A 48,554-nucleotide genomic window follows, 5' to 3' on the forward strand; every position below is an offset into this window, starting at 1 on the left:
TCGGTGACGATGCCCCTGAGGTCCCGCAAGGCCTTGTCCTCGTAGAACTCCACGCGCACGTTGTTCACTGCGCCTCCCGGCCCAGGGTTTCCACGGCCTCCACCACCATCACCACGCCGCGCATGCCCAGGTCGTCCACGTGGCGCACGCCCATGGTGCGCTCGCCGACCTTGAGGCGGTGCCCCTGGGTGAGCCCCTGCCAGGCGGGGATGCGCACGCGCCAGACGGTCTCGGACCGTGTGGCCCCCTGCTCCTCGCTCTCGGAGCCGGAAAGCGCCCACACCTCGCCCTGCACCGTGGCCACGGTGGACCAGGCGGCGCGGGAGAAGCCGTCCGAACCCTGCACCGTGCCCCACGCCTGGATCTCCACGCCCACCTCCATGGCCGAGGCGATGAGACCCAGCACCCACATGCCGCCCTCGCGCAGCACCTGCTCCACCCGCCACGCCTGGCCTTCCTGCTCCACCCGGTCTCCCCAGGAGGGGGCCTGGGGCACCTCCGACGCCAGAAGGCGGCCCCAGGCCAGACGACAGAAGCCCTCGTCCCAGGCGCGGGAGAGGTTGGGGTCCAGGCCGCGCCAGGGCTCGCAGTCCTCCACGAAGGACCAGACGGCCGAAGGCTGCGCACCCTGGCGGGTGTAGAGGGCGGGGCCTCCGAACGCGGAGGCGAAGGCGCGGGGATCGTCGATCAGCACCGGGAGGCTCACCTGGTCAGGGACTGGACGGCCAGGGGCACGCCCACGCGAAGGGCGGTGTCGGCCAGACCGGTCAGAAGGAACCGGGCCGTGTCCCACGCCTCCTGCTTCTCGCGGGCGGCCGCGGCGTCGTAGGCGTCCACGGCGGAGCTGTAGTACTTGAGCGCCGGTCCGAGCCTTGCGTCGATTTCGGCCGCTCTGGAGGGGTTCGCGGCCTTCTCGGCCTCGACCTGGGCCACCACGGCGTCCTTGGACTCGCGCAGGAAGGTGATGCCGTACCGGTAGGCCTCGGCCTGCCGGGCAGCCTCCTCGGGCGCGGACGGGGAGGGGCCGGACGCGGCGCAGCCGGCCGACAGCGAGGCCGCGAGCAGGATGAGCGCGGCGAGGATGAAGAGGGGGGAGCGTTTCACTGGGGGCCTCCGGGCGTGGGATGGGGGTTGGCGGGGGGATCGACCGCCGTCTGGGCGGGAGGGGACAGGGTTTTGAGGGCCTCGGCCAGCATGGCCAGGGCGGCCGCGAGATCGCCCTGGCCGCGAACGGCAGGTTGCTCCCCGGCCGGGGGCTGCGCGACGGGCGGGCCGGGGTGCGCCGTGGGGGTGGAGGGCCTCTCCCACGGCGTGTCGGGAAGGATTTCCGTGCGCGACACGGAGGGATCGGGACGCTCCGGCGTCACAGAACCTCCGATGGGCTGGGCGGCCTTGATCCGGCCGATGAGCCCGGCCACGCCCCCGCCCACGGCGCACACCAGGCTCACCACCATGGCCTGCGTCTCTCCGTCGATCTCCACGCCCTTGCGGGACGCCAGGGCGGACGCCAGGGCAACCAGGGCGGCCACCACGGCCGACAGGCTGCCCATGGCGCCCGTGGACTTCCAGAGCGGTTTGGGGTTCATGCACATCCTCCTAGGCGGCCTGGGTGCGTTCCCAGGGTTTGTCTTCCATGCGCCACGGCCGCCCCGCGACGAACGCCTCCAGGGAGGCGACGCGGCGCATCCAGCCCTTGTGGTTGACGGTGTAGTCGGGGTCGCCCGTGGCGTTCAGGCGGTCGTAATGGGCCTTCCGGGCGGCGATCACCGCGCGGGCGAGGGCGTCCGGACCGCCCGGCAGACGGCAGGCGGCGCACAGGGCCGCGCGGGTCTTCTGCCCGAGCACGCCGTCCACCAGGAGAGGCGCGGGGGCCTCGCCCATGCCGTTGCAGGCGGCCTGCGCCCAGCGAACGGCGCTTCCGCGCCCGCAGTTGACGCCCGTGTCCAGCAGCACCGCGGCAAGGGGGGACGGCCAGGCCCCCACGTAGAGGGGCTGGCCGAAGTGCCGCCAGAAGAGGTCCAGGGCCTGCTCCCTGGTCATGGAGAAGACGTCCTTCCAGGTGACCGCCCCGTCGCCGTCCAGGTCGCCCTCCAGGACCGGCAGGCCCTTCAGGAAGCGCAGGGACACGCCGAACTTGGTGGCGCCGCCCTTGTCGTTCCTGCCGCCGGTGTAGGCGAGGCCCTCCCAATGCAGGACGAACTCCATGAGCCTGAGGAAGAAGTCGGGCAGGATCATTCGCCACCTCCCGCGGTCTTGTTCAGGATCTGCTCCTTCACGTCCGCCGGCATGTCCTTGTTGTGCACGATGAGCGCCCGGACCATCTGGAACAGGACGGCCGTCTTGCGGGACTGGTCCTCCCGGGACTTGTCGTGATCGTCCTGCAGGGCCTTGATGTCCGCGCAGACCCCGTTGCGGCGCTCCTGGCACTGCGCATGGCTCACGAACGCGTTTCGGGTGAGGATGTGCACGGCCACGCCCACCAGGATGGACGCGGCAATGGCCATCAGCGAGGATTCCAGCGGTGTGAACGTCACGGCACGGCTCCGTTGCGCTAGGCGGTGACGCCGGTCATCAGGTAGCCCGCGCCGGTGAACTGGATGCACTCGTCGGTGTGCTGGCGGGCGCGCACGATGTCGCTGCGGGTCTGCTCCTCGCGGTAGGTCTCGACCACGAGCATCTCCGGGGAGTCTTCCTCCCAGACGAAGGTGCGCCCGATGCTGGGCTCCTTGAGGTCCTGGCCGCCGTCGGAGACCACGCCCAGCATGGCCATGGCGGGGCTCCACACGGTCTGGACGTTCTTGGTCTTCTTCTTGGGGGCGTTGTTCTTCACGGCCCCGGCCGCGATGATCTTCTCCACGCCGAAGTAGGCCTTGAGCTGGGCCTCGGTGAGGTCGCCCCGGATGGCGTCGGGGTTGGAGTACTTCACGCGCTCGATGACCGAGTCGCACATGGACACGTGGCGCAGCACGGACTTGTCCAGGATGAGGGCGTTGGGCTCGATGCCGGTGGACATGCGCATGGCCTCGATGCCCGCGATCACGTCCGCCCGGGGATCGGCGTCGGCGTAGGAGTTCCAGGCGTGGGCCACGGCGTGCCCGGCGAAGGTGTTCGCGTTGAACACCTTGGCCGCGCAGCGGATTTCCATCTTGCGCAGGATGATGGAGATGGCCCGGTAGGTGGCCAGGAGTTCGGCGTCGAAGTAGTTGCGATAGAGCCTGGCCTCGGCGTCGTCGACCATCTCTTCGTAGCCGTTCTCGGAGCAGTTGTAGTCGTCGGACCCGAACTCCCAGTCGCCGCGGGCGTAGGCGCTGCGGGGGGCGCGCTCGGTATCCACAACATCGAGCAGGGCTTCGGCCGGGATCACCGGGTACTGGGCGGTCTTGAGCGGGGTGTAGAAGGGCGGCAGCACCAGCGGGGCGATGAAGCCCATGGAGGCGGCCTGCATGGAGTACTCGAAGGCCAGCGCCCCCAGGTCGGGGCGGAAGACGGCTTTGGTTCCGGGCATGGGTGTTCCTCCTCGTGCCGGTGCGGTTAGGTCAGGTTGTGGCCGTAGCCGTAGGGCAGCACTTCCACCACGCCGCCGTCGGCAACGGCGGTGAGGGCCAGGCCGACCAGGGTGCGGGCTCCGGCTCCGGAGTCCTTGGCCACCGTGCCGTTGGCCGCCGTCACCACCTGATCATTCACGGCCACAGCGCCGACGGCTTCGATCTCAACGGTGCCGGAGCCGTTGAGCAGGCGGACGGCGGCGGCCTCCCCGGCCGTGGCGACGGGGTATTCCAGCACGCCCAGGGGCTGCTCGCCCGGGTCGCAGTAGGCCAGTTCGCCACCGGCCAGGGTGACCATCCGCTTGGAGTCCAGGGCCGCGCCGGCCCTGAAGGCGCGGCGGGATTCGTTGACGTGCGCCATCACTTGCCTCCCTTCTGCTGCCTGGCGATCCAGGCTTTGTGGGCCTCGGGGTGTTCCTTGGCCGCCTTGGCCATGGCCTGGGCCTTGCTGGACCCCTTGTCCGTTTCCGCCTTCACCAGGGCCTCGAAGTCCTGCTCACCGGCCACGGGACCGGCCGCCGGATTGAGCGGGGCCTGGGTGACGCCCGCCAGGGCGCCCAGCATGGCCTGGGAGGCGGGCTTCCCGACCCCTGCGGCCGCCCCGGGGGCCATGAGCGCGCCCATGGCCTGCACCTGCCCGGCCGTGACGCCCGACTTGATGACCGAGGCCAGTTTGCCGCCCAGCTCGTCGCCCAACACGGCGTAGATGATGCCCAGGCAGCGCACCTGTTCGCGGGCGGCGGCGGCCTTGCGGGCCTTCTTCACGTCCTTTTCCTCGTCGCCGTCCTCGGCTTCGACGGGGTCCTTGTCAGTTTCGTCCTCGCCGTCCTTGTCCGGCTCCTGCTCCTCGACCGCCTGGTCCTTTTCCTCGTCGGTTTCGGCGGTCTTGCCCGCCCTGAGCTTGGTCAGGTCCATGTGCACCTCCTGCACGATTCGGTTGATGAACGCTTCGCGGCTCTCGATGCGGTCGATGAGCCCCAGCTCCAGGGCCTGGCGGCCCAGGAACAGCCTGCCGTCGGCCATGGCCAGGGCCGCCTCGCGGGAAACGCCGCGCCCGGCGGCGACGGCGTCCAGGAACAGCCCGTAGATTTCGTCCAGGCCTCCCTGGAGGTAGGCCCTGGACTCCTCGGAAAGCGGTTCGGACGCGTTGCCCATGGCCTTGAACCTCCCGGCCGTGAGGTAGGTGACGTCCACGCCCAGCTTCTCCTCGAACCCGGACCAGTCGTAATGGGTCATGATCACGCCGATGGAGCCCACATCCGAGGTGGCCAGGGCAGCGATCTCCCGGGCCTGGCAGCCCACCCAGTAGGCGGCGCTGCACATCATGCCGGAGACGTAGGCGTAGAGAGGCTTGAGGGACGCGACCTCGCGGACCGAGGACGCCAGCTCCTCGATGCCGTCCACGGTGCCGCCCGGCGAGTCCACGTCCAGCAGGATGGCCCGCACGAGGGGGTCGGCAGCGGCCTGCCGGAGCGCCCTGGCGATCTGGCGCATGGAGGCGAAGCCCCACCACCAGTCGCCGTCCTTGCAGAGCGGCCCGGCCATCTCCACGACGGCCAGGTCGCCCTGGCGCTCGTAGAGACGCTCCTCGGCCGCGTTGGAGCGCAGGGCGGCCAGCTGCGCCAGGGAGGCGGCGTCGGGCATGCCCTTGGCCTTCATGGCCCGGAACAGGCCGTCCAGGCGCTTGGGCTCCAAGGCCCACAAGGTCTGCGAGTGCACGGTCACTGGTCCTGCTCCTCCTGGTTCGCGTCTTCGCCGTCTCCGGGGACGGCCTCTTCCTCCGGCTCCTTGCCGAGGACCACCTTCACGCCGGAAACCGAGGGCTTGAGCCCGTGGCGCTCGTAGGTGCGGCGCTCGCGGGCGATGGTGCGGGCCATGGTCTCGGGATCCATCCCGCGCGAGTAGAGGATGCCGGTGAGCGACTCGGTGAGGTTGTCCAGGCCCATCTGCTCGGCCGCGCGCTCCTTCACGGGGTCGATCTGGCCGCGGGGCGGGCGGGTCCAGGAGGCCGCGCACCAGGCGGTGCGGGCTTCGTAGAAATCCGGCTTGCCCTCGGGCACGGCCAGGTAGCCGCGCAGCCAGGCCTCCTCCAGGACCATCTCCCAGACATGGCGCAGGTAGCCGCGCACGAACCAGTCCTGCAGGAGCGTGTAGAGCTTCCAGACCTCCAGCAGGGCGGCCCTGGCGCTGGAGTAGTTGGTCTTGCTGAAGTCCTTGGCCACGGTCTCGTAGGGCTGGCCGGTGGAGGCGGCCACGGCGCGCAGGATGCGGGTGTAGAAGGCGTCGAAGCTCTGGGGCGGCCTGGGGTTCGAGAGCAGGTGCGGCTTGTGCCCGGTCTGGCCCGTGACCATCAGCCCGGGCTTGATCTCCTGCGGATAAGGCTGGACCATGCCGGTCTTGGCCTTGCCGTCCAGCCCGATGCGGGAGCCCATGGCGTCGGTGGAGGCCTCCAGGAACACGGTGAACGAGGCCGCGATGACCGCGCCCACCAGCTCGGAGTCCACGTAGGCGGACAAGTCCGCCAGCTGCTTCATGGCCGGGGAGAGGATGGTCTCGCCCCGGGGCTGCTCGGGCATTTTGCCGTGGCGGCGGTGGAAGCAGCCCCAGCGGTGGCCGGTCTTGCGGGGCACGCGGCGGAAGTCGCAGCTGGCGAGCCCGGCCAGGGGCCGGTTGTCCCTGGGCTCGGCGATCCAGTAGGCCTCGGGGCGGCCGTTGGCCCCCAGCTCCACGCCGCGCCGGATCAGGGGATTCCCGGCCATGTCGGAGGGGGTGCGCAGACGGGCCGGGTGCAGTCCCTGCAGGGCTAGGCCGAAGGCGCGGCCGGGTTCGTCCAGCCACACAGGCAGGCGCAGGAATTCGCCCGTCACGAACAGGGTGCGGGCATCCTGGTACTGCATGTCGTCGAAGTGGTCGGTGTCCGCAGCGTCCGCCTCGGCGCACCATACGTCCCAGGCCCTCTCCGCGCTCTCGGCGAAGGCGTCCGCCTCGTCGTCGGAGAGCCCCAGGACCGTCATGTCTGGCGCGGACTGGGGCTTGAGGCCCGGCCCGGCCACGTTCAGGGCCAGGGAGTCCACGCAGGACGCGGCGTGGCCGTCGCTGGCGACCAGGGATTCGGCGCGGGCCATGATCAGGTCGGCGTCGCGCTGGACCGTGTAGGCGTTCAGCCGGGAAGGCTGGAAGTTGGAGAGGGTGCCCTCGCGGCTCGCGGCCGTGCGGCGCACCGCCTCCACCACGCCGTCGATCCCGGCCATGGCCGCGCGGGCCTGGGCGCGGCGCAGCCCGTGCACCGGGGAGACGTAGCCGATGAAGGAGTCCAGCCAGTTGCCCATCAGGAGTACCTCCCGGGGATCAAGGAGGTGAAGGACGGGCTTCCGGACCCGGCGGCTTGGTCTTCCTTGGTGGGCTGCTTGTCCAGCCAGTCGAGGTGGGCCTGAATGGCGGGAAGGTCGGCCCGGCGCAGACGGCGGGTGCCGATGACGTATTCCTGGCCCTCAGCCACGGCGAGGAGCGCCGCCGTCCAGGCGTCGATCAGTTCCTGCTTCTTGGCTGCGGTGAAGATGGCCATGGCCGGAGGGCTAGCACACCCCTACCGGCCTCCTGGTGGACGCTGGAGACAATGGAGACAATGGAGACAGTTTGTTGGGTGGTTGAGAAGTCGAGGGAGTGGGCCGGGGATCAAAAACCGGCGCGGCTTCCCAGGCTGTGGTGGAGGACGCAAAATTGAAGGGTAATTTGCACACTCAAAAAGTTTCTGGCCGTACTCTCCACCCCCCAGATCAAGGGGAACTGCACAAAGCCAAGCGCCTACCCACTCTGTTGTTTCATTACAAAATACACTCTACTGGTTGAGCCAAACAATAAATGCTGACATTACGGAACGCAATTCCTGCATTACTACAGTGGACAAACCATTCAACTTACCAGTTTCAATATATTTTTCATACACTATTGTTGCGGCAACAGAAGCAACAAATCCTAGAAAAGCACCATACAACAGGTACAATATTTGCTTTGATTCGGTTCGAAGCCAGCGTTTAACGATGTCTGCGGCCGAATAATTTCCATACAAAACAGAAGACTTATTAATCTCTATTAAACATTTTTTTGCATACTTTATTATATCTTTATCTTTTATGTCTTGAACGCTTTTGAAATGCTTAAGAACAACCTCATCACCAGAAGACTTTCTTTCGCCCTTTGTCGTACACCTTTGTAAAATAAAAAAAACTTGTGCATTTTCTAATTGAGCTATTGAAAAATATCCACCAGATTCCGTTGTAGCGACGACACTTGTAGTTCTTCCATCTACCCTATGAACGTTACACACACCTATTGGATGGTGTCCTGTTCTCAGCGATATCGAATTTAAGTTAATGAAATAATTGCCGTTTGATGTAAATTGAAACTCCAGCGTATCGTCTATCCATAAATTTTCGTAATATTTGCCAGTCTTTGCCTGAACTATAATATCCTCAAACAGCATTTTTGCTCTAGTTCTCAGATAATGCCATTCCATCCTGTTGCTATAGACACGTCTGCTGTTTGACGTTGCGCATCTTGTCAAGCATGAAAAGAATTTACTAGATATGTTTATTTTACGTCCTGCGGTAATAATGTAGAAAAAGCAAAGCATGACAAATTCAATCGCAGCAACCTTGAGCGGATTCATAGCACTACACCACTTCCATTTACTTATAGATACACAACGCTCAATGCCTATCACCGCAAAGTGGAATCTCCATATCCTTCAAAACCATGTTGGCGCGCCGTTTGAGGTAGCGATTCACACTCCGCTCGGGCACCCTGATACCCTTCTTGTCCCCCAGGCGGATCACCTTCAACTCTCTGCGGTTGATGAGCTTATAGACGAAGCTACGGGAACAATTCAACCGCTCCTTCACCTCAGGAACGGTGAGGGGCTTTCCTTCGGCGGCGCGATCATACGGCAGATTCGTATTGCTCATGGCACTCCTCACGCGTGATTGCGCCCGGCCAGAACGGCGCTCGCGCGACGCTGGGCATGGGCCATGGTGGAAAGTTCCGGTTCGTCCTGGCCCTGGGGCTGGACGGAGTCCGGTTCCGGGTCGGTGTCCTGCGCGGCCATGTACTGCAGGCTGGGGCTCCAAGAGCCGTCCGCGCAGGCGTGGGCCAGCACGGTGCAGTCGAGGTAGTGGTTCTCCCGGCTCAACTCCTCCCAGCGCAGACGACCGTCACGGCCGCGCACCAGCCGTTCCGCCGTGATCTGCCGGGCGTAGTCGCTGCCGGTCTGCGCGTGCAGCCGCATGGGCTGGCGGGCGTCCGGCCGCAGGCGCTTGAACACCAGGGTCTTCAGGTGGTGCACGTCCAGCAGGTACAGGGTGAGCCCGTTGGGGATGGCCCGGCCGGACTTGGGCAGCTTGTCCACGGTGGTCCAGCTCACCGGCACGTGGTGCTCGCGCGAGCGGCCTTTGCAGGGGAACACCCGCCCGCCGCCCATCTCCCGGCACCAGGCGTAGACCTCTTCCGTGCGGGTGAGCACGCCGTGTTCGGAGGCGTTGCCGCCCGAGTCGATGGCCACACGCCAGATCCCCATCTCCTCGCCGGGCCTGCCCTGCACGGGGTAGGCGGTCTCGTGGGCCAGAGCCTCCACGTCCTCCCATTCCCGCAACTGGCCGTAATCGATCAGCCAGCAGCGCATGTCCGCCGACCAGGCCAACACCACGAACCAGAAATGGTCCCGTTGGGTGTCGATTCCGCAGGTGAGGGCCACGGCCTCGGCCGGGACGGTTTGCGGCGGCAGGTGCATGGCCCGGCGGGAGAGGATCTGCTCCTCGCTGGCGGCCAGCTCGGTGGGCCGGTAGGGCCGGGCCAGGTCGCCGTTGCGGAAGTCCATCATCAGGTCCGGCGAGTCCGAGCGCTTGGCCCTGATCCACTTGGCCGCGATCTCGGAGAGGCTCACCGCATGGGAGAGGAGCGCCGGGAGGTGGAAGCCCACCGAGCGCGGCTTGTCTACCGGGCGCTTGGCCCGCCAGCGCCCGGCAGCCACGGCGCTGTCCCGGACGTGGTCTGACCACTCGTATCTGCAGGCGGCGCACCGGTAGCGGGCCAGCCTCTCCCGCTCGATCCGGCGCGGGTCCTTGACGCCGCCCATCACCACGATGTTGCGGTGCTTCATCTCCTGGTAGGTGTTGCAGGCCGGGCACTTGGCCTCGTAGACGCGCAATTCGTCCGACTCCGTCATGGCCCGCCAGATGGGCGAGGATTCGTCGCCCACCGGCTTGGCCACGCACACGATCTTGCGGGAGAACGAGTAGGAGCGGGTGCGACCCTTGAACTCCTCCATGGGCAGCCCCTTTCCGGCCTCGACCTTGTAGAGGTCCGGCTCATCCAGGAAGAGGTGCTTGACCGTGATGGAGGCGCGCTGCGAGGGGGACGCCGCGCTGGACAGGAACAGGGACGAGCCGTCGAGGAGCCGGAAGTGCCCGGCGGTGTGTTTGACCACGTGCTTGCGCAGGGCCGGTGACTTCATGAGCAGGGGCTTGAGCTTCTCGGCTTCCACACGCGCGAGCATCTCGTCCGAGGGCATGGCCAGCATCTTGGTCCCCGGCCAGTTGTCGATGGAGTAGCCCAGACAGATGTACTCGAAGAGGGTCTTGCCCAGCTGGTGGCCGCCGCAGACGTTGATCTCCTCGATGTGCGGACTGCCGAAGGCGTCCAGCATGCCCTCCAGGTAGCGGGAGACGTCCAGGCGCAGGCGGGACCCGGCATAGGGGCCATCCTGCACGATGATGTTCCGGGCGGCCCAGTCCGAGACGGAAAGCTGCTCGCGCTTTCGGAACACCTGGCGCTCGCCTTCGGTGAGGCGGAAAGTGGCCTTGCTCATCCCGCCACCTCCAAGAGCGTGCTTCTCCGGTCGAGCTTCGCCGCCGTCCAGGGCGACAACCACAGACACTCCACGCGCGGCACCGCTTTGTCCGCCATGACCCGACGCCTGAACACCGGCCAGTCGGGGTAGAGGCGGCGGTAGAGTTCCGAGTCGTAGCCGGAGAGCACCACCATGCCCTCCACGGCGTGCAGGCGCTCGGACAGGGCCTCGTGGTCGGTGTCGGTCATCTCATGGGCGTAGCCGCCGCCCTTGGCGACCTGCGTTCGTTGCGAGTGGACGTAGGGCGGGTCCACGTAGAACAGTGTCCGCCCGCCGTCGTAGCGCTCGATGACCTCCAGGGCCGGGAGCATCTCCACCGTGACCGTGCGCAGACGGTGGGAGAAGCACTCCAGCAGTTGGGGATAGGCGGCGAAGTCGTGAGCCGGGCTCCGGTCGCCCTCGCGCCTGGAGCGGAACCCCGTCCTGCGCTTCCGGTGGATGGCGTCGGAGCCCATGCCCATGGCCATGCGGATCACCGTCCGCCTGGCCTGCTCCACCGGATCGGCGCAGGGTTCCTGGGCGCGCTCGAACTCCACGCGGGAGAACGGGGTCAGGCGGAGCAGCCGCTCCAGCTCGCGAGCCCTGGTGCTGTCGCGCAGGACGCGGAACACGTTGACCACGCTCGCGTCCAGGTCGTTGTAGACGTCGCAATGGGTCGGACTCTTGCGCATGAGCACCGAGGCCGCGCCCCCGTAGGGTTCCACGTACACGCGATGCGCTGGGAAGTGCCCGATGATCCAGAGGGCCAGACGCGACTTGCCGCCGTGGTAGCGCAGGACTGGACGTGAGGGCGACGGGCTCGTGTTCATCTCCCTGTCTCCTTGCCCGACGATGTGGACTCCGCAGGCCCGCGATGCGCCGCCATGATGGCCAGCCCCAGCTCGTAGGCGACGTAGGGCACCACGGCGTCCCCGAAACCGGCTATCTGAGCCACCCGGCCGGGAACCCCATGAGCCAGCAAACGAATTCCGGATTCATAGGCGGGCACGCGCCGGGCTTTGCCGTCGTGCCCGACGATCCAAGCGGCGTCGGCCCAGGGCCGTAGAGGTGCGCCACCTCGTTCGGGAGCTGCTGCCCGCGACTGCTGCCCCCGTTGCGGCGCTCCTGGCTCTCCGCGCTGTTCGGGTAGCGGTGGTCCCTGTGCGTCACCGTCGCCCACATGGCCACCCGGGCCGCCTGGGCGGGCAGCGGCTGTCCCCCGCCCGAGAAGCACTGGTTCAGACAGCCCTTCTCCCCGTCCGAGGCCCTGGGGGTGCTCCAGAGCGCCTTGACCGTCACGCTCAGCCCGCCCTCCGCCGGGCGCGCGTTGCCCTTGCTGGTCCGGCCCCCGGTCGCATCCCCCACCAGGGGCGTGGGCCAGAAGGAAAAGCCTGTCTCGCCGTTGCGGGGCATCGACGGCACAAGCTGGAAGTACGACCGGCCAGCAGGCGTAACCGAGGCCTTCCAGGTCAGAAAGCACTCCGTCGAGGCCCAGCGTGACGAAACCAGTAGGATTCTCAAACAGTCCCCAAGCGGGCCTTTTGGCAGCCATGAGCCGCACAGTTTCAGGCCAGAGCCAGCGGTCATCGCCCGCGCCCTTGCGCTCCCCGGCGACGGAGGCCGGCTGGCAGGGAGGTCCTCCGCAAACAAGGTCAACCGGTTCGAGGTCGACGTAGTTTCTTTTGTCGTGATCACGCATGTCTCCGAACAGCTTGGCGTTGGGGAAGCGCCGACGAAGCCAGGCGCGCCTGCGCCGGTCGGCCTCCATCATCCAGACCGTGGTCATCCCGGCCCACAAGAGCCCCAGATCGATGCCCGCGATCCCGGTGCAGACCGAACCCACGCGCATCACGGCGTCGCTCCCTGCACGCGGTGGGGTAGGCGGCCGGGGGCCTCCTTTTCCCGGCCGCCGTCCCTGTGCGTAGGGTTTGGGCATCGCGCTGTCCCGGCACCGTCGCCCGACCTCCGACACGGCCCGCCGGGCACCACGCCGGCGGGGCTGGGGGTTGACCCGACGCCCACCACCCAATGGTGATCGCCGGGGAAACGCAGAACCCGCCCCGCGCTCACAGGAGCACCCCCTGCCCGGCGTCCGGGGCGGAATAGGTCACTTGAAAAAAGCCTTGATGGCCCGGGCAGGGCATGAACGGCAGGGGCCGGGCGTCGGCCAGGGACCAATGCCAGGTCCCCGGCTCGGGCACGGCCCAAGGGGAGGCCGAACCCTGGCGGCAACCGGTCAGGCGCACCTTCCCCACGACGCCGCCGCACTCGCGCGCGACCTCGGGAAGCTTGTCCGGGAGGCGCAGGCCATGGCGGACGTGCAGTTCCCACAGGATGTCCCGGGCTCCGGCGAGGGAGAAGCGCGGCGACTTGGAGGCGTGCACGAGGATCTCGACGCCATGCAGGTACTTCCTGGGGATCGCCCATGTCCGGTTTTCGACGTCCTTCAGGCCATGCACGATAAAGAAGGCCCAGGGCTGCCAGAAGGAGAGCGCGAGGGTGGGCAAGGCGGCGCTCCCGGCGATCATGAGGGCTCACCTCCCTCGGGGTACATGGCCTCGAAGCGCCCCTCGGGCTCGGGCTGGACGGCGTCCATGCGCATCAAGCCCAGGCGCTCCCAGAATGCCGCCTCCAGGTTGGGTCGGCTAGCGACCACGGCGTGCACGCCGTGCCGGCCCGTCCAGGCCTGATCCAGGGCCTCGGGGCTCATGGCCCCGGCGGCGGTGTCGCTAGCTGTTCTCGTCGGCATGGTGTTCTCCCTCGGGTTGATGGTCCGTCAGGCCGCGTCTCCGGCCGGTTCGTCCGCCAGCTCCACCACGAAGGCCCGGTCGGACGACCAGGCGTCCATGAGGTCCCCGGAGTCGCGCAGCAGGAACTCCGTGACCTCGGGGACCAGATTCGGGGCCGCGTCGCGCAGCTGCCCGGCCACCTCGGGGGGCACTCCATCCAGGGCGGCCAGCCTGGACACGACCAGCTCCACCAGCTTGGGGGCCGTGCGCCGGTCCCGCCCTTCGATCTCGTTGCGGAAGAGCTGCGCCCGCACGGCCAGATCGCGCTCGTGGTCGGCCCGGGGCATGAGCAGGCCCTGCTCGCGCTCCAGCTTGAGCTTCTGGCGTTGGGCCTGGAACTGCTTGAGCTCCGCGTCCGCGCTCATGCGGTTGACCATGGCCTCGCTGGCGGCCCGGTCCTCCACGCTGGACAAGGGGGTGAGGTTCGCGGCCGCGTAGCCGAGCAAGGCCCCTTCCTCGAAGTGGCCCTCGGAATTGCGCGGGACCTTCCCGCGCTTCACGTCCGCGTTGAACTTGGACTTGGCCACCTTGAAGCCGCTGCCCTTGAGGAAGGCCACGGCGTCCAGCTGGGTCTTGTAGACCCGGGCGGACACGGGGGCCGCCTGCAGGCGCGCGGCCTCGGATTCCACGGCGGACTTCGCCCGCTCGAAGGCCTTGATGTTCTCGGGGCTCGGATCGTCCTTCATGCGTTTTTTGGCCTCTTCCTTGGCCTTGATGAGGAAGGCCAGGTCGTTCTTGGCGCTTTGTTCGGCCAGGGCCAGGAGCTGCTCATCCATGGCAGTTCCCCTCCCTGACCGCTTCGCGCCCGGTGTGCTCCTGCCAGCGGCGCACGATCACGTCCGCGAAGCGCGGATCCAGCTCCAGGGTGCGGCAGGCCCTGCCCAGGGACTCGCAGGCCATGAGGGTGGACCCGGAGCCCCCGAAGGGATCGAGGACCAGGGCGCCGGGCCTGCTGGAATTGCGGATGAAGCGCTCGATGAGGGCCACCGGCTTCATGGTGGGGTGCGCGTCGCTGCGCGCGGGCTTGTCCACGCTCACCACCGAGCCCGGGACCACCTCCACGGCAAGGTCCTGGCCCGAGAGTATGAACACGTCGTCTCCCGCCTGGATCTGCACGCGGCCGTCGTCCAGGAGCACCGCGCCGGGCATGGCCTCGATCAGCGTGGTCTGGCGGCGGCCCCCGAACCAGGCGTGGCGGCCGGTGGGCTTCCAGCCGTAGAGAACGGGCTCGTGCTGCCAGTGGTAGTCCGCGCGCCCCAGGACGTGGATGTTCTTCCGCCAGACCAGGCAGGAGGCCAGCTTGAACCCGGCGTCCCGGAAGGCTTCGCGGAAGGCCAGACCCTCGGTGTCCGAGTGGGCCACGTAGACGGGCGCTCCGTCGGCCAGCACCGCGTAGAGGGCCTCAAAGGCCCGCCCGAGGAAGGCCCGGAAGGCGGCCGCGGACATGTCGTCGTTGAGGATCTTCCCGGCCTTGCCCTCGACGGCCACGTTGTAGGGGGGATCGGTGACGGCCAGCTCCGGGCGCTCGCCGCGCAGCAGGGCCTCCAGGTCGGCGGAGGAGGTGGCGTCGCCGCAGAGCAGACGGTGGCGGCCCAGGGTCCACACGTCGCCCGGGCGGGTGACGGGGACCTCGGGGACCGGCGGCACGTCGTCGGGGTCCGTGCCGCCCAGGCCCGGCAGGAGGGCGAGCAGCGCGTCCAGCTCGGCCACGTCGAACCCGGTCAGGTTGAGATCGACCTCCAGCTCGCGCAGCTCGTCAAGCTCCAGGGCCACGGTCTCATCGTCCCAGGCCGCCCAGGTGGCGGAGCGGTTGACCAGGAGCCGGAAGGCGCGCACCTGGGCGTATGTGAGGCCGTCGGCCGGGATCACGGGCACCTCCGCGAAGCCCAGGCGCGTGGCCGCCTCCAGGCGCAGGCGGCCGTCGACCACCTCGCCGCAGGCCCTGGCCAGGACCGGCGCCCGGAATCCGTACTCCCTGATCGCGTCCATCATGCGCTCCACCACTGCTCCGTCGAGTTTGCGCAGGTTCCGCCCGTAGGCGCGCAGCCTGTCCACCGGCCAGTATTCGAGTTTCAGCTTTTCCATCCGCTGGTCCCCGTGCTACGTCCCCCGCGCCACGCGTGGCTGGGAGGGCTGGGGTTTCCTGGTCGGATGCACCCTCATCCGGCCGCCGGGCGGAGCTGCAACTCCGCGCGGCAGCCCTCCTCAAACGAACCAATGATCCAGGCGACGCCAGCCCGCGCAGGACAGGCCGCCGTCGATCCTCACCAGCATGGCCCACTCGCCGTCGTGGTCGCGATGGCCGTGGCATCCCTTGAGCCGGGTCACCGATTTGAGCCGCTCCGCGTCGATCAGGTAGAGAACCGCCTCAAGGCAGTCCCCGAAGAAGAGGTCCCGCGCCCGGTCGAACGCGGCCGGGTCCGCGTTGCGCAGGCCGTCCGCCGCCCAGAGCACGAGGGCGCGGTCTCCGTTGCGGCCCGGGAGCAGCACCGGCCCTACGCGCCGGCCGCGCAGGAAGGCGGCCAGCTCCAGGAGGGGCGCACGCGCCTCGCCGAACATCTCCAGGTCGGGCTCGGACAGCTGGTGCAACCAGGCGGGCAACGGGGAGGACGCAGCCTGGACGGTTGACGGCGCGGCCGCCGGGGCACTCTGCGGGACCTCCAGGACGGACGCCGCGCCCTGGGCACGTTCCCCCGCCCCCCCGAGGTCCGGCCGTCCAGCCGGAAGAAGTCCTGGCTGGAGCACGGGGGGCAGGCCCGCGAGGATCCAGGCGCGGAGGTTCGCGCCCGCCGCGAAGGCCTCGCCGGGGTCCTTGCCAACCGGGCACGGCCAGCGCTTGGCCCGGGGCAGGCTCACGGACCAGCGCTCCCAGCCCTTGGCCCCGGCCGTGTCGCAGTCCAGGGCCACCAGCACGCACAGAGCGCGAGACAGGGCCTCCAGCGCGGAGGCCTCGATCTTCTTGACCGTGGAGGTCATCACCGACACCGCCCCGGCGAGGTCTCCGGCCTGGTGGTGGAGCATGAGGGCGTCCAGCTCGGACTCGACCACCACGAAGGCCCGGGAGTCCGCGCCCAGCACCATGGCGTCCATGCAGCCGCCCGGGATGACGTAGTACTTGGTCTCCTCCTTGAAGCTCGCCCGGTCGGCCTCGGGGCGGCGGATGCGCAGGCGCAGCACGCTTCCGTCCGGCCCGAGCATGGGGATCACCAGGCCGCGCGGAATCCAGAAGGTGGTTTTGGGGCGCTGGGGGTTGCCGTCGGCGTCGAGCCTGGCCTCCGGCAGGGGCAGGCCCCACACGGAGCGCGGACGGATCAGGCAGGACTTGCCCCGCTCGCCCGGGTTCCAGCCCAGGCGGTAGCGCTTCACGGCCTCAAGCGGCAGGCCGCGCGCCGCCAGCCAGGAGAGCTGCTCGGGGGTGTTCAGCAGGTGCTCGTGCGCCCAGGCCGCGAAGCCCGTGGCCTTCCTGGTCCAGCGCTCGGCCGGGGGGATGGACTCGGCCGCCTCGAAGGGCTCCCGGCCGGGGGCCTTGCGCGGAGCCTTGGGCAGCGAGGCCGTGGCTCGGGAGGCCTGGATGCCCACGCGCTCGCAGGCGTCCTTGAAGGAAAGGCCCTCGAAGTCGCGCAGGAACTGGATAGCGTCGCCGTAGGTCTGGCACTGGCGGCAGTGGTAGCCGCCGCGCCCGTCGTGGTCCTCGGGCCGGACCATGCACCGGTCCGTGCCGCCGCAGGCCGGGCAGGCCGCCCCCCACTCCTTGGCCGTCTTCTTCTTCGGCTTGAGCCCGTGGGCTTCGAACAGTCCAAGGAGGTCAGCGGACACGGGAAACCCCGGAATGTCCTGATGTCCTGGGAATGTCCTGGCAATGTCCTGCCTTTAACCACCTACTATCTCTTTCTTTTTTAGAAAGCAGGACAACAGGACAGGAGAACGGGGGATGCATCGGAACACAGACATCGATTTTAGCAGGGAACAGGGTCCGGTATCCTGATGTCCTGACGCACCACTCCATCAAGAGCCTGCGCCCCTTCCCGCACCCAGGACAATCCACGCGCGAATGTCCTGACCGATGTCCTAGGTCCTGATCACAGGGGGTCACGATCCCTCCAGTCCGACTTCCCGAAGGTCTTCTCGGGGTAGGCGTCCAGGGCGTCGGGATTGATGCGCACGTCGTAATAGTAGGTCAGCCCCCCGACCTTCTCCTTGCGGAGCTTGCGCCCGAGGTGCTTGCCGAACGTGTGGATCCTCGGGACGTGCTTTCCCCGGTTCTTGAGGAACCAGCGGCTGTAGAGGTCGTAGATCTCGGTGGCGTTGGTGCGCCGCTCCACATCGGTCTTGCCCGTCCCGTCGAAGCTGATGAGGCATTCCTCAATGAAATCCTGAATCTGGTCCTCCTCCCGCTTGTATTCCTCGGTGGCGGCCAGGACGGATCGGGGAGGCGCGATGCCGTCGCGCTGGTAGAGCAGGCAGCCCTTGACCAGCCAGGCCAGGATGCCGGGCAGCTCCTTCTCCAGGCGGCCGGGCAGGGTCCGGTCGCGCTGGCGCTCGTTCTCGGCCCTGGGGTTGTCCACGTAGCGGAAGGGGAAGTTGACCAGACGCAGGCGGTCCCAGAAGGCGTACTCGTGGGCGGCCGCGTGGGGCTTGTGGTTGGTGAGCAGGAACAGGGTGTGCGTGGGGGGGAATGTGGTGGGGTTGCGGTCCCACATGTAGCGGCCCGTGAGGCGGTCCTCACCCGAGAGCCACTTGACGCGCGCCACCGAGAAGCGGCGGTTGTCGTCGGTCTCGGCGGCGTAGGCCACGCGCATGCCGTTGAGGCTCATGATGGTGGGCGTGGGCTTGTCCGCGTCGCGGGCCTGGCCCTGGTCCAGGAGCAGCTCGGCCGGGATGGGCGACATGTAGTCGCCGCAGACCTTGCCCAGGGTCTCCACCATCACCGTCTTGCCATTGCGCCCCTCGCCGGCCAGCACCACGAAAAGGGGTTCGCAGGACAGGCCGGTGATGGCGTAACCGAAGACGCGCTGGAGAAAGGCGGCCACCTCGTCGTCCTCCCCGACGATCTCCCGGACGAAGGCCTCCCAGGTGGGGCACGGGGAGTCGATTCCCTTTTCGGTGTCCCAGGCCACCTCGGTGGTGCGGCTGATCATGTCGCCAGGCCGGGCCTCGCGGAATTCCCCGGTGCGCAGGTCGAGCACCCCGTTGGCCACTCCCACGAGGTAGGGGTCCTGGTCGAACTCCTTCATGAGGACGATGAGCGGGTCATCGTTCGAGAGCGAGAAGCGCAGCGCCGCCGTCACACCCGCCCCGTCGCGCAGGGCGTCCACCTTTTTTCGGATCCGCTTGCAGTACTTCTCCAGGCGCTTCTGCTTGTCGTCGTCGTGGGCGGCCTTGGCCTCGGCGATCTCCTTCTCCCAGTGCAGGCGCGTGGCCTCGTACCGCTCCACCACGGCCTCGACGGCGGCCTCGGCCCGGTACTCGAAGACCTGCTTCCAGTAGGAGCCGGTCCACTCGAACCAGTTCTTGATGGCCGGGGCATAGAGGAGCTTCCCCCGGTTGATCGCCGCGAACATGAGCCCGTCACCCTTCTGGCCGGCGAAGAGGCACTTCTTCACGAAGGTGTGATCGATGGGGGGGGACTCCAGGTTCGGGGAGGACTCTTCCTTGACCCTGCTCGCGACCTGCGCCCGGGCCTGGGCGATCTCCTCCGGAGTGGGGGTGTCTTTCGTTCTCTCAGGCATCGGCTGTGATCCCATGTGGTTGCATGTTCACGCGTCGAGACGCCGCCCGCGCGGCGTTCCGTTTTTCCGCCAGATTATTTCCGCAAAAATCCGCGACACCCCGAGCCCGCCGCCCGCGGGCTTCTGGGGGAACCAGGAAGGACCCAGAAGCCTGCGAATGCAGGAGAATGCCGCTAGGACATTGCTGGGTTGTTTTAGGAGGAAGGAGGAAGGGGGGAGCGCCCCCCCGGACGCCGCGCTACGCGCGGCGGAGCGGTACGCGGCTGTTGAAAGGGCCTCAATGTCCTGACGTCCGTGGGATGACACGTTGGTCCTGGAGGCCCTTTCAACAGCCGCTCCATCACCAGACGCATTCCAGGTGGTGCAAGCGGAAAGAAGGCGGCAGGGTAGCAATAGGGTAGCAAAAAAGAAGGGCGTTACAGCCTCTTCAAGCTGTAACGCCCTGAAATCACGTGGTGGTCCCGACAGGATTCGAACCTGTGGCCTGCCGCTTAGGAGGCGGCCGCTCTATCCACCTGAGCTACGGGACCGGACGGGAAGGCCTAGATAGTCAAGCAGCCCCGCTGGGTCAACCTCTTCCTCGGCCCGGGGGCGCCTGCGCCGGACTTGTTTACATTCCCCACCGGAGGCATATAGTCGCTTTCTCGCAATCACCCGCCCGGCCCGCCGGGCTCCAGGAGACATCCATGCCCCGCGCCCTCCGCGCCGCCCTCGCAGGCCTGGCCCTTGTTCTCGCGCTGCCTTTGGCCCCGTTCGCCGCGGCGCTTCCCGACTTCGCGGACCTGGCCGAGAAGGCCGGTCCCGCCGTGGTGAACCTGAGCACCACGCGCACCGTCAAGACCCAGGACCGCATGCGAGAGTTCTTCAAGAACCATCCCAAGGGCTTCGAGCAGTTCTTCGACCAGTTCGAACGCTTCTTCAAGGAAGATGGCCCCACCAGCCGCCAACGCTCCATGGGCTCGGGCTTCATCATCTCCAAGGACGGCCTCATCGTCACCAACAACCATGTGGTGGAAGACGCCGACGAAATCAAGGTCCACCTGCGCGGCAAGGACAAACCCCTCACGGCCAAGATCGTGGGGCGCGACCCGGAACTCGACTTGGCCCTGGTGAAGATCGACAACGGCTCGGACCTCCCTTTCCTCGCCTTCGGCGATTCCGACGCCCTGCGCGTGGGCGCTTGGGTGATGGCCATCGGCAACCCCTTCGGGCTCCAGAACACCGTCACCGCAGGCATCGTCAGCGCCAAGGGACGCGCCATCGGGGCCGGCCCCTTCGACAACTTCATCCAGACCGACGCCTCCATCAACCCCGGAAACTCCGGCGGCCCCCTCCTGGACCTCGAAGGCCGCGTGGTGGGCATCAACACCGCCATCGTGGCTTCGGGACAGGGCATCGGCTTCGCCATCCCCGCCTCCATGGCCAAGGCCGCCATCGAGGATCTCAAGGAGCAGCAGCCCGTCAAGCGCGGATGGCTGGGCGTCTCCATACAGGACGTGGACGAGAACACCGCCAAGGCCCTGGCCCTGGACGAGCCGCGCGGGGCGCTCGTCACCACCGTGATGGAGGGCGAACCCGCCGCCAAGGCGGGCGTCCAGGTGGGCGACGTGATCCTCTCCGTCAACGGCCGCCCCATCAAGGACACCAACGGGCTGCTCCAGGCCGTGTCGGCCATCCGCCCCGGCGGAAAGGCCGAACTGAATGTGTGGCGCAAGGGCAAGGACGTGCGCCTCTCCGCCGTGACCGGCCAGCGCGACCCCTCCCGCGTGGCCCTGGCCAAGCCCGACGAGGAGCCAAAGCCCGTCCGCACCTCCCTGGGCCTGAGCCTGCGCCCCCTCACCCCCGAGGAGTCCGGCAGGCTGGGCATCACCCCGGGCGCGGGGCTGGGCGTCACCGAGGTGGAACAAGGCTCCCCGGCCGACGAGGCCGGACTGCGCCCCGGCGACGTGATCCTCGAGGCCAACCAGACCCCCGTGAACTCCGTGGCGGCCTTCAACGCCGTGCTCGAAGGCGACGCCAAAGCCAAGGGCGTGATCCTGCTGCTCGTCAAGCGCGACAAGCAGACCCTCTTCAAGCCCGTGCCCCTGGCGGAGAAACAATGATCCTGCATATCGGCTGCAAGGTGAACCTGCACCTGGCCCTCAAGGCCGTACGCCCGGACGGCTACCATGAACTCTCCACGCTCTTCGTGCCCGTGGCGCAACCTCACGACGACCTGGAGATCGAGCCCCGCGACGGGACGGGCCTGACGCTCACCTGCTCGGACAAGGCCCTGGAGACGCCCTCCAATCTGGCGGCCAAGGCCTACGAGGCCTTCGCGCAAGCCACGGGCAGCCGCCCGGGCGTGCGCGCGCACCTGATCAAGCGCATCCCTTCGGGCGCGGGCCTGGGGGGAGGCAGCGCCGACGCGGCGGCCCTGCTGGCCTGGCTCAACGCGCGGGCCGGCGAGCGGGCGCTCGCGCCGAAGGCCCTTGCGACGCTCGCCGCGTCCATCGGGGCCGACGTGCCCTTCTTCCTGCTGGACCGTCCGGCCTGGGCCTCGGGCATCGGCGAGCGGCTCGTCCCGGCGGACGTGGACCTGGCGGGCCTGTTCATCCTGGTGTGCGTGCCCCCCCAGCGCGTGAACACGGCCTGGGCCTACCGGGCCTGGGACGCGGCCAACGGCCTGGACCGGGAGCGCCCCGGCCCCAACCCGGCCCCGGCCCTTCCGGAGGGCCTGGAGGCGGCCCTGGCCGCCGGGCGCGTGCTGGCCAACGATTTCGAGCCCGTGGTGTACCGGGAGTTCCCCGACGTGCGCCGCCTGAAGGAGCGCCTGCTGGCCCTGGGCGCGGCCGGAGCCTGCCTCTCGGGCTCGGGTTCGGCGGTGTTCGGCCTTTTCCGCGAGAAGGCCGCGTCGGAACTGGCTGAAGAGGCCCTTGCCGACGGGGGCTTCATGGTGTTCGCGAGCGCGCTCCAGCCGCCCCGCCCTTGACAAGCCCGGCCGCCCCGAGTATGCGGCCGTTTTGCGTTTCCGGCGCGGTTCGGGCCACGGGCGTTCGAGCCCGGGGCTTTCACGTGTCCTTGGGGTCCGCGCCTTACGGCGGCCCGGGACGCCCGGAACGTCAGGTCCGGCGGCGCGGTCGCGCCGGACGCGGCTGAAGCGCCGCACGCGGATTCCGGCGAAGGGGCGGCCAGCGCTCCTTGCGGCGTCAGGAACGCGCGGCGCTTCCTGCAGCGACAGGCGCGCGGCGCGCCTTGCGATGGACGGAAAGCCTGTCCGCCCCCGGGGCGGGAGGCGTTTTTTTGGGCACCGCGCGGGCCGCATGTCCGCACTGGGGAGTCGCCAAGCGGTAAGGCACGGGGTTTTGGTCCCCGCATCCGAGGGTTCGAATCCTTCCTCCCCAGCCACACTTTTTCCGACGGGGCATCCATGGCTACCCACGGGGACTTGAAAATACTCACAGGCAACGCCAACCCTGAGTTGGCCAAAGCCATCTGCGACCACCTGGGCTGCACGCTCCTGCCCTCCATGGTCAGCAAGTTCTCCGACGGCGAGATCCGTGTGGAGATCGGGGCCAACGTGCGCGGATCCGACGTGTTCGTGATCCAGCCCACCTGCAACCCCGTGAACTACCACCTCATGGAGCTCTGCCTGATCCTGGACGCCCTCAAGCGCGCCAGCGCCTCGCGGGTCACGGCCGTCATGCCCTATTACGGCTACTCCCGGCAGGACCGCAAAGTGGTGCCGCGCGCGCCCATCAGCGCCAAGCTGGTGGCGGACTTCCTCCAGGTGGCGGGCATGCACCGTCTGCTCACCGTGGACCTCCACGCGGGCCAGATCCAGGGTTTCTTCAACGTGCCCGTGGACAATCTCTATTCCATGAGCCTCCTGGCCGAGCACGTGGCCGAGACCGTGGAGGGCGACCTCGCGGTGGTCTCGCCCGACGCGGGCGGCGTGGAGCGCGCGCGCAGCTTCGCCAAGCGCCTGGGCTGCGGCCTGGCCATCGTGGACAAGCGCCGCGACGCCCCCAACCAGGCCAAGGCCATGCACGTGATCGGCAACGTGGAAGGCAAAACCTGCGTGCTGGTGGACGACATGATCGACACCGCCGGCACCATGGTCCAGGGCGCCCACGTGCTGCTGGAAAACGGCGCGAAGACCGTGATGGCCGCCGTCACCCATCCCGTGCTTTCGGGGCCCGCCATCGAGAGGCTGTGCAACTCGCCCTTCTCCCGGGTGGTGGTCACCAACACCATTCCGCTCTCGCCGGAGGCGCAGTCCTGCGAGAAGATCAAGGTGCTGTCCGTGGCCGGTCTGCTGGCCAAGGCCATCCACAACATCCACACCGAGTCGTCGGTCAGCGTCCTTTTCAACAAGACAAGCTAGCTCGCCGCCAGGCGGAACAAGGAGATATCCCATGAAGGAACAAGTGAGCCTCACCGTGCGGGCCCGCGACGCCAAGGGCAAGGGCCCCAACCGCCGCATGCGCGCCGAAAAGCTGATCCCCGGCATCTACTACGACGACAAGGGGCAGAACATCCCCGTGGTCGTCGAGGATCTGCCCTTCCGCAAGGCCTACAAGAAGGTGGGCTCCTCCCGCGTCTTCGATCTGGTCATCGACCAGGAAGGCCAGACCCAGACCCATCCCAGCCTGATCTGGGTGGTCCAGAACCATCCCTGGAAGAACCAGGTGGACCACGTGGACTTCTACGGCGTGGACCCCAAGAAGCCCATCCACGTCCATGTGCTCGTGGAGATCACCGGCAAGGCCAAGGGCGTGGCCGTGGGCGGCAAGCTCGAAATCCACCGCGAGACCATCGAAGTGGTCTGCCTGCCCGCCGACATCCCCGACAAGATCGTCATCGACGTCACAGAACTGGCCATGGGTCAGCACATCGACGTGAAGACGCTGGCCATGCCCCAGGGCGTCAAGGCCGTCTTCGACCAGAACTACGCCATCGTGGGCGTCATCAACCCCGCCGCCGAGGGCGAGGAGGAAGGCGCGGCCGGCAAATAGCCCCCTCGCGCCCGACGTTTCCCGAGCCGGGACGGGCCTTGCGCCGGTCCCGGCTCTTTCGTTGACGCTCCACCCCGCCCACGGGAGGACCAGCCATGCGGCTTCTGAAACGACTCTGCCTCTTCGCCGCCGTGTGCGCCTGCCTCTTGGCCGTGCTCTCCGCTGCGGTCTATCATCTGCCCTGGGCCGCCCTGCAGGGGCTCCCCGAGGCCAAGCGCGACCAGCTCGTCTCCCTGGGCGTGGTCTCGCCCGCCTCCCATCCGCTGTACCGCGAATGGCTGCTCAACTTCGTGCGCACGCCCGAGGCCCCCAGGCCCTCCACCTACTCCCTGGACACCCCCCCGGCCTACGGCGGCCAGCGCACCATCACCGTGGACGACGCCCCGAGCGACGCCCTGGGCTTCGCCAACGCCATCAAGCCCTCACAGGCCCGGGTGCTCTTCGTGGGAGACTCCTTCTGCAACGGGGCCTCGGCGGGCACCAACCTCTCCCCCCCGGCGCAGTTCGCGCGCATCACCGGCGCGAGCGTCTACAACGCCAGCAACGGCGGCTACGGACCGGCCCAGTACCAGCGTATCCTGGAGCGCGTCACGCGTTCGCTGCCCCCTGGCGAACGCTTCGATGGCAAGGACGTGGTGGTGCTCTCCTACCTGGGCAACGACCTCTCCTCCGACAGCCTGCTCTACCTGGAGCGCCTGGAGAGCATCCGCCACGCCTGGCGCTGGCAGCTCACCCTGGGTCCGCTGCGCGCCTGGGTGCGCTACCTCTGGGACTCCCGCAAGGGCCAGGCCCTGCCCTACGGCCCCCAGTGGAACTACTCGGGCGTGCCCATGATTTGCGCCACACCGGACGGCCAGCCCTTCTCCTGGCACCCAGGCTACGCCAGCTACCTCTTCCAGGAAGGGCTCGACGCCCAGTTCGAGGTGGCCGCCCGGCTCTTCGAGGGCATCGCCGCCCAGGCTCCCCAGGGCGGGAAGATCCGGCTGGTGCTGGTGCCCTCCTCGCTCCAGGCCCTGGAAAAGGACATCGACTGGGCCAGGCTCGCCCCCGGCAGCCCCCCGGCGCGCGACCTGCGCCCGATCATCGACTCCATGGACCGCGTGCGCGAGAAGGGCGTGGCCCTCTTCGGGAAACTGGGCTTCGACGTGCTGGACCTCACCCCCATCTTCCGGGCAGACCCCGACCGCTGCCTCTACTACCAGCCCGAGGACACCCACTGCACCGCCAAAGGCTACGAGGCCATCGCCCGCGCCATCGCCGCCCGCTGGCCGGAGCTGGGGCGCTCCGGACAATAGGAACCTTCCCCATGCCTCCCCGCGCGCTCATCGCCGGGCTGGGAAACCCCGGCCCCAAGTACCAAGGAAACCGCCACAACTTCGGCTTCCACGTGGCCGACGCCCTCCTGGCGGCCGGATCGGCCCGGGGGCTCTCCATGGGCAAGGAGGGCGACCTGTCCGCCCTGCGCCTGCCCGGCGTGGAAGGCGAGGTGCTTGTGCTCAAGCCCATGACCTTCATGAACCTCTCCGGGCGCGCCGTGGCCCACGCCCTGCGCTACTACCGTCTCGCCCCGGCCGACCTCCTGGTGCTCCACGACGAGCTGGACCTGCCCCTGGGACGCCTGCGCATGAAGTTCGGCGGCGGCCTGGCCGGGCACAACGGGCTCAAGTCCATCGCCCAGGAGACCGGCACCCAGGACTTCGCACGCCTGCGCCTGGGCATCGGCCGCCCTCCGGGGCGCATGGACGTGGCCGCCTTCGTGCTCCAGGACTTCCGAGGCGAGGAGCGCCCCGCCGAGGAGAAGGTGGTGGCCGCCGCCGTGGCCGCCGTGCGCCTCTATCTGGCCCAGGGCCTGGAGACCGCCCAGCGGGAGGCCGGGGCCTTCAACGCCGAGCTTCCCAAGGCGGAGTGACGCCGGGAACAGGCGGACGCGCCCGTATGCCCCGCGAACTTCCCCCACCGGCACGGGGAGGCTAGACTCTTTGATTCACTTGGGGTATCAAGACAACCGTGCCGAAATGCGCCCGTTACCCAGCGCTTCGTACCGCCGCCGGACACACGAACCAGCCTGAATCCGTCCGGTAGCCTCCGCGCAGAACCTCCCCAGGCGTCACACACGGCAAGGAGCAACGCCCACGTGTTTTCCATCGACGAGTTGGTGGTCTACCCCGCCCAGGGCGTGGGCAGGGTCGAACGCGTAGAATCCCAGACCGTCGGCGGCCAGCCGGTGGACTTCTACATCGTGCGCATCATCGCCAACAACGTGACGCTCATGGTGCCCGTCAAGAACGCGCGCAACGTGGGCCTGCGCCATGTCTGCCCAGCCGAGGAGGCCAGCGCCATCATGGAATCCCTGGCCGACCGCTCCACCTTCACCGGCTACACCGGCCAGAACTGGAACCGGCGCTACCGCGAATATTCCGAGAAGCTCAAAAGCGGCAACCTGGCCGACGTGGCCTACGTGCTCAAGGAGCTTCTGCTCATCGGCGGCGGCAAGGAGCTTTCCTTCGGCGAACGCAGGCTCCTGGAGCAGGCCACGGGGCTGCTCACCCTGGAGGTGGCCCACGCCCTGGGGCAGGACCAGGAAGACGTGAAGAACCGCATCAACGACCTCTTCGAGGACGTGCTCAAGCCCAAGACCCCTGAGTGAGCCACGCATTTTTTCCGGGCCGCTCCGGGCGCGCTTGACAGCGGGACAAAATCATATATTGAGCCCCTTGGGCAACTCAGCAAATCAATCACGCCGCACTTCGTAACGAACCACCAGCAAAACGACGAACCGCAAAAAACTCTCTCAAGCTCTTTTGCGTTGTTGCATGTCGGTCGGCTGTGTCGCGTTGCGTGTGGATAGAGCGGGGCGAACCCGCGCGGATGGTACGGTTCCTGGTCGCGTCCGGTCTGTTGCGGGGCGCGGTCCGCATCTGCACAACATCATCTTCTCGTCCAAGACGAGCCGTCATGCCTGAAACCGACCTCACGTCCCGTCGCGCCACGTTTACCGGCGCAGCCACATTCCACGCGGGCCTTGGCGCCCCGGGGATCATTCCGGCCTCTTTGCCAACATCCTCACGGAGTCCTCGATGAACCTCTCCGATCTCAAGCTCAAGAGCATGCCCGAACTCATGGAACTGGCCACCCAGTTCAATGTGGAAAACCCCAGCGGCATGCGCAAACAGGAACTCATCTTCGGCATCCTCCAGAATTGCGCCTCCCAGAACGGCTCCATCTTCGGGGAGGGCGTGCTGGAGATCCTGCCCGACGGCTTCGGCTTCCTGCGCTCCCCCATGTACAGCTACATGCCCGGCCCCGACGACATCTACGTCTCCCCCTCGCAGATCCGCCGCTTCGGCCTACGCAAGGGCGACGTGGTCTCGGGCCAGATCCGCCCTCCCAAGGAGGGCGAGCGCTACTTCGCCCTGCTGCGCGTCTCCGAGATCGGCTTCCAGCCCCCCGAGGCCTCCAAGCACATCGTGCTCTTCGACAACCTCACGCCGCTCTACCCCAACCGCCGCCTGGTGATGGAAAACGGCGACAAGAACTACGCCTCCCGCGTGGTGGACCTCATGGCCCCCATCGGCCACGGGCAGCGCGGCCTCATCGTGGCCCCGCCCCGCACCGGCAAGACCATGCTCCTGCAGACCATCGCCAACTCCATCAACGCCAACCAGCCCGACGTCTACCTCATCGTGCTGCTCATCGACGAGCGCCCCGAGGAAGTGACCGACATGGAGCGCACCGTGCGCGCCGAGGTGGTCAGCTCCACCTTCGACGAGCCGCCCCAGCGCCACGTGCAGGTGGCCGAGATGGTCATGGAAAAGGCCAAGCGCCTCGTGGAGCGCAAGCGCGACGTGGTGGTGCTGCTCGACTCCATCACCCGCCTGGGCCGCGCCTACAACGCCGTGACCCCCTCTTCCGGCCGCGTGCTCTCCGGCGGCTTGGACGCCAACGCCCTGCAGCGCCCCAAGCGCTTCTTCGGCGCGGCGCGCAACCTGGAAGAAGGCGGCTCGTTGACTATCATCGCCACGGCCCTCATCGACACCGGATCGCGCATGGACGAGGTGATCTTCGAGGAGTTCAAGGGCACCGGCAACATGGAGCTCTACCTGGACCGCCACCTCTCCGAGAAGCGCGTCTACCCCGCCATCGACATCAACCGCACCGGCACCCGCAAGGAGGAGCTGCTGCTCCCCGAGGACCAGCTCAACCGCGTGTGGATCCTGCGCAAGTTCCTGGCCCCCATGAGCCCCATCGACTCCATGGAGTTCCTCCTGGACAAGATGCGCGGCACCAAGAACAACAAGGAATTCCTGGACATGATGAACCGGTAGATTTTCGGTTGGCCCGCATCAACACACTCCAACTGGACAGTGGCGGAATGCCCGCCGCTGTCCGATCGTTGCGGGCGGCTCGTGCGGATATGAGCCCCGAGCAGCCGACGGTTATCAAGGGATCATCCGGGGTTCACCCGCCCCCCCACGTCTCCGGGCCAAATGAGGGACGAGGATATTCATATGGCTTTCCGATCCTTGGCCACGAACAGCCTGCCAAACGCACTGCGCGAAACAGCTTCGTGGCTCGCGTCCGGGGTGATGCATTCACAGGCCGCATCACCGCTTTCGGCCTGCATTCGCTGTTTCCTTGCGGGCATTCTCCTGTATGTAAGCCTCAATCTGATCTTCGGGGAAATATTTACGAGCGCCGCCGCGGTTTCGACCGAGGTTTATTATGCCCAATTCTAAGACCGGCGACCTCCTCAAGATCATCCTTTTCTTCTCTGGTTTTTTCCTGGCGTCCTTCGCCACAATTCAGTTCGGATCAAAACCAAGAATCTACGACATCGGCGACTTCCCCGTCTTACACAACAAGAACGTCATGCTGCAGAATGCCTGCTGGGTAGCTGGAGCAGACGCATACAACAACCCGGATGGCATCAGGGCTTCTCTTGACGCGATGCCCGTATCCATCCTAAACTACGTTCTGAAACACGAAGCCGACACCGACGAGGCCTTTACCATCGTGAACATGGGCCGAGTTCGCGGCTTTGGCGTGGGACAGACGCTGAGACAACTCGAAGCCCTGTTCCAACACAATTCCGGCAAGAACATCCTGTATTTCACCGGACCGGGAGGGCTGCTCATCACCCCCCCGGAGACGATCCCCGAGGCATTATGTTCCCTGGAGAGGCTAAGAGACAAAAGCCCCGGACTCGCCCGCTGGATCGATCCCCTCGTCGAACCGCTTCGTGCCAAGTCTAGGGAACTCGGCTATCCGGCGGCCTGCCCCGGTGAAGGCAATGCCCTGAAGCGCGTCAAGGATATCCTGCGCGTCGTGACTTCGACCCTTTTCGGCCGTTTCCTGGGCCACAGCGAATCACCGGGGAAAGGCGTGATTCAGACGTTCCTGACAAACCACGCCACGGACTTCGCCCGGCGCGACTGGACCGGCACGCTGCTCGACCCGCCGCCGCCGCCCTCCACCTACTTCACATACCCAAGCGACGAGACCTTCTACCTGGACTGGCTCAAACTCTTCGCCGCGCTTGCCCGCGAGAACGGGAGCAAACTTCTCGTGGTGGTGCCTCCGCAGGTCAAGCTGCCCAAGGAAACGATCACGGGGGAGTTCAAATCGGAGTTCATCGACAAACTCCAGGCGGCTTTCAAGGGCTTCGACAACGTCAGCCTGATCGACCTCAGCGCACAAACCGCTCCCTACTCCCTTGCGGACATGGTCTTCTTCGGCTCCTTCAACAACATGATGCGGCCGGCGGACACCTTCTTCGTCTCAGGAAAGCTCAAGCAAGCCAGGCAGCTGGTTTCCATCCTGACTGAACAGGGCGTGGTCTCGGGCGATACCGGGACCAAGCCAGTGGAAGACATGCTCGGCGCGCCCCACGCACCAGCCGTAACAATGCGCTGGGCTCCGCAGGACAACAGTCAGCAGTTCAATACGGTTTACATGGAAAACACCCCGCAATTCCTCAATGACAAGCCATGATGCACGTCCAATGCAGGAATCCAGACTGGCAGGACTTAGCCAATCGCTCCTTCATTTTTGAGGAAGGCTGTTGGAACCAATGCAGCGGCTACTGCTGCAATTTCAATCTCACCGAATACGCGTTCTGCATGATCCCCCACGGAGGGTGCAGCACCGTCGTCATGCTCGGGCAGGAATACGACCACTGGATCGCCCAGGGCATCGATCCCGCAAAGATGCTGTCGGACGCCCCGGCCAGCACCTTTACGTTCGACTTCGGCGGCCCCAAGCCGCTACGCCTGCATTTCCTCAAGTGCACGCACAAAGGGAACTGCCGAGAAGTTCCCGTCAAGCCGCTGCATTGCAAGCTCTATCCGCACCTTCCGGTCCTGGGACTGGACGGCGCGCTGGAACAGGTGCTCGACGCCTCCATTTTCGAGCTTACCCGGTCGGCCCTCAAGATGCCCCAGGTCTGCCACGTGATGGAACGGCGAAGCCACTATCGGTCGTTCTGGGAGCAGCACTCGGACATGCTCGAACCGTTGGCCTTCCCCTCCTACATTTTTCATTCCCAGGCCGCCGCGGCCTTTGCCGACACCTACCTGCAGGGACTGGCAGCGCAGACCGGACTGCATGCGCTACAGGGAGCAGCCTTCTGGAAGCAGTGGGAACTGGCCTATCTTTCGAAGCGACTCGTTGATTCGGAAGCGCTCAAGGCACGCATCAAATCGATCCATGACGCTCTTTGCAGACGTTTCGGCTCCGAATGGCATTTCTAAGCATAATGGATATCATCATGCACACACCTTCGCTCGCTCCTGCAGCTCTTGTCCATGACGCAGTCTTCTACTGGGCCCAACATCGGCCAGAGCACGCCGCCATCGAGGAATATGGAGCAAGCATCACGTATCGTGCGCTCGCGCAGAGAATGGAACGCGTTGCCGCGCTCTTGGTGGAGCAAGGCGTCAAGCGAGGAGACCGGGTCGGCATATACGGGGACAACCGCGCGGAGATGATCGTCGGCATCCTCGGAACCCTGCGGGCCGACGCCTGCTACGTGCCGCTCAGCGCGGCATTCCCTCCGCTACGCGTCCAGGCGATTGCCCAGGACTGCCAGGTCCGGTGCATCATTTCATCGACGGCCCACCTCAAACAACTCGCACAGTACCTGGAGTCCTGCCAGAGCGCGACGTTGCGGACCATCCTGATCACGGACGGCGAGCACGAGCACCTGAACGCTCTCGCCGCCATCACCACTCTCACCGGCGTCGCCATCCTGGGCAAAGAGCATCTGGAAGGTTGCTCCACTAAGGCCCCCCCCTGCAGCAACATCGAAGAAGACCTGATGTATCTCATGTACACATCGGGCTCCACGGGGACCCCGAAAGGGGTGATGCTCACCCATCGCAACGTCAAGGCGTTGCTCGGCTGGATTCTCGACACGCTGGAGATAGATTCGTCATCGAGGGTTTCCAACCATTCCAACATCACGTTCGACACGAGTGTTCTTGATATTTTCGGTGCGTTCTGGGCAGGCGCAACCCTGTACCCCGTGGTCGCGTTCGGAGACAAGCTCGTCCCCACGAGCTTCATCAAGAACAACGCCATCACGCATTGGCTCTCCGTACCCAGCGTCATCGGCTTCATGGCCAAGATGAAGACCCTCCAGCCGGGAGCACTGGGAGACGCCATGAAAGTGGTCGTCCTCTACGGCGAGGGTCTGAGCTGGAGCCATCCCGAGGCGTTGCGGGCGGCATCCCCTGCAACCGCAGTCTTCAACATGTACGGGCCTACCGAAGCGACCGTTCTCGTGACCATCTACAAAGTGCCCAGCGACGTCCCCGAGGAGTCCATGACCGGGTACGTGCCCATCGGCAAACCCTGTCCCGGCGTCGAGATGCCCATCCTGAAGACGGACAGCGACGCCGAGGCCGGCTGCGACGAAATCGGCCGCCTGACCATCTGCGGCACCCAACTCGCCGAGGGCTACTGGAAGCGCCCCGACCTGACTCAGGCGGCCTTCCGGGCCAATCCGCTCAAACCGGACAACCCGTACAGCCGGATGTACTTCACGGGCGACCTCGCCAGGAAAAACCGCGACGGCGATATCGTATACGTCGGTCGTGAGGACATGCAGATCAAGATCGCCGGGACTCGGATCGAACTCTCCGAGATCGAAGGCGTACTGACCCGGCACCCCGCCCTCTCGGAAGTGGCCGTCGTGGCGCTTCACGAAACCGACCCGATCACCATCTGTGCCTGCTACTGCCTGAAAGACGGAGGCGTGACGGAAATTCCGGACAACGAATTGAAGACGCACTGCGCCAAGCACCTGCAGGAGATCACCATTCCGCGCCGATTTTTCACAATGGATGCGCTGCCCCACAACGCCAACGGAAAAATCGACCGCAACGCCATCCTGCAGTCCATCCGGGCGCAACTCAACATGTTGGACCTGTAGACACTATCGCGCCTTTTCGGCCAACATCCTGACCAAGAGTTCTCGACAACCATGACTTTATACTATACGAACCTTCACTTCCTGGTCCTATTCGCCGTTGCCGCAGTGCTCTTTGCCGTTGCAAGACGCTTCATGGGGTTGAACACTCGCGCGATATTCATTCTCTGCATCAACATTTTTTTCCTCTCACTGCTCACCATAACCCCCAAGCCTTTCGCCTACCCCTTGGCCCTTCCGGTCGGGTTCGGACTCCTCGCCACTGCGCTGGCCCTGGCGTGCAACAGACTTCCGAAGCCACACGCCAGGAAAGGCGTCGTTGTTTCCGTAACCATCATCATCCTGTCCGTTCTCTTGCTGAAGTATCCAAATTATTTCTTTTATATTTTCCACGTACACATCAATCAAGTCAGCATAACGGCGTGGATCGGAATTTCCTACATGATGTTTCGATCCATCGATCTCGTGGTGCATGCCGCGAACAAGAGCGGTACGCTCCTGAACGTCTCTACAGCGCTCGCCTATCTGCTTTTCTTTCCTCCGTTCGTCTCCGGCCCCATCAACCGCTACCAGCAGTTCCTGAACGACTGCGCCGCCCCCGGGGACCTGACGCTCGACTCCATCGTCAATTGCATCGCAAGATTCTCCCTGGGCATCATCAAGATCCTGCTCATCGGCGAGTGGTTCCACAGCCACTCGACAATTGCGCCTTTTTTCAAGGACAATAGCATCAACTTTTTTGATCTTGTTCTGGCGCAATACGCCTTTTTTCTCTATATCTACTTCAATTTCGCGGGATACAGCGACTGCGCGATCTCCTTCTCTCGCCTTTTAGGATTCAACGTGCCAGAGAACTTCTCCAATCCGTTTGCCGCGCGCAATCTGCAAGACTTTTGGAACCGCTGGCATATCTCGCTCTCCCACTGGTTCCGTGACTTCATCTTCTTTCCGCTCTTCAAAATGTTCGCCACTCACCTTCCCAAGATGAAACCGACCACAAAGTCCAATTTGAGCATATTCATCACATTCTTTCTAATGGGCATTTGGCATGGAGACTCCTATCAGTGGATACTGTACGGTGTTCTTCTTGGCTCAGGAACTGTCGTATCTGTCGTGTACAACAGGAAAATGACGAGCCGATTCCCAAGCTACAGCAAGATTTCCGCTTCACTGGGCTACAGGATTTTTTCCGCGTTTCTCACCAACAGCTACATTGTGGCCTGTCTTTTTATCACCATCGACCCTGCAATCATCAGAACTGCCCTCGGCTGAGGGCGTTCAACCAGTGGTCTTGCAGACGCATCGCGTAATGCTGTCCGCATGATCCTTCATCAAGCCTCACAGCGACCGGAGTCTACGTATGACCAGGGATGAACTTTTTGCAGCCATGTCCGAAAGTTTTGCGACTGCCGTGGACGAAACATCGGCCATGGGCGCCACCCCAGGCTGGGATTCCCTCAACCACGTCATGATGATCATGAACGTGTCCGCCCGCTTCGGCACCGATATCCCGGCCACCCTTCTCGGACAACTCACCTCCTCGGAGGCCTTGACCGCCTATTTCCAGGAGCAGGGGTTACTGTAAGGCGTCGCGACCGGGCACTTGGCAGGACCGAGGGGGGGCCGGCCGAAGGGAAACGCCCGGTCAGTGTTTTCCTACCGCCGGTCGCATTCTGACGCTCATTCCGTCAGGCCGTGTGGCTCCAGGGAAATGATCCCTGGCACTGACTGAAGTGCAGTCCCGGCGCGCGAAGGATAATTCGGCGGGGACACGCGGGAACGACTAGCCGCAGGCCCTGCCCTTGAGCCCGAACACGGCCTTGAGGAGCTTGGGGGCCAGGCCGTCGAAGAGCTTCGGGGCCAGATAGTCGGCGGCCGCGCGACGGTTGATCTCGCCCAGGGTGGGGTAGGGGTGCGTGGCCTGGGCCACCTTCGAGAGCTTCACGCCGCCGGAAAGGGCCGTCACCCACTCGCAGACGACGTCTCCCGCGCGCGGACCCAGGGCGCGCACGCCCGCCACCTTGCCCTTGCGGTCCACCAGAAGCTTGAGCACGCCTTCGGGCGTTCCGTCGGCCTGGGCGCGGTCGTTGTCCTCGAAGCGCTCCGTGACCACGTCCACCTCCAGCCCGGCCCGGGCCGCCGAGGCCTCCCCGTGACCCACTCCGGCCAGTTCGGGCTCGCAATAGGTCACGCGGGGCATGAAGGTGTAGTCGGCCTTGCGGGGCAGGCGCGCCACGGCGTTGGCCAGGGCCACGCCGCCCTCGTAGCCCGCCGCGTGGGTGTAGAGCCACTTGCCCAGCACGTCGCCGGCGGCCCACACCGTGGGCGCGGTGGTGCGCAGGCGCTGGTCCGTGGGGATGCCCTTGTCGGTGTAGGCCACCCCGGCGTTCTCCAGGCGCAGGCCGTCCACGTTGGGCCGCCGCCCCAGGGCCACCAGGAGCGCCTTGCCCGAGGCCACCCCCTCCTCGCCCGACTCCGTGACGTAGCCCACGTGGCGCAGCCCGTAGCCCGGGCTCACGAAGCGCGCCCGCGTCCCCGTGAGCACCGTAACGCCCTCGGCCTCCAGGCGCGCGCGCACCAGGTCCGCCAGGTCCGGGTCTTCCCCCGTGAGCAGGTGCGCCGAGCGCTGCACCAGCGTCACCCGGCTGCCCAGGCGCGCGAAGGCCTGGGCCATCTCCACGGCCACGGCCCCGCCCCCCAGCACCACCAGGGACTCGGGCAGCTCCTCCAGCGAGAATAGCTCCCGGTTGGTCAGGTGCTGGGTCTGGCGCAGGCCGGGGATGTCCGGCACGGCCGGGGAGGACCCCGTGGCCACGATCCAGCGCGAGGCCGAGACCGTGCGACCGTTCAGGCGCACGCTGTGCTCGTCGGAAAACTCGGCCTGGCCGGTCTCCACCAGCACGCCCAGGGAACAGAAGCGCTCGAAGGAGTCGTGACGCTGGATGCGCGCCACCACCTCGCGGATGCGAGCGGCCACCTTGGAGTAGTCCACGGGGGGCAGCTCCGGGTTGGGCAGGCCCCATCGCGCGGCGTCGTGCATTCTGCGGCGCAGTTTGGCGGTGGCGATGAGGGTCTTGGAGGGCACGCAGCCGTAATGCAGGCAGTCTCCGCCCAGCACCGGCTCCTTTTCCACCAGGAGCACCTTCGCCCCCAGACGAGCGGCCCCCGCCGCCGCCGTGAGCCCGGCCGCGCCGCCTCCGATGACGCCCAGGTCGAAGTCGTGCGAGGTCATGGATTCTCTCCTTTCGGATCGGCCACTGATGGTTGTGCCTCGGCCTGGGCGCGTCGCCGGGCGAACTCGGCCTTGAGGCGCTCGAGCACGCGCTCGTAGCCGCCCGGCGCGTGGGGCTTCAGGCAGCCGGTGCAGTCCTTCACGGGGCCGCGCAGGGTGAAGTCGCCGCCGCAGTCCTCCAGGAAATAGAGGGGGCAGAAGCAGAAGAGGCAGTTGAACGAATCCGGGTCCGCCCCCGGGTGGCAGGGGTAGTAGGCGCAGGCCCGGTTCTGGAAGAAGGCGTGGGAAGCCTGGCACGGTGATTGCTTGTCCATGGCGCGGACCTCCGTCCGCAAGGAGTGCACGTCATGGCCCTGACACCCAACCCCGTCGTCCAGGCGCTGGCAGCCCGGCCCGAGACGGCCCGCTTCGGGCCTTCCCGGCTGGTGAAGGATCAGAGCGCGTTCAAGGCGGCTCTCACGAGCCAGCTGGGTGTAAGCCAGGACATCCTCGGCGGCAAGTCGCGCGATCCCATGGCCCTGTTCACCGATGCCCTGGAGGCCCAATCCCCGCGCGACCCCGGCGCGCCCGCCCCCTCCGCCGCTCCGGGCGGCGCTGGCATCCGGCAGGCGGCAGCCCTGGCGGCCCTGGCCGGAAACCAGGCCGCGACGCCGACGCAGACCCCGAATCCGCGGACACGGCCGGTCCGTTCTCCGGGCCAGGCGCCCGCGCCCTCCCCCATACAGCCCGCCGGGCAAGGCCAGCCAGCACCCCTGGCCCCGAAGCCCTCGGCCGGGAACCAGGGGCCCGCGATCCAGCCCGTCCAGACGCCGACGCCCGCGCCGCGCCGCGCGGCCCAGGCCGTGCAAGCGGCCGTTACTCCGGGCGCGCGCCATCCCGAGGACCTCGGACGCCTCTCCCAGCCCGGACGTGCAGCAATCCAGGGCGAGGGCTTCACCCGCGAGGAGGAAAACCTGCTCCAGGCCGCCGCCGCCGCGGAATCGCGCTTCCTGGCCGCCAAGCGCGGCGCGAGAAGCCGCCCCGAGGCCGCCCCGGACCAGTCCGACAGGCTGGGCATCCTCTCGGCATCCTACGAATCGCGCGGGTCCATCGACGCCATCGGCTACGACGGGCGCGGCGGGACCTCTTACGGCCTCTACCAGATCGCCTCGGGCGTGGGCACCCTGGACCGGTTCCTGGACTACCTGGACACCAAGGCCCCCGAACTCTCGCAACGCCTGGCCAAGGCGGGCCCCGGCAACACCGGCGGCCGCTACGGGGCCATGGCCGACGAATGGAAGCGCATCAGCGCCGAGAATCCCGTCCGCTTCGAGGCCCTCCAGCACGATTTCATCCGCGAAACCCACTACCAGCCCGCCCTGCGCTCCATCACCCTTTCCACGGGGGACGACCTCTCGAAACGCTCCCACGCCGTGCGCGAAGTGCTCTGGAGCACCGCCGTGCAGCACGGTCCTCACGGGGCCACGGAAATCTTCAACCAGTCCCTGGACGCCCTCCAGGGCAAGGGCGGCCAGGTGAGCGACAAGGCCCTCATCGAGGAGATCTACGCCCGGCGCATGAGCCAGTTCGGCGGCGGCAGGCTGCGCGCCGCGGTGGCCGGACGCCTGGCCGACGAGAAAGGCACTGCCCTGGCCATGCTCGGAGGAAGAGCCCTGGGCTGATCCCTTCCGCGGCCTTGCCAGCCGGGCGCGCCCCGGCTATCAGAAGCGGAAACCGACACCCCGGAGGACCGCGTGACGCTTTTCACCCGCCTGAGCCTTGCCGCCGCCCTGCTCGTCCTGCTCGCACCCGCCGCCCTGGCCGCACAGAAGGCCCAGCCCCCCGCCGCCAAAGCCCAGGCCCTGGCCCGGGGCTTCGGCCAGGCCGCCTGGGGCGAAGACCTTTCCCGCCGCGAAGGCTTCCTCAAACTGCGCTCCCAGGACGGCGTGGACTACGCGGTGTACCTGCGCGAGAATTTCCAGCTGGGCGGCGCAAAGGCCACGGTCTACTACGCCTCCGCCGGGGGGCGCTTCTATGCCGCACACGTGCGCCTGCCCGCCGGATCGGACCTCAAGGCCCTCTCGGTCGACCTGACCAAGCTCTTCGGGGCCTCCAAGTCCTCGCGCCAGGACGGCATGCCCCTGCATCAGTGGAAGACCGGGAAGGTCCGCGTGAAGCTCAAGGAGCTGCCCGGCGGCGAGGCCAGGCTCTCGTTCTACCACCAGTCCGCCGCCGGCCCCCTCACGGCGGCCCTGCGCGACGCCGACCTGCCCGCCGGGGACCTGCCCGCGCCCGTGGCGGGCGACGTGGCGGGCGTCAAGTCCCCCTCGCCCGGCATGCCCAAGCCCCAGCCCGATCAGGTGCCCATCGACGTGCTGTATTACCTCAAGGAAGGCTCCCAGTTGCTGCGCCTGGAAAAGCCCTCCGGTTATTAACGATCCTCCCCGGATTACCGACTTCCAAGCGCCCCGCGCCGCAATGCGGCCCGGGGCGCTCGTCGTCGGGCAGCAGGCGCGGGAACGGGGCAGTGACCTGGCGTGAAGCGTGCGCGGCGCGCGCTCGCGGGCCTCGCCTGGCAGAGGGTGCGTCACGCTGGGAAAGCGTGGCGCTCTTGGGAAAATGGGACGCCGGAAAAGCCGTCAGGATTGGGACGCGCGCACAACGCCCAGCTTGGCGAGGATATCCCCCACCTTGGCCTGGACGTTGGGGGTGGTCTTGGCCACCAGCCCCAGGTTCACCAGGGCCAGCAACTCCACCTTGAAGTCCATGGCGCTCCAGAGGTCCGTGAGGCCCTGGGCCAGGGCGGGTTCCATGTTGGAGAGGCGGATGGCCTCGGCCAGTTCGGGACCGGTGCGGGCCTTGAAGAAGAACCACCCCGGCGCGGCCGGGTCCTCCTCGAAGAAGAGGCGCTGGCGGATGCGGTTGAAGCCACGGGCCGCCAGGGCCTCCAGGCCGGCGGCCGGGATGCGGCGCTGCCGGACGGTCTTGAACTGCACCTTGGCCCCCTCGTCGGCCACCTTGGCCGCCAGCAGGCCGCACAGGGCGAATTCCAGCATGAGGCCGTGGGCCACGGCCAGGTTGCGAGGCTCGAAGGCCCCGGCAACGGCCAGCAGCTTTTCCTGCTCCCTGGCCGAGAAGCCGTGGATGGCCTTGCCCAAGTCCTCCCGGGCCACGCCCAGGGCCAGGGCGGCCCCCACGGCCATGGCCAGGAGCTGGGTGCGCAGAAACTCCCGCCGCGCCTCCACCAGCTGGGCGCGGCGCTCCGGGTTGTCGGCGGAAGGGACCTCGGGAAGCTCCGAGTCCTCGATGGGGGCGTTGTCCGCGAAAACCTGGGCGAAGCGCGGGGCCAGGGGGTCCAGGGAGGCCACGGCCGCCAGGGCCTCGAAATCCGCCCGGGCCGAACGCGGGGGCAGGACGGGCCGGGAGAGGTTCTGCAGCGTCCCGGCCAGGGTCTGGGCCGCGCGCCGGGCTTCCGGGTCGGCCTTGGCCGCTTCGAACGAGGCCTGGAGCCGGGTTTTGTCGATGGCCTTGTCGGTGCCGGGCATCTGGGCCAGCAGGCCGTCCAGGGGGAAGCGCACCGCCACGAAGGCCCCCTCCCGCGCCACCTTGAAACCGTCGCCCGCCAGCATGGCCCCCAGCCCCTTCTTCACGAAGCCGAAGACGAAACGCTCCAGGAGGGCCTTCCAGTAGCGGTCGTCGGAGTGGCCGGCCTGGCTGAGCTCGTCGATGTCGGACAGCGCCGTCTCGCCGAAGCGCAGGAGGATCATGTCGTTGAATTCGTCGCGCACCAAACCCGAGAGCGCGATGTAGCCCTGCAGGCACTTGAGCAGCACGCTTTCCTCCACGCAGAGCTGCGGCAGGAGCTGGTCCGCCTGCTCCCTGGCCCCGGTGCGCCGGGCCACCTCGTACTGGTTCAAGTCCACCAGGAACTGGGACATCCATTCCTGATGCCAGGCGTGGGCCGGATGGGGCTCGCTGCGCGTGCACAGGGCGTGCACGAGGTTCTGCTGGTCGGCTTCCTGCGCGGGGGATTCGGAGAGCCGTTCCCGGTTGGCCGTGAGCACGGCCAGGAGCACCTCGCGCTCCAACACCTCGCGCCGCGCCCCGGACTCCTTGAGGCGGCGCAGCACGGTGAGGTAGCTGTCGAAGCGTGCGCTGTCGTCTTGGCTCATGGCGATCCCCCGTCCTGATTCTCTGGATGCCTACCTCAAAAAAAAGTGGAATAAAAGGGGGCTATCGTTTGGGAGGCTTTCGAAGCGCCCGGAAGACGGAGAGCAGCATCCCCGCCAGGGCCAGGCAGGCGGCGGTGGTCAGGGCGGCGTCGAATCCGGCGTGGAAGGCCTCGGTCTCGCCGTGCCCGCTCGCCAGGGACGCGTTGCGCCACGCCTCGTAGACCGCCGTGGCCACGGCGATGCCGCAGACCATGCCCAGGTTGCGCACCAGGGCCATCACGGCCCCGGCCACGCCGCTCTTGGCGCGCGGGGCGCTGCCCAGCACGGCGTTGTTGTTGGGCGAGAGAAACAGCCCGAAGCCCACGCCCAGAATCGCCTGCCCCGCCGCGCAGCGCCAGAACCCGGCCGAGGCCGCGAGCAGCGTCTGGGAATAGAGGCCACCCGCCACGCAGGCCATGCCCGCACCCGTGAGCAGGGCGTGGCTCACCTTCTCCGAGGCGAAGCCCGAAAGCGGGGCCACGAAGGACATGGCCAGGGGCAATACGGCCATCACCAGCCCCGTCTCGCCAGGCCCCAGGCCCACCACCCGCGCCAGGAAGAACGGCAGGAGCACCGCGTTGGCCAGAAGCGCCATGAACGCCAACAGAGAGGCCAGGTTGCCCAGGGCCAGCTCCGGGATGCGAAAGAGCGAGAGGTCCACCACCGGATGGGCCACGCGAGCCTGACGGTGCAGGAAGAGCGCAAGACCGGCCGCCGCCACGCCGAAGCAGGCCAGCGTGCCCGGGAAGCTCCAGCCCCAGCGCCCGCCGTGGGTCACGGCCGTGAGCAGGAACACCACGCCCACGGCGTAGAGCGCCGCGCCGGGCAGGTCGAAGCGCTCGTGGGTCTCGCGCCGGTCGTCGGGCAGGATGCGCCCGGCGAAAAAGGCCCCGGCCAGTCCCACGGGCAGATTCACGTAGAAGATGGAGGGCCAGCCGAAGAGGTCCACCAGGAGGCCGCCCAGGGAGGGGCCCGCCAGCGACCCCAGGGAGACCACCATGCCGATCATGCCCAGGGCCCGGCCCCGCTCCGGCCCCGGGAAGCTCATGACCACGATGGCCGGGCCGTTGGCCATGAGCAGCGCCGCGCCCACCGCCTGGAGCGCCCGCCCCGCGATGAGCCAGCCCATGGACCCCGCCGCCCCGCACAGGGCCGAGGCCCCGGCGAAGATCAGGAAGCCCGCGCGGTATTTGCGCCGCCTGCCGTGCATGTCGCCCAGGCGGCCGAAGGCGGGCAGCAGGCAGGCGATCACCAGCAGGTAGACCGTGACGGCCCACTGGGCCACGGGCAGGTCCGCGCCGAAGCCCTGGGCGATGGTGGGCAGGGCCACGTTGACGATGCCGCCGTCCAGGGTGGCCATGAACGTGCCCGTGGCGGCCACGCCCAGGCAGGCCCAGGGTTTGGCCGCGAAGGGATTGGGGGGGGGAGTTCCTGTCATTCCGGTAATGCCTCGGGGGCTAGCCAATACGCCCTTTGCCCGCTAGAAGCAATGAGGCCAAACGGCCGATTGAAACAACCGTTTGAGGCAAGACGTGCTCCAAGCCAACGAACACGACGAAACCAAACAGCGCCTTCTGGACGCCGCCGGCGAGGCCTTCGCCGCCAAGGGCTACCACCGGGCCACCATCCGGGAGATCTGCTCCCGGGCCGGGGCCAACGTGGCCTCGGTGAACTACCATTTCGGGGGCAAGAAAGGTCTCTACAAGGCCCTGCTGGAACACTGCCACCAGGAAAGCCTGCGCCGCCACCCGCCCGGGTCCCTGCAGGCCCAGGCCGGACCGGAGGAGGCCCTGCGGGTCTTCGTGCGCTCCATGCTGGACCGCAACCTGGGCGAGGGCCGCCCCACCTGGCTCTCGCGCCTGATGGCCCGCGAGCTCTCCGACCCCTCCCCGGCCCTGGAGAACGTGGCGCGCGCCTCCATCCTGCCCAACGTGGACCGCCTCGCGGCCATCGTGGCCCGCATCATGGACCTGCCCGGGGATTCCCCTCTGGCCAGGCGCTGCGCCCTTTCCGTGGTGGGCCAGTGCCTGCACTTCTGTCGCTCCAAGCCCGTGATCGAAATCGTCTGCCCCGGCGTGACCTACGATTCCCAAGGGCTCGACGAGATCACCAACCACATCGTCCGCTTCAGCCTCGCCGCCCTGCGCGGCCTCGCCCAGGAAGGAACCGCATGAAACTTCGCCTTTCGCTTTTGGTGTCGTTGGGCCTCTGCCTTTGCCTGGCCTTCGCGGCCGGGTGCTCCGACGGGAAGAAGCAACAGCAGGGGCAGGGGCGCCGGGCCGTGCCGGTCACCGTGGCCGAAGCCACGCTGGGCAGCCTTCCCGTGAGCCTCACGGCCGTGGGCAACGTGGAGCCCTACCAGAGCGCCGCCGTGCGCACCCAGGTGGGCGGGCTCATCGTGGAGCAGCGCGTGCGCGACGGCCAGGAGGTGGCCGCCGGGGACGTGCTCTTCGTGCTGGACCAGCGCCCCTTCCAGGCCGCCCTCAAGGAGGCCCAGGGCAAGCTCGAACGCGACCAGGCCCTGCTCAAGAAGGCCGAGGACGACTTCAACCGCTACTCCGGCCTGAAGCAGAAGGACGTGGTGAGCCAGCAGCAGTTCGACCAGGCCTCCACCGACGCCAAGAGCCTGCGCGCCTCCATCAAGCTCTCCGAGGCACAGATCGAGCAGGCCAGGCTCCAGATGGACTACTCCGTGATCAAGGCTCCCTTCGCCGGGCGCGTGGGCACGGTGCTCGTGAACGTGGGCAACGTGATCAAGGCCAACGACGACCGCAACCTCCTGGTGCTCAACCAGGTGCAGCCCATCTATGTGAGCTTCGCACTGCCCGAGCAGCACCTCCCCGCCGTGACCGCCCACATGGGCAAGGCCCCCCTGGAGGTGCTGGCCGCCGTGGCGGGCGAAGAGTCCCGCCCCGAGAAGGGCGTGCTGGCCAGCGTGGACAACTCCGTGGACCGCGCCACGGGCACCATCAAGCTCAAGGGCCTCTTCGCCAACAAGGACAAGCGCCTCTGGCCCGGACAGTTCGCCAAGGTGACGCTCAACCTGGAGAGCCGCGAGGGCGTGCTCACCGCGCCATCCGCAGCCGTGCAGCAGGGGCTCCAGGGGCCCTTCGTCTACGTGGTGGGCCAGGACAACACCGCCGCCCTGCGCCCCGTGGAGACCGGGCAGATCGTGGGCGAACGCATGGTGATCCTCAAGGGCCTCGCGGCGGGCGACAAGGTGGTCACCGACGGACACGTGCGCCTCACTCCGGGGGCCGCCGTTGAGATCAAGGCCGTCAGGGACGCCCAGGACGCGGTCCTCGCGCCCAAGGATTCCAAGGCGGCGCAGGACGCCAAGGACGCCAAGGCGGCCCCGGGCTCCAAGGACGCCAAGGCGGCCCCGGGCTCCAAGGACGCCAAGGCGTCCGGGGAGAAGGCCCAATGAGCCTCTCCTCCGGTTTCATCCGACGCCCCGTCATGACCACCCTGGTCATGGCGGCCATCCTCATCTTCGGGGCCATGGCCTACAAGGCCCTGCCCGTCTCCGACCTGCCCAACGTGGACTTCCCCACCATCCAGGTGACCGCCAGCTTCCCCGGCGCCAGCCCCGAGACCATGTCCTCCTCGGTGGCCACGCCCCTGGAGAAGCAGTTCTCCACCATCGCGGGCCTGGACTCCATGAACTCCAACTCCACCCTGGGCACCACGCGCGTCACGCTCCAGTTCGACCTCTCGCGCAACATCGACGCCGCCGCCCAGGACGTGAACTCCGCCATCGCCCTGGCCGTGCGCAACATGCCCTCGGAGATGCCCAACCCGCCCACCTACCGCAAGGTGAACCCCGCCGACCAGCCCGTGCTCTATCTGGCGCTCACCTCGCCCACCATGCGCCTCTCCGACCTGAACGAATACGCCGAGAACATGATGGCCCAGCGCATCTCCATGGTCAGCGGCGTGTCGCAGGTCTCGGTGTACGGCTCCCAGAAGTACGCCGTGCGCGTGCAGCTGGACCCCGACGCCCTGGCCTCCCGCGAGATCGGCATCGACGAGGTGGCCGAGTCCGTGCGCCGGGCCAACTCCAACCTGCCCACGGGCACGGTGTCCGGCCCCAAGCGCGAGTTCACGGTGCAGTCTTCCGGCAAGCTGGTGCGCGCGGAGTTCTTCGGCCCCGTGATCGTGGCCTACAAGAACGGCGCGCCCATCCGCCTGAACGAGATCGGGCGCGCCATCGACTCCGTGGAGAACGACAGGCGGCGCAACTTCTTCAACGGCGAGCCCGGCTTCGTGCTGGCCGTGCAGCGCCAGCCCGGCACCAACACCGTGGCCGTGGTGGAGGCCGTGAAGAAGCTCCTGCCGGAGTTCAAGGCGCAGCTCCCGGCCTCGGTGAACATGGAGATCATGATCGACCGTTCGCTCTCCATCAAGGAATCGGTGGAGGACGTGCAGTTCACGCTGCTGCTCACGGTGTTCCTGGTGATCCTGGTGATCTTCCTCTTCCTGCGCAACCTCTCGGCCACGCTCATCCCCTCGCTGGCCCTGCCGCTCTCGCTGGTGGGCACGTTCGCGGTGATGCAGATGGCGGGCTTCAGCCTGAACAACATCTCGCTCATGGCCCTCACGCTCTCGGTGGGCTTCGTGGTGGACGACGCCATCGTCATGCTCGAGAACATCGTGCGCCACATGGAAATGGGCAAGCCGCCCCTCCAGGCCGCCTACGAAGGCTCCCGGGAAGTGAGCTTCACCATCCTCTCCATGACCGTCTCGCTCACGGCGGTGTTCATCCCCGTGCTCTTCATGGGCGGCGTGGTGGGCAGGCTCTTCAAGGAATTCGCCGTGACCATCAGCGTGGCCATCCTCTTCTCGGGGTTCGTCTCGCTCTCGCTCACACCCATGCTCTGCTCGCTGTGGCTCAAGTCCCACGCGGGCGAGCGCCACGGCAGGCTCTACTGGCTCATCGAGAAGGGCTTCGAGGCCCTGCTTAAAACCTACGAGCGCACCCTGCGCGTGGTCATCGCCCGGCGGAGGATCACCCTGGCCTTCTCGGGGGTGCTGCTGTGCGTGACGGTGTGGCTCTTCGGGGCCATCAACAAGGGCTTCCTGCCCAGCGAGGACATCGGGCAGCTCTCGGTGGTCACCGAGGCCGAGCAGGGCATCAGCTTTCCGGCCATGGTGGAGAAGCAGAAGCGGATCATGGAGATCATCGCCGCCGACGAGAACGTGGAGGGCTACATGTCCGTGGTGGGCGCGGGCGGCCCCGTGTCCACGCTCAACTCGGGGCGCCTGTTCGTGAAGCTCAAGCCGCGCCACGAGCGTCCCCTCTCCGCCGATCAGGTGATCCAGAAGCTGCGCCCCAAGCTGGCCCAGGTGCCCGGCATCATGGCCTTCATGCAGAACCCGCCACCCATCCGACTGGGCGGCATGGCCACCAAGGGCCTCTACCAGTTCACCCTGCAGAACCCCAACACCCAGGACCTCTTCAACTATTCGGTGGAACTGGAGAACAAGCTGCGCGAGATCCCCCTGCTCCAGGACGTGAACTCCGACCTCCAGCTCAAAAACCCCCAGGTGTTCCTGGAGATCGACCGCGACAAGACCGCCGCCCTGGGCATCACCGCGCGCCAGATCGAGGACGCCCTCTACACCTCCTACGGCAACCGCCAGATCTCCACCATCTACGCCCCCAACTCCGACTACCAGGTGATCATGGAGCTGCTCCCCGAGTTCCAGAACGACCCGTCCCTCATGAGCAAGCTCTACGTGCGCTCGCCCGTCACCGCCAAACTCGTGCCCCTGGACGTGCTGGTGAAGCGCTCCATGGGCGTGGGGCCGCTCTCGGTGAACCATTCCGGCCAGCTGCCCAGCGTGACCCTCTCCTTCAACCTGCGCCCGGGCGTCTCACTCTCCCAGGCCGTGGAGGCCGTGGAGGGCGTGGCCCGCGCCACCCTGCCCGGCTCGTTCTCCACCAAGTTCGAGGGCACGGCCCAGGCGTTCCAGTCGTCGCTGACGGGCATGTCGCTCCTGGTGGGGCTCTCCATCGTGGTGATCTACATCGTGCTGGGCATCCTCTACGAGTCGTTCATCCACCCGCTGACCATCCTCTCGGGCCTGCCCTCGGCGGGCACGGGCGCGCTGGCCACGCTCATGCTTTTCGGCCACGAACTCGACATCTACGGCTTCGTGGGCATCATCATGCTCATCGGCATCGTGAAGAAGAACGCCATCATGATGATCGACTTCGCCCTGGAGGCCCGGCGCGGCTCGGACATCGCGCCCGCCGAGGCCATCTTCCAGGGCTGCATGGTGCGCTTCCGGCCCATCATGATGACCACCATGGCCGCGCTCATGGGCACCCTGCCCATCGCCCTGGGCTGGGGCGCGGGCGGCGAGGCAAGGCGGCCCCTGGGCCTGGCCGTGGTGGGCGGCCTGATGGTGTCGCAGCTGCTCACGCTCTACTTCACGCCCGTCTACTACATCTATCTCGACCGTTTCCAGACCTGGATGGGCAAGCGCATGGGTCGCCACTCCGAGACTCCGGAGCCCGAGCCCGTCCACCGCTGACCACGCAACGTTACGCGGCGGGGTTCCCACGGGGCCTCGCCGCTCTTCTTTGAAGGAGTCCGCCGTGCGCCTGATCGACCTGACGCTCCCCCCGGACGATCCCCGGGGACGCTACCCCGGCGACCCGCCCGTGCAGGCCAGCCCGCTGCACACGCTGGAGCAGCACGGCTGGCGGCTCCACGCCGTGAGCCTGGGCAGCCACGCGGGCACGCACGTCAACGCGCCCTGGCACATGGCCCCGGAGGGAGATCGCCTGGAGGAACTGAGCCTGGATCGCCTCTGCGGCTGGGCCGTGGTGCGCGGGGCAGGCCCTGTCGCGCCGGGTTTGGGCCTGATCTACGCCGACTTCCCCCTGGAGGGCGCGGAGCTTGAGGCCGTGCTGGAGGCCCGGCCTCCCTTCGTGGCCCAGGCCGTGGAGTTTCCGCTGGACCTGGAGGCGGAACGCGCACTTTGTCTGGCCGGGATCGTGAGCTTCGAGAACCTGGACCGCACGGCCCTCCTACCGCGCGGCGTGCGTTTCTGGTTCATGGGGCTGGCCTCGGCCCTGGCCCCGGACGGCTTCCCGGTGCGCGCGGCGGCCGTGCTGGAGCCGTGGGACCACGGGTTCGCTCAAGTGAATACGAATGAGTCCATTCGATAGTTTACAACCGATTTCGCATCGCCTAACATCCCGCCGTGCCGTCCGTTTTCACCCACCCCGCAGTGCCACTTGCCGCAGCCCTGGCCCTCGGGAGCGAAGTCCTGCCCTGGCGTCTCGTGGCGGTAGGCGCGGCGCTCTCCCTCCTGCCGGACCTTGACGTGCTGGCCTTCCGGCTGGGCGTGCCCTACGGGGCGGACTTCGGGCATCGCGGGGCGAGCCATTCCCTGGCCTTGGCGGCCGCGTTGTCGACGGTCTTCGCGCTGTTCCACCGCCGTATGGGCGTCCCGTTCGCCAGGGCGTGGTTGTTCCTTGTCGCGTGCGCGGCGTCCCACGCCGTGATGGACGCCTTCACGGACGGAGGTCGGGGCGTTGCGCTGTTCTGGCCCTGGAGCGCGGAGCGGTTCTTCGCCGCTTTGCGGCCAATCGAGGCCGCGCCCCTGGCCAGTTCGCGGTTCTTCAGCGGTGCTGGCCTGCGGGTGCTTTTCTCGGAACTGCTTTGGGTCTGGCTGCCGCTCCTGTCTGCCGCTGCGTTATGGCGGGCTCTGTCCTCGCGCCGTCGGGCGTGAGGGGATTGATCGCTCCGGGGCACGCATCCCCTTACAGGTATCCGGAGTCTCTTGCGGGCAGCGCATGATGCGCCGCCGCGCCCCCCTCCCGGACACGAATCAGCGACCGGCCGCCTTGAAGGTTCCCATGACCGATGAGCATCTTTCGTGCTTTTCCAATCAGTTATTGTTAGTCGGTCGATATTCTGTCATGATTTCGGTCTCCGCCCCGATTCGTGGGCGTAAGGCCCCGGTGCTTCCCTCCCGGTCGCCCATTGGCTCTGGTCGGCGTATCCATCCCGGGCTTCCCCTTAAATGTGCGAGGCGGTATGCGACATCTCTTTCTGGTTCTGGTTGCTCTTCTTCTCGTGTCCGGATGCGACAAGCAGGCGCAGCTTGCCGACAGCGGCGACGGCAAGTTCGCCATCGATTTAAAATTCAAGATAAAGAACCGCTGCCAGGGACCTTTCCCTGAGGTGCTCCTTCTCAACGTTCCCCAGGGGACCGAGGCGTTCGAATTCAAGATGATCGACCTGAGCTACAACAACTACGACCACGGCACCGCAGAGGTGAAGCACCCCGGCGGCTCCGTGCTGGCCGAGGGCACTGTGCCCGGTTTGCTCGGGCCGTGCTTTACGGGGTCTTCCACGCACACGTACAAGATAACAGTGAAAGCCCTCGGCAAGGGCGGCCAGGTCCTGGGCGTCACGGAAGCCCGCAAGTCCTTCACGAACTAGCTCCCCACCGGGGCCGTCGGATGCGGCGGCCCCTCCCCCTCGCCTTCGTACGCTCGCAGTTCCCTACCGGGGCCTGGGCCTCGGCGGGTCAGGACGCGCTGCCGCCCCGGTGCGTGCGCGCGACCATCTCGTCGGCCACGGCGCGCATTTCCTTGTAGAAGTCCAGGAACTCGTGCGGGCAGCGCGTGAACAGCCGCTTAAGCGAACCCTGCAACGATTTCGGCAGGTGCTCGCGCTCGAAGTGCTCCATGATGTCCGTGGTGAGCCGGTAGAGGGGATCGACGCGCTCAAGCTTCCTG

At 67.0% G+C, this 48,554-nt stretch carries 48 protein-coding genes and 2 tRNA genes (1 of these 50 running past the window's edge); 22 read left to right on the forward strand and 28 right to left on the reverse strand.

The genetic code is table 11. The annotated features are described in order from the left end of the window. The 23 genes from NNJEOMEG_RS16595 to NNJEOMEG_RS16705 all read right to left on the reverse strand — a co-directional run. A protein-coding gene (locus NNJEOMEG_RS16595; protein ID WP_173086459.1) for a hypothetical protein crosses the window boundary here: on the reverse strand, nucleotides 1-68 show its beginning. Its footprint begins 535 nt before the window's first position; 68 of the gene's 603 nt are visible here — the first part of the coding sequence; its start codon is at nucleotides 66-68; its stop codon lies beyond the left edge, outside the window. Continuing rightward, nucleotides 65-694 (reverse strand): head-tail adaptor protein, encoded by a 630-nt coding sequence (locus NNJEOMEG_RS16600; RefSeq protein WP_173086461.1) that lies wholly within the window; start codon nucleotides 692-694, stop codon nucleotides 65-67. The genes NNJEOMEG_RS16595 and NNJEOMEG_RS16600 overlap by 4 nt, the downstream gene beginning before the upstream one ends. Nucleotides 695-702: 8 nt before the next feature. Then, complete coding sequence (locus tag NNJEOMEG_RS16605) at nucleotides 703-1,104, reverse strand: hypothetical protein (RefSeq protein ID WP_173086463.1); 402 nt, start codon at nucleotides 1,102-1,104, stop codon at nucleotides 703-705. Continuing rightward, complete coding sequence (locus NNJEOMEG_RS16610; protein WP_173086465.1) at nucleotides 1,101-1,586, reverse strand: hypothetical protein; 486 nt, start codon at nucleotides 1,584-1,586, stop codon at nucleotides 1,101-1,103. The genes NNJEOMEG_RS16605 and NNJEOMEG_RS16610 overlap by 4 nt, the downstream gene beginning before the upstream one ends. A 10-nt stretch (nucleotides 1,587-1,596) precedes the next feature. After that, a complete protein-coding gene (locus tag NNJEOMEG_RS16615; protein WP_173086467.1) occupies nucleotides 1,597-2,235 on the reverse strand; it encodes a glycoside hydrolase family 108 protein in 639 nt (212 codons plus the stop codon). Beyond that, entirely contained in the window at nucleotides 2,232-2,534 is a 303-nt protein-coding gene (locus NNJEOMEG_RS16620) for a hypothetical protein (protein ID WP_173086469.1), read from the reverse strand. The genes NNJEOMEG_RS16615 and NNJEOMEG_RS16620 overlap by 4 nt, the downstream gene beginning before the upstream one ends. Nucleotides 2,535-2,551: 17 nt before the next feature. After that, entirely contained in the window at nucleotides 2,552-3,505 is a 954-nt protein-coding gene (locus NNJEOMEG_RS16625) for a hypothetical protein (RefSeq protein WP_173086471.1), read from the reverse strand. Nucleotides 3,506-3,531: 26 nt separating this feature from the next. Continuing rightward, on the reverse strand, nucleotides 3,532-3,906 hold the full coding sequence (locus NNJEOMEG_RS16630; protein WP_173086473.1) for a capsid cement protein: 375 nt from the start codon (nucleotides 3,904-3,906) through the stop codon (nucleotides 3,532-3,534). Next, nucleotides 3,906-5,270 carry a signal peptide peptidase SppA gene (sppA, locus tag NNJEOMEG_RS16635; protein WP_173086475.1) on the reverse strand — a complete coding sequence of 455 codons (1,365 nt, stop codon included), beginning with the start codon at nucleotides 5,268-5,270 and terminating at the stop codon, nucleotides 3,906-3,908. Before sppA ends, NNJEOMEG_RS16630 begins: the two co-directional genes overlap by 1 nt. Continuing rightward, on the reverse strand, nucleotides 5,267-6,874 hold the full coding sequence (locus NNJEOMEG_RS16640) for a phage portal protein (RefSeq protein ID WP_235957012.1): 1,608 nt from the start codon (nucleotides 6,872-6,874) through the stop codon (nucleotides 5,267-5,269). Before NNJEOMEG_RS16640 ends, sppA begins: the two co-directional genes overlap by 4 nt. Further along, complete coding sequence (locus NNJEOMEG_RS16645) at nucleotides 6,874-7,110, reverse strand: DUF6148 family protein (protein WP_173086477.1); 237 nt, start codon at nucleotides 7,108-7,110, stop codon at nucleotides 6,874-6,876. The genes NNJEOMEG_RS16640 and NNJEOMEG_RS16645 overlap by 1 nt, the downstream gene beginning before the upstream one ends. A gap of 273 nt (nucleotides 7,111-7,383) precedes the next feature. Beyond that, entirely contained in the window at nucleotides 7,384-8,214 is an 831-nt protein-coding gene (locus tag NNJEOMEG_RS16650; RefSeq protein WP_173086479.1) for a hypothetical protein, read from the reverse strand. A gap of 40 nt (nucleotides 8,215-8,254) precedes the next feature. Then, complete coding sequence (locus NNJEOMEG_RS16655; protein ID WP_173086481.1) at nucleotides 8,255-8,509, reverse strand: helix-turn-helix domain-containing protein; 255 nt, start codon at nucleotides 8,507-8,509, stop codon at nucleotides 8,255-8,257. An 8-nt stretch (nucleotides 8,510-8,517) separates the two neighbouring features. Next, nucleotides 8,518-10,407, reverse strand: a complete 1,890-nt coding sequence (locus tag NNJEOMEG_RS16660) for a terminase gpA endonuclease subunit (protein ID WP_173086483.1) — start codon at nucleotides 10,405-10,407, stop codon at nucleotides 8,518-8,520. Continuing rightward, the gene (locus NNJEOMEG_RS16665; protein WP_173086485.1) at nucleotides 10,404-11,258 is read right to left on the reverse strand and encodes a DNA adenine methylase; all 855 of its coding nucleotides are present in this window, start codon (nucleotides 11,256-11,258) and stop codon (nucleotides 10,404-10,406) included. The genes NNJEOMEG_RS16660 and NNJEOMEG_RS16665 overlap by 4 nt, the downstream gene beginning before the upstream one ends. Further along, a complete protein-coding gene (locus NNJEOMEG_RS21165) occupies nucleotides 11,255-12,364 on the reverse strand; it encodes a DNA cytosine methyltransferase (RefSeq protein WP_371865510.1) in 1,110 nt (369 codons plus the stop codon). Before NNJEOMEG_RS21165 ends, NNJEOMEG_RS16665 begins: the two co-directional genes overlap by 4 nt. A gap of 130 nt (nucleotides 12,365-12,494) precedes the next feature. Beyond that, on the reverse strand, nucleotides 12,495-12,956 hold the full coding sequence (locus NNJEOMEG_RS16675) for an ASCH domain-containing protein (protein WP_173086489.1): 462 nt from the start codon (nucleotides 12,954-12,956) through the stop codon (nucleotides 12,495-12,497). Next, complete coding sequence (locus NNJEOMEG_RS16680) at nucleotides 12,953-13,177, reverse strand: hypothetical protein (protein WP_173086491.1); 225 nt, start codon at nucleotides 13,175-13,177, stop codon at nucleotides 12,953-12,955. Before NNJEOMEG_RS16680 ends, NNJEOMEG_RS16675 begins: the two co-directional genes overlap by 4 nt. Nucleotides 13,178-13,204: 27 nt before the next feature. After that, a complete protein-coding gene (locus NNJEOMEG_RS16685; RefSeq protein WP_173086493.1) occupies nucleotides 13,205-13,993 on the reverse strand; it encodes a hypothetical protein in 789 nt (262 codons plus the stop codon). Next, nucleotides 13,986-15,302 (reverse strand): DNA modification methylase, encoded by a 1,317-nt coding sequence (locus NNJEOMEG_RS16690; RefSeq protein ID WP_173086495.1) that lies wholly within the window; start codon nucleotides 15,300-15,302, stop codon nucleotides 13,986-13,988. Before NNJEOMEG_RS16690 ends, NNJEOMEG_RS16685 begins: the two co-directional genes overlap by 8 nt. Nucleotides 15,303-15,422: 120 nt before the next feature. Then, nucleotides 15,423-17,033, reverse strand: coding sequence for a CHC2 zinc finger domain-containing protein (locus NNJEOMEG_RS16695; protein ID WP_173086497.1), 1,611 nt, complete (start codon nucleotides 17,031-17,033; stop codon nucleotides 15,423-15,425). Nucleotides 17,034-17,296: 263 nt separating this feature from the next. Further along, on the reverse strand, nucleotides 17,297-18,946 hold the full coding sequence (locus tag NNJEOMEG_RS16700) for a DNA primase family protein (RefSeq protein WP_173086499.1): 1,650 nt from the start codon (nucleotides 18,944-18,946) through the stop codon (nucleotides 17,297-17,299). A 453-nt stretch (nucleotides 18,947-19,399) separates the two neighbouring features. Further along, a tRNA-Arg gene (locus NNJEOMEG_RS16705) sits at nucleotides 19,400-19,476 on the reverse strand. Nucleotides 19,477-19,632: 156 nt separating this feature from the next. Here NNJEOMEG_RS16705 and NNJEOMEG_RS16710 point away from each other — a divergent pair. The 14 genes from NNJEOMEG_RS16710 to NNJEOMEG_RS16775 all read left to right on the forward strand — a co-directional run bounded on the left by NNJEOMEG_RS16710 (nucleotide 19,633) and on the right by NNJEOMEG_RS16775 (nucleotide 33,956). Continuing rightward, on the forward strand, nucleotides 19,633-21,048 hold the full coding sequence (locus NNJEOMEG_RS16710) for a DegQ family serine endoprotease (RefSeq protein WP_173086501.1): 1,416 nt from the start codon (nucleotides 19,633-19,635) through the stop codon (nucleotides 21,046-21,048). Continuing rightward, nucleotides 21,045-21,917 (forward strand): 4-(cytidine 5'-diphospho)-2-C-methyl-D-erythritol kinase, encoded by an 873-nt coding sequence (gene ispE / locus NNJEOMEG_RS16715; RefSeq protein ID WP_173086503.1) that lies wholly within the window; start codon nucleotides 21,045-21,047, stop codon nucleotides 21,915-21,917. Before NNJEOMEG_RS16710 ends, ispE begins: the two co-directional genes overlap by 4 nt. A gap of 341 nt (nucleotides 21,918-22,258) precedes the next feature. Beyond that, a tRNA-Gln gene (locus NNJEOMEG_RS16720) sits at nucleotides 22,259-22,333 on the forward strand. 22 nt (nucleotides 22,334-22,355) lie between these two features. After that, nucleotides 22,356-23,312 (forward strand): ribose-phosphate diphosphokinase, encoded by a 957-nt coding sequence (locus tag NNJEOMEG_RS16725; protein ID WP_173086505.1) that lies wholly within the window; start codon nucleotides 22,356-22,358, stop codon nucleotides 23,310-23,312. Nucleotides 23,313-23,343: 31 nt separating this feature from the next. Continuing rightward, nucleotides 23,344-23,943: a 50S ribosomal protein L25/general stress protein Ctc gene (locus NNJEOMEG_RS16730; protein ID WP_173086506.1), complete on the forward strand. Its 600-nt coding sequence runs from the start codon at nucleotides 23,344-23,346 to the stop codon at nucleotides 23,941-23,943. A 95-nt stretch (nucleotides 23,944-24,038) separates the two neighbouring features. Next, a complete protein-coding gene (locus tag NNJEOMEG_RS16735; RefSeq protein ID WP_173086507.1) occupies nucleotides 24,039-25,238 on the forward strand; it encodes an SGNH/GDSL hydrolase family protein in 1,200 nt (399 codons plus the stop codon). Between the two features lie 11 nt (nucleotides 25,239-25,249). After that, the gene (pth, locus tag NNJEOMEG_RS16740; protein WP_173086508.1) at nucleotides 25,250-25,852 is read left to right on the forward strand and encodes an aminoacyl-tRNA hydrolase; all 603 of its coding nucleotides are present in this window, start codon (nucleotides 25,250-25,252) and stop codon (nucleotides 25,850-25,852) included. Between the two features lie 225 nt (nucleotides 25,853-26,077). Then, a complete protein-coding gene (locus NNJEOMEG_RS16745) occupies nucleotides 26,078-26,590 on the forward strand; it encodes a CarD family transcriptional regulator (RefSeq protein ID WP_173086509.1) in 513 nt (170 codons plus the stop codon). Between the two features lie 430 nt (nucleotides 26,591-27,020). Continuing rightward, complete coding sequence (gene rho, locus NNJEOMEG_RS16750) at nucleotides 27,021-28,268, forward strand: transcription termination factor Rho (RefSeq protein ID WP_173086510.1); 1,248 nt, start codon at nucleotides 27,021-27,023, stop codon at nucleotides 28,266-28,268. 397 nt (nucleotides 28,269-28,665) lie between these two features. Then, nucleotides 28,666-29,934 carry a hypothetical protein gene (locus NNJEOMEG_RS16755; RefSeq protein WP_173086512.1) on the forward strand — a complete coding sequence of 423 codons (1,269 nt, stop codon included), beginning with the start codon at nucleotides 28,666-28,668 and terminating at the stop codon, nucleotides 29,932-29,934. Continuing rightward, nucleotides 29,931-30,692: a hypothetical protein gene (locus NNJEOMEG_RS16760; RefSeq protein ID WP_173086514.1), complete on the forward strand. Its 762-nt coding sequence runs from the start codon at nucleotides 29,931-29,933 to the stop codon at nucleotides 30,690-30,692. The genes NNJEOMEG_RS16755 and NNJEOMEG_RS16760 overlap by 4 nt, the downstream gene beginning before the upstream one ends. Nucleotides 30,693-30,709: 17 nt before the next feature. After that, nucleotides 30,710-32,374: an amino acid adenylation domain-containing protein gene (locus NNJEOMEG_RS16765; RefSeq protein WP_173086516.1), complete on the forward strand. Its 1,665-nt coding sequence runs from the start codon at nucleotides 30,710-30,712 to the stop codon at nucleotides 32,372-32,374. A gap of 51 nt (nucleotides 32,375-32,425) precedes the next feature. Continuing rightward, nucleotides 32,426-33,643, forward strand: a complete 1,218-nt coding sequence (locus tag NNJEOMEG_RS16770; RefSeq protein WP_173086518.1) for an MBOAT family O-acyltransferase — start codon at nucleotides 32,426-32,428, stop codon at nucleotides 33,641-33,643. A gap of 88 nt (nucleotides 33,644-33,731) precedes the next feature. Further along, nucleotides 33,732-33,956 (forward strand): acyl carrier protein, encoded by a 225-nt coding sequence (locus NNJEOMEG_RS16775; RefSeq protein ID WP_173086520.1) that lies wholly within the window; start codon nucleotides 33,732-33,734, stop codon nucleotides 33,954-33,956. Nucleotides 33,957-34,154: 198 nt separating this feature from the next. On the opposite strand, the gene NNJEOMEG_RS16780 is transcribed toward NNJEOMEG_RS16775, so the two are convergent. Continuing rightward, a complete protein-coding gene (locus NNJEOMEG_RS16780; RefSeq protein ID WP_173086522.1) occupies nucleotides 34,155-35,603 on the reverse strand; it encodes a dihydrolipoyl dehydrogenase family protein in 1,449 nt (482 codons plus the stop codon). Then, nucleotides 35,600-35,917, reverse strand: a complete 318-nt coding sequence (locus NNJEOMEG_RS16785; RefSeq protein WP_173086524.1) for a cysteine-rich small domain-containing protein — start codon at nucleotides 35,915-35,917, stop codon at nucleotides 35,600-35,602. The genes NNJEOMEG_RS16780 and NNJEOMEG_RS16785 overlap by 4 nt, the downstream gene beginning before the upstream one ends. 33 nt (nucleotides 35,918-35,950) lie before the next feature. Here NNJEOMEG_RS16785 and NNJEOMEG_RS16790 point away from each other — a divergent pair, with 33 nt between their 5' ends. After that, complete coding sequence (locus NNJEOMEG_RS16790; protein WP_173086526.1) at nucleotides 35,951-37,264, forward strand: VgrG-related protein; 1,314 nt, start codon at nucleotides 35,951-35,953, stop codon at nucleotides 37,262-37,264. A gap of 72 nt (nucleotides 37,265-37,336) precedes the next feature. Then, complete coding sequence (locus NNJEOMEG_RS16795; RefSeq protein ID WP_173086528.1) at nucleotides 37,337-38,017, forward strand: hypothetical protein; 681 nt, start codon at nucleotides 37,337-37,339, stop codon at nucleotides 38,015-38,017. A gap of 204 nt (nucleotides 38,018-38,221) precedes the next feature. Here the strand turns inward: NNJEOMEG_RS16795 and NNJEOMEG_RS16800 are convergent, their stop codons facing one another. Beyond that, nucleotides 38,222-39,754, reverse strand: coding sequence for a hypothetical protein (locus NNJEOMEG_RS16800; protein ID WP_173086530.1), 1,533 nt, complete (start codon nucleotides 39,752-39,754; stop codon nucleotides 38,222-38,224). A gap of 61 nt (nucleotides 39,755-39,815) precedes the next feature. Next, a complete protein-coding gene (locus tag NNJEOMEG_RS16805; RefSeq protein WP_173086532.1) occupies nucleotides 39,816-41,231 on the reverse strand; it encodes a DHA2 family efflux MFS transporter permease subunit in 1,416 nt (471 codons plus the stop codon). Between the two features lie 94 nt (nucleotides 41,232-41,325). Between NNJEOMEG_RS16805 and NNJEOMEG_RS16810 the strand changes: the two genes are divergently transcribed. The 6 genes from NNJEOMEG_RS16810 (at nucleotide 41,326) to NNJEOMEG_RS16835 (ending at nucleotide 48,255) form a co-directional block, all read left to right on the forward strand. Then, a complete protein-coding gene (locus tag NNJEOMEG_RS16810) occupies nucleotides 41,326-41,967 on the forward strand; it encodes a CerR family C-terminal domain-containing protein (RefSeq protein ID WP_173086534.1) in 642 nt (213 codons plus the stop codon). Continuing rightward, entirely contained in the window at nucleotides 41,964-43,220 is a 1,257-nt protein-coding gene (locus NNJEOMEG_RS16815; protein ID WP_173086536.1) for an efflux RND transporter periplasmic adaptor subunit, read from the forward strand. The genes NNJEOMEG_RS16810 and NNJEOMEG_RS16815 overlap by 4 nt, the downstream gene beginning before the upstream one ends. Further along, the gene (locus NNJEOMEG_RS16820; protein ID WP_173086538.1) at nucleotides 43,217-46,333 is read left to right on the forward strand and encodes an efflux RND transporter permease subunit; all 3,117 of its coding nucleotides are present in this window, start codon (nucleotides 43,217-43,219) and stop codon (nucleotides 46,331-46,333) included. The genes NNJEOMEG_RS16815 and NNJEOMEG_RS16820 overlap by 4 nt, the downstream gene beginning before the upstream one ends. A 64-nt stretch (nucleotides 46,334-46,397) precedes the next feature. Then, the gene (locus NNJEOMEG_RS16825; protein WP_173086540.1) at nucleotides 46,398-46,973 is read left to right on the forward strand and encodes a cyclase family protein; all 576 of its coding nucleotides are present in this window, start codon (nucleotides 46,398-46,400) and stop codon (nucleotides 46,971-46,973) included. A gap of 35 nt (nucleotides 46,974-47,008) precedes the next feature. Next, nucleotides 47,009-47,539, forward strand: a complete 531-nt coding sequence (locus NNJEOMEG_RS16830) for a metal-dependent hydrolase (protein WP_173086542.1) — start codon at nucleotides 47,009-47,011, stop codon at nucleotides 47,537-47,539. A 308-nt stretch (nucleotides 47,540-47,847) separates the two neighbouring features. Then, a complete protein-coding gene (locus NNJEOMEG_RS16835) occupies nucleotides 47,848-48,255 on the forward strand; it encodes a hypothetical protein (protein WP_173086544.1) in 408 nt (135 codons plus the stop codon). Between the two features lie 88 nt (nucleotides 48,256-48,343). On the opposite strand, the gene NNJEOMEG_RS16840 is transcribed toward NNJEOMEG_RS16835, so the two are convergent. After that, on the reverse strand, nucleotides 48,344-48,554 hold a 211-nt coding region (locus NNJEOMEG_RS16840; RefSeq protein WP_173086546.1), incomplete at its 5' end, for a hypothetical protein.

Origin of the sequence: Fundidesulfovibrio magnetotacticus (genome assembly GCF_013019105.1) — a bacterium.
Classification (GTDB): domain Bacteria; phylum Desulfobacterota; class Desulfovibrionia; order Desulfovibrionales; family Desulfovibrionaceae; genus Fundidesulfovibrio; species Fundidesulfovibrio magnetotacticus.

Bases quoted from the DNA above. Each gene is read 5' to 3' on its own strand.
- NNJEOMEG_RS16610 (WP_173086465.1), bottom strand. From the start codon at position 1,586: ATGAACCCCAAACCGCTCTGGAAGTCCACGGGCGCCATGGGCAGCCTG.
- NNJEOMEG_RS16615 (WP_173086467.1), bottom strand. From the start codon at position 2,235: ATGATCCTGCCCGACTTCTTCCTCAGGCTCATGGAGTTCGTCCTGCAT.
- NNJEOMEG_RS16625 (WP_173086471.1), bottom strand. From the start codon at position 3,505: ATGCCCGGAACCAAAGCCGTCTTCCGCCCCGACCTGGGGGCGCTGGCC.
- NNJEOMEG_RS16630 (WP_173086473.1), bottom strand. From the start codon at position 3,906: ATGGCGCACGTCAACGAATCCCGCCGCGCCTTCAGGGCCGGCGCGGCC.
- NNJEOMEG_RS16640 (WP_235957012.1), bottom strand. From the start codon at position 6,874: ATGGGCAACTGGCTGGACTCCTTCATCGGCTACGTCTCCCCGGTGCAC.
- NNJEOMEG_RS16645 (WP_173086477.1), bottom strand. From the start codon at position 7,110: ATGGCCATCTTCACCGCAGCCAAGAAGCAGGAACTGATCGACGCCTGG.
- NNJEOMEG_RS16650 (WP_173086479.1), bottom strand. From the start codon at position 8,214: ATGAATCCGCTCAAGGTTGCTGCGATTGAATTTGTCATGCTTTGCTTT.
- NNJEOMEG_RS16655 (WP_173086481.1), bottom strand. From the start codon at position 8,509: ATGAGCAATACGAATCTGCCGTATGATCGCGCCGCCGAAGGAAAGCCC.
- NNJEOMEG_RS16660 (WP_173086483.1), bottom strand. From the start codon at position 10,407: ATGAGCAAGGCCACTTTCCGCCTCACCGAAGGCGAGCGCCAGGTGTTC.
- NNJEOMEG_RS16665 (WP_173086485.1), bottom strand. From the start codon at position 11,258: ATGAACACGAGCCCGTCGCCCTCACGTCCAGTCCTGCGCTACCACGGC.
- NNJEOMEG_RS21165 (WP_371865510.1), bottom strand. From the start codon at position 12,364: ATGCCCAAACCCTACGCACAGGGACGGCGGCCGGGAAAAGGAGGCCCC.
- NNJEOMEG_RS16675 (WP_173086489.1), bottom strand. From the start codon at position 12,956: ATGATCGCCGGGAGCGCCGCCTTGCCCACCCTCGCGCTCTCCTTCTGG.
- NNJEOMEG_RS16680 (WP_173086491.1), bottom strand. From the start codon at position 13,177: ATGCCGACGAGAACAGCTAGCGACACCGCCGCCGGGGCCATGAGCCCC.
- NNJEOMEG_RS16685 (WP_173086493.1), bottom strand. From the start codon at position 13,993: ATGGATGAGCAGCTCCTGGCCCTGGCCGAACAAAGCGCCAAGAACGAC.
- NNJEOMEG_RS16690 (WP_173086495.1), bottom strand. From the start codon at position 15,302: ATGGAAAAGCTGAAACTCGAATACTGGCCGGTGGACAGGCTGCGCGCC.
- NNJEOMEG_RS16700 (WP_173086499.1), bottom strand. From the start codon at position 18,946: ATGCCTGAGAGAACGAAAGACACCCCCACTCCGGAGGAGATCGCCCAG.
- NNJEOMEG_RS16710 (WP_173086501.1), top strand. From the start codon at position 19,633: ATGCCCCGCGCCCTCCGCGCCGCCCTCGCAGGCCTGGCCCTTGTTCTC.
- ispE (WP_173086503.1), top strand. From the start codon at position 21,045: ATGATCCTGCATATCGGCTGCAAGGTGAACCTGCACCTGGCCCTCAAG.
- NNJEOMEG_RS16725 (WP_173086505.1), top strand. From the start codon at position 22,356: ATGGCTACCCACGGGGACTTGAAAATACTCACAGGCAACGCCAACCCT.
- NNJEOMEG_RS16730 (WP_173086506.1), top strand. From the start codon at position 23,344: ATGAAGGAACAAGTGAGCCTCACCGTGCGGGCCCGCGACGCCAAGGGC.
- NNJEOMEG_RS16735 (WP_173086507.1), top strand. From the start codon at position 24,039: ATGCGGCTTCTGAAACGACTCTGCCTCTTCGCCGCCGTGTGCGCCTGC.
- pth (WP_173086508.1), top strand. From the start codon at position 25,250: ATGCCTCCCCGCGCGCTCATCGCCGGGCTGGGAAACCCCGGCCCCAAG.
- rho (WP_173086510.1), top strand. From the start codon at position 27,021: ATGAACCTCTCCGATCTCAAGCTCAAGAGCATGCCCGAACTCATGGAA.
- NNJEOMEG_RS16755 (WP_173086512.1), top strand. From the start codon at position 28,666: ATGCCCAATTCTAAGACCGGCGACCTCCTCAAGATCATCCTTTTCTTC.
- NNJEOMEG_RS16760 (WP_173086514.1), top strand. From the start codon at position 29,931: ATGATGCACGTCCAATGCAGGAATCCAGACTGGCAGGACTTAGCCAAT.
- NNJEOMEG_RS16765 (WP_173086516.1), top strand. From the start codon at position 30,710: ATGCACACACCTTCGCTCGCTCCTGCAGCTCTTGTCCATGACGCAGTC.
- NNJEOMEG_RS16770 (WP_173086518.1), top strand. From the start codon at position 32,426: ATGACTTTATACTATACGAACCTTCACTTCCTGGTCCTATTCGCCGTT.
- NNJEOMEG_RS16775 (WP_173086520.1), top strand. From the start codon at position 33,732: ATGACCAGGGATGAACTTTTTGCAGCCATGTCCGAAAGTTTTGCGACT.
- NNJEOMEG_RS16780 (WP_173086522.1), bottom strand. From the start codon at position 35,603: ATGACCTCGCACGACTTCGACCTGGGCGTCATCGGAGGCGGCGCGGCC.
- NNJEOMEG_RS16785 (WP_173086524.1), bottom strand. From the start codon at position 35,917: ATGGACAAGCAATCACCGTGCCAGGCTTCCCACGCCTTCTTCCAGAAC.
- NNJEOMEG_RS16790 (WP_173086526.1), top strand. From the start codon at position 35,951: ATGGCCCTGACACCCAACCCCGTCGTCCAGGCGCTGGCAGCCCGGCCC.
- NNJEOMEG_RS16800 (WP_173086530.1), bottom strand. From the start codon at position 39,754: ATGAGCCAAGACGACAGCGCACGCTTCGACAGCTACCTCACCGTGCTG.
- NNJEOMEG_RS16805 (WP_173086532.1), bottom strand. From the start codon at position 41,231: ATGACAGGAACTCCCCCCCCCAATCCCTTCGCGGCCAAACCCTGGGCC.
- NNJEOMEG_RS16815 (WP_173086536.1), top strand. From the start codon at position 41,964: ATGAAACTTCGCCTTTCGCTTTTGGTGTCGTTGGGCCTCTGCCTTTGC.
- NNJEOMEG_RS16820 (WP_173086538.1), top strand. From the start codon at position 43,217: ATGAGCCTCTCCTCCGGTTTCATCCGACGCCCCGTCATGACCACCCTG.
- NNJEOMEG_RS16835 (WP_173086544.1), top strand. From the start codon at position 47,848: ATGCGACATCTCTTTCTGGTTCTGGTTGCTCTTCTTCTCGTGTCCGGA.